Annotated in this window: 50 protein-coding genes, 3 tRNA genes, 1 other RNA gene and 1 pseudogene (1 of these 55 only partly in view); 12 read left to right on the top strand and 43 right to left on the bottom strand. The window is 66.9% G+C overall.

The genetic code is table 11. The annotated features are described in order from the left end of the window. The 12 genes from H6A21_RS05800 to H6A21_RS05745 all read right to left on the bottom strand — a co-directional run. Positions 1–79: the beginning of a glycosyltransferase family 2 protein gene (locus tag H6A21_RS05800; RefSeq protein ID WP_204561248.1), read on the bottom strand. 917 nt of this gene lie to the left of the window's left edge; 79 of the gene's 996 nt are visible here — the first part of the coding sequence; its start codon is at positions 77–79; its stop codon lies beyond the left edge, outside the window. Then, the gene (locus H6A21_RS05795; RefSeq protein ID WP_204561246.1) at positions 69–872 is read right to left on the bottom strand and encodes a glycosyltransferase family A protein; all 804 of its coding nucleotides are present in this window, start codon (positions 870–872) and stop codon (positions 69–71) included. The genes H6A21_RS05800 and H6A21_RS05795 overlap by 11 nt, the downstream gene beginning before the upstream one ends. Then, positions 872–1,777, bottom strand: coding sequence for a dTDP-4-dehydrorhamnose reductase (gene rfbD, locus H6A21_RS05790; RefSeq protein WP_204561244.1), 906 nt, complete (start codon positions 1,775–1,777; stop codon positions 872–874). Before rfbD ends, H6A21_RS05795 begins: the two co-directional genes overlap by 1 nt. A gap of 14 nt (positions 1,778–1,791) precedes the next feature. Beyond that, positions 1,792–2,811: a dTDP-glucose 4,6-dehydratase gene (rfbB, locus tag H6A21_RS05785; protein ID WP_428840757.1), complete on the bottom strand. Its 1,020-nt coding sequence runs from the start codon at positions 2,809–2,811 to the stop codon at positions 1,792–1,794. Between the two features lie 134 nt (positions 2,812–2,945). Further along, positions 2,946–3,848, bottom strand: coding sequence for a glucose-1-phosphate thymidylyltransferase RfbA (rfbA, locus tag H6A21_RS05780; protein ID WP_204561243.1), 903 nt, complete (start codon positions 3,846–3,848; stop codon positions 2,946–2,948). Between the two features lie 139 nt (positions 3,849–3,987). Next, positions 3,988–5,373, bottom strand: a complete 1,386-nt coding sequence (gene clpX / locus H6A21_RS05775) for an ATP-dependent Clp protease ATP-binding subunit ClpX (protein ID WP_204561241.1) — start codon at positions 5,371–5,373, stop codon at positions 3,988–3,990. Further along, the gene (locus tag H6A21_RS05770; RefSeq protein WP_204561239.1) at positions 5,374–5,994 is read right to left on the bottom strand and encodes an ATP-dependent Clp protease proteolytic subunit; all 621 of its coding nucleotides are present in this window, start codon (positions 5,992–5,994) and stop codon (positions 5,374–5,376) included. Between the two features lie 135 nt (positions 5,995–6,129). Continuing rightward, positions 6,130–7,422 carry a trigger factor gene (tig, locus tag H6A21_RS05765; protein WP_204561237.1) on the bottom strand — a complete coding sequence of 431 codons (1,293 nt, stop codon included), beginning with the start codon at positions 7,420–7,422 and terminating at the stop codon, positions 6,130–6,132. A gap of 71 nt (positions 7,423–7,493) precedes the next feature. Further along, positions 7,494–7,577 (bottom strand) — tRNA-Leu (locus H6A21_RS05760). 362 nt (positions 7,578–7,939) lie between these two features. Then, positions 7,940–10,363: a xanthine dehydrogenase family protein molybdopterin-binding subunit gene (locus H6A21_RS05755; protein WP_204561235.1), complete on the bottom strand. Its 2,424-nt coding sequence runs from the start codon at positions 10,361–10,363 to the stop codon at positions 7,940–7,942. Between the two features lie 3 nt (positions 10,364–10,366). Then, positions 10,367–10,906 carry a (2Fe-2S)-binding protein gene (locus H6A21_RS05750; RefSeq protein ID WP_204561233.1) on the bottom strand — a complete coding sequence of 180 codons (540 nt, stop codon included), beginning with the start codon at positions 10,904–10,906 and terminating at the stop codon, positions 10,367–10,369. Then, positions 10,903–11,754 (bottom strand): FAD binding domain-containing protein, encoded by an 852-nt coding sequence (locus H6A21_RS05745; RefSeq protein WP_204561231.1) that lies wholly within the window; start codon positions 11,752–11,754, stop codon positions 10,903–10,905. Before H6A21_RS05745 ends, H6A21_RS05750 begins: the two co-directional genes overlap by 4 nt. 387 nt (positions 11,755–12,141) lie before the next feature. Between H6A21_RS05745 and H6A21_RS05740 the strand changes: the two genes are divergently transcribed. Continuing rightward, complete coding sequence (locus tag H6A21_RS05740; protein WP_204561229.1) at positions 12,142–13,416, top strand: ammonium transporter; 1,275 nt, start codon at positions 12,142–12,144, stop codon at positions 13,414–13,416. 301 nt (positions 13,417–13,717) lie between these two features. Continuing rightward, positions 13,718–14,056 (top strand): P-II family nitrogen regulator, encoded by a 339-nt coding sequence (locus tag H6A21_RS05735; protein ID WP_204561227.1) that lies wholly within the window; start codon positions 13,718–13,720, stop codon positions 14,054–14,056. A 181-nt stretch (positions 14,057–14,237) separates the two neighbouring features. On the opposite strand, the gene gdhA is transcribed toward H6A21_RS05735, so the two are convergent. From gdhA to H6A21_RS05705, 6 genes are all read right to left on the bottom strand, one after another. Next, positions 14,238–15,593: an NADP-specific glutamate dehydrogenase gene (gdhA, locus tag H6A21_RS05730; RefSeq protein WP_204561225.1), complete on the bottom strand. Its 1,356-nt coding sequence runs from the start codon at positions 15,591–15,593 to the stop codon at positions 14,238–14,240. Positions 15,594–15,794: 201 nt separating this feature from the next. Then, positions 15,795–16,835, bottom strand: a complete 1,041-nt coding sequence (gene selD, locus H6A21_RS05725) for a selenide, water dikinase SelD (RefSeq protein WP_204561223.1) — start codon at positions 16,833–16,835, stop codon at positions 15,795–15,797. A 64-nt stretch (positions 16,836–16,899) separates the two neighbouring features. Next, complete coding sequence (locus H6A21_RS05720; protein ID WP_204561221.1) at positions 16,900–17,142, bottom strand: DUF3343 domain-containing protein; 243 nt, start codon at positions 17,140–17,142, stop codon at positions 16,900–16,902. A gap of 18 nt (positions 17,143–17,160) precedes the next feature. After that, positions 17,161–18,306, bottom strand: coding sequence for an aminotransferase class V-fold PLP-dependent enzyme (locus H6A21_RS05715; RefSeq protein ID WP_204561218.1), 1,146 nt, complete (start codon positions 18,304–18,306; stop codon positions 17,161–17,163). A gap of 313 nt (positions 18,307–18,619) precedes the next feature. Further along, on the bottom strand, positions 18,620–19,255 hold the full coding sequence (gene yedF, locus H6A21_RS05710; protein WP_204561217.1) for a sulfurtransferase-like selenium metabolism protein YedF: 636 nt from the start codon (positions 19,253–19,255) through the stop codon (positions 18,620–18,622). Between the two features lie 297 nt (positions 19,256–19,552). Continuing rightward, positions 19,553–20,362 carry a formate/nitrite transporter family protein gene (locus H6A21_RS05705; RefSeq protein WP_204561215.1) on the bottom strand — a complete coding sequence of 270 codons (810 nt, stop codon included), beginning with the start codon at positions 20,360–20,362 and terminating at the stop codon, positions 19,553–19,555. A 194-nt stretch (positions 20,363–20,556) separates the two neighbouring features. On the opposite strand from H6A21_RS05705, the gene H6A21_RS05700 reads away from it, so the two are divergent. From H6A21_RS05700 to H6A21_RS05690, 3 genes are all read left to right on the top strand, one after another. Beyond that, positions 20,557–20,633, top strand: a tRNA-Pro gene (locus H6A21_RS05700). Positions 20,634–20,638: 5 nt separating this feature from the next. Continuing rightward, positions 20,639–20,712, top strand: a tRNA-Gly gene (locus tag H6A21_RS05695). Between the two features lie 90 nt (positions 20,713–20,802). Then, positions 20,803–21,756 (top strand): glycoside hydrolase family 2 TIM barrel-domain containing protein, encoded by a 954-nt coding sequence (locus H6A21_RS05690; RefSeq protein ID WP_342636067.1) that lies wholly within the window; start codon positions 20,803–20,805, stop codon positions 21,754–21,756. A 589-nt stretch (positions 21,757–22,345) separates the two neighbouring features. Here the strand turns inward: H6A21_RS05690 and H6A21_RS05685 are convergent. The 3 genes from H6A21_RS05685 to H6A21_RS05675 form a co-directional block, all read right to left on the bottom strand. Beyond that, positions 22,346–23,533 (bottom strand): MFS transporter, encoded by a 1,188-nt coding sequence (locus H6A21_RS05685; RefSeq protein ID WP_204561213.1) that lies wholly within the window; start codon positions 23,531–23,533, stop codon positions 22,346–22,348. A 97-nt stretch (positions 23,534–23,630) separates the two neighbouring features. After that, positions 23,631–24,404, bottom strand: coding sequence for an acyl-CoA dehydratase activase (locus tag H6A21_RS05680; protein WP_239462689.1), 774 nt, complete (start codon positions 24,402–24,404; stop codon positions 23,631–23,633). Positions 24,405–24,478: 74 nt separating this feature from the next. Then, entirely contained in the window at positions 24,479–25,642 is a 1,164-nt protein-coding gene (locus H6A21_RS05675) for a double-cubane-cluster-containing anaerobic reductase (RefSeq protein ID WP_204561211.1), read from the bottom strand. Between the two features lie 383 nt (positions 25,643–26,025). Between H6A21_RS05675 and H6A21_RS05670 the strand changes: the two genes are divergently transcribed. Beyond that, positions 26,026–27,414: a L,D-transpeptidase family protein gene (locus tag H6A21_RS05670; RefSeq protein ID WP_204561209.1), complete on the top strand. Its 1,389-nt coding sequence runs from the start codon at positions 26,026–26,028 to the stop codon at positions 27,412–27,414. 96 nt (positions 27,415–27,510) lie between these two features. On the opposite strand, the gene H6A21_RS05665 is transcribed toward H6A21_RS05670, so the two are convergent. The 5 genes from H6A21_RS05665 to H6A21_RS05645 form a co-directional block, all read right to left on the bottom strand. After that, positions 27,511–28,590 (bottom strand): sulfate/molybdate ABC transporter ATP-binding protein, encoded by a 1,080-nt coding sequence (locus H6A21_RS05665; protein ID WP_204561207.1) that lies wholly within the window; start codon positions 28,588–28,590, stop codon positions 27,511–27,513. Between the two features lie 3 nt (positions 28,591–28,593). After that, on the bottom strand, positions 28,594–30,102 hold the full coding sequence (gene modB / locus H6A21_RS05660; RefSeq protein ID WP_204561204.1) for a molybdate ABC transporter permease subunit: 1,509 nt from the start codon (positions 30,100–30,102) through the stop codon (positions 28,594–28,596). 176 nt (positions 30,103–30,278) lie between these two features. Then, positions 30,279–31,154 (bottom strand): molybdate ABC transporter substrate-binding protein, encoded by an 876-nt coding sequence (modA, locus tag H6A21_RS05655; RefSeq protein WP_239462688.1) that lies wholly within the window; start codon positions 31,152–31,154, stop codon positions 30,279–30,281. A gap of 252 nt (positions 31,155–31,406) precedes the next feature. Further along, positions 31,407–31,880: a MogA/MoaB family molybdenum cofactor biosynthesis protein gene (locus H6A21_RS05650; RefSeq protein ID WP_204561195.1), complete on the bottom strand. Its 474-nt coding sequence runs from the start codon at positions 31,878–31,880 to the stop codon at positions 31,407–31,409. 79 nt (positions 31,881–31,959) lie between these two features. Next, positions 31,960–33,222, bottom strand: coding sequence for a molybdopterin molybdotransferase MoeA (locus H6A21_RS05645; protein ID WP_204561193.1), 1,263 nt, complete (start codon positions 33,220–33,222; stop codon positions 31,960–31,962). Positions 33,223–33,411: 189 nt separating this feature from the next. Here H6A21_RS05645 and H6A21_RS05640 point away from each other — a divergent pair, with 189 nt between their 5' ends. Both H6A21_RS05640 and H6A21_RS05635 read left to right on the top strand, forming a co-directional pair. Then, positions 33,412–34,812, top strand: a complete 1,401-nt coding sequence (locus H6A21_RS05640; RefSeq protein WP_204561192.1) for a chloride channel protein — start codon at positions 33,412–33,414, stop codon at positions 34,810–34,812. Then, entirely contained in the window at positions 34,809–35,798 is a 990-nt protein-coding gene (locus tag H6A21_RS05635) for a diacylglycerol/lipid kinase family protein (RefSeq protein WP_204561190.1), read from the top strand. Before H6A21_RS05640 ends, H6A21_RS05635 begins: the two co-directional genes overlap by 4 nt. Positions 35,799–35,940: 142 nt before the next feature. Here H6A21_RS05635 and H6A21_RS05630 read toward each other — a convergent pair. Next, positions 35,941–36,240: pseudogene (locus H6A21_RS05630) on the bottom strand (peptide chain release factor-like protein); the annotation flags it as partial. A gap of 300 nt (positions 36,241–36,540) precedes the next feature. After that, a complete protein-coding gene (locus H6A21_RS05625; protein ID WP_204561186.1) occupies positions 36,541–37,119 on the bottom strand; it encodes a xanthine phosphoribosyltransferase in 579 nt (192 codons plus the stop codon). Between the two features lie 298 nt (positions 37,120–37,417). On the opposite strand from H6A21_RS05625, the gene H6A21_RS05620 reads away from it, so the two are divergent. Further along, a complete protein-coding gene (locus H6A21_RS05620; protein WP_204561184.1) occupies positions 37,418–38,500 on the top strand; it encodes a 6-phosphofructokinase in 1,083 nt (360 codons plus the stop codon). A gap of 121 nt (positions 38,501–38,621) precedes the next feature. Continuing rightward, a complete protein-coding gene (mscL, locus tag H6A21_RS05615; RefSeq protein WP_204561182.1) occupies positions 38,622–39,098 on the top strand; it encodes a large conductance mechanosensitive channel protein MscL in 477 nt (158 codons plus the stop codon). 56 nt (positions 39,099–39,154) lie between these two features. Here the strand turns inward: mscL and H6A21_RS05610 are convergent, their stop codons facing one another. Further along, on the bottom strand, positions 39,155–40,108 hold the full coding sequence (locus tag H6A21_RS05610) for an alpha/beta fold hydrolase (RefSeq protein ID WP_204561180.1): 954 nt from the start codon (positions 40,106–40,108) through the stop codon (positions 39,155–39,157). Positions 40,109–40,748: 640 nt separating this feature from the next. Here H6A21_RS05610 and H6A21_RS05605 point away from each other — a divergent pair. Then, the gene (locus tag H6A21_RS05605) at positions 40,749–41,321 is read left to right on the top strand and encodes a pyridoxamine 5'-phosphate oxidase family protein (protein WP_204561179.1); all 573 of its coding nucleotides are present in this window, start codon (positions 40,749–40,751) and stop codon (positions 41,319–41,321) included. Positions 41,322–41,505: 184 nt separating this feature from the next. On the opposite strand, the gene H6A21_RS05600 is transcribed toward H6A21_RS05605, so the two are convergent. From H6A21_RS05600 to H6A21_RS05585, 4 genes are all read right to left on the bottom strand, one after another. Beyond that, positions 41,506–42,786 (bottom strand): O-acetylhomoserine aminocarboxypropyltransferase/cysteine synthase family protein, encoded by a 1,281-nt coding sequence (locus H6A21_RS05600; RefSeq protein ID WP_204561177.1) that lies wholly within the window; start codon positions 42,784–42,786, stop codon positions 41,506–41,508. A 164-nt stretch (positions 42,787–42,950) separates the two neighbouring features. After that, positions 42,951–43,568, bottom strand: coding sequence for an IMPACT family protein (locus H6A21_RS05595; protein WP_204561268.1), 618 nt, complete (start codon positions 43,566–43,568; stop codon positions 42,951–42,953). Positions 43,569–43,874: 306 nt separating this feature from the next. Continuing rightward, positions 43,875–44,498 carry a DUF47 family protein gene (locus H6A21_RS05590; RefSeq protein ID WP_204561175.1) on the bottom strand — a complete coding sequence of 208 codons (624 nt, stop codon included), beginning with the start codon at positions 44,496–44,498 and terminating at the stop codon, positions 43,875–43,877. A gap of 90 nt (positions 44,499–44,588) precedes the next feature. Continuing rightward, a complete protein-coding gene (locus tag H6A21_RS05585; protein ID WP_204561173.1) occupies positions 44,589–45,641 on the bottom strand; it encodes an inorganic phosphate transporter in 1,053 nt (350 codons plus the stop codon). A 492-nt stretch (positions 45,642–46,133) separates the two neighbouring features. Between H6A21_RS05585 and rnpB the strand changes: the two genes are divergently transcribed. Further along, positions 46,134–46,492, top strand: an RNA gene (rnpB, locus tag H6A21_RS05580) — RNase P RNA component class A. A 445-nt stretch (positions 46,493–46,937) separates the two neighbouring features. On the opposite strand, the gene H6A21_RS05575 is transcribed toward rnpB, so the two are convergent. The 10 genes from H6A21_RS05575 to murC form a co-directional block, all read right to left on the bottom strand. Beyond that, positions 46,938–47,579: a DivIVA domain-containing protein gene (locus tag H6A21_RS05575; RefSeq protein WP_204561171.1), complete on the bottom strand. Its 642-nt coding sequence runs from the start codon at positions 47,577–47,579 to the stop codon at positions 46,938–46,940. Positions 47,580–47,636: 57 nt separating this feature from the next. After that, positions 47,637–47,879, bottom strand: coding sequence for a YggT family protein (locus tag H6A21_RS05570; RefSeq protein WP_342636068.1), 243 nt, complete (start codon positions 47,877–47,879; stop codon positions 47,637–47,639). A gap of 39 nt (positions 47,880–47,918) precedes the next feature. Continuing rightward, a complete protein-coding gene (locus tag H6A21_RS05565) occupies positions 47,919–48,641 on the bottom strand; it encodes a cell division protein SepF (RefSeq protein ID WP_204561169.1) in 723 nt (240 codons plus the stop codon). Positions 48,642–48,711: 70 nt separating this feature from the next. Further along, the gene (locus tag H6A21_RS05560) at positions 48,712–49,446 is read right to left on the bottom strand and encodes a YggS family pyridoxal phosphate-dependent enzyme (RefSeq protein WP_204561167.1); all 735 of its coding nucleotides are present in this window, start codon (positions 49,444–49,446) and stop codon (positions 48,712–48,714) included. 158 nt (positions 49,447–49,604) lie between these two features. Further along, entirely contained in the window at positions 49,605–50,459 is an 855-nt protein-coding gene (locus H6A21_RS05555; protein WP_204561165.1) for a phosphate signaling complex PhoU family protein, read from the bottom strand. Between the two features lie 220 nt (positions 50,460–50,679). Further along, a complete protein-coding gene (locus H6A21_RS05550; protein WP_204561163.1) occupies positions 50,680–51,471 on the bottom strand; it encodes a polyphenol oxidase family protein in 792 nt (263 codons plus the stop codon). 141 nt (positions 51,472–51,612) lie between these two features. Then, on the bottom strand, positions 51,613–52,749 hold the full coding sequence (gene ftsZ / locus H6A21_RS05545) for a cell division protein FtsZ (RefSeq protein WP_204561161.1): 1,137 nt from the start codon (positions 52,747–52,749) through the stop codon (positions 51,613–51,615). A 210-nt stretch (positions 52,750–52,959) separates the two neighbouring features. Beyond that, entirely contained in the window at positions 52,960–54,318 is a 1,359-nt protein-coding gene (locus tag H6A21_RS05540; RefSeq protein WP_342636066.1) for a cell division protein FtsQ/DivIB, read from the bottom strand. A gap of 70 nt (positions 54,319–54,388) precedes the next feature. Further along, on the bottom strand, positions 54,389–55,300 hold the full coding sequence (gene murB, locus H6A21_RS05535; protein WP_204561157.1) for a UDP-N-acetylmuramate dehydrogenase: 912 nt from the start codon (positions 55,298–55,300) through the stop codon (positions 54,389–54,391). A gap of 3 nt (positions 55,301–55,303) precedes the next feature. Next, positions 55,304–56,731, bottom strand: a complete 1,428-nt coding sequence (murC, locus tag H6A21_RS05530; protein WP_204561155.1) for a UDP-N-acetylmuramate--L-alanine ligase — start codon at positions 56,729–56,731, stop codon at positions 55,304–55,306. Positions 56,732–56,880: the final 149 nt, after the last annotated feature.

Here is a 56,880-nt window from a genome sequence, read left to right as displayed (position 1 = left end):
GGCAGCGGGCAAGGTAGCGCTCCGCGTTGTAGACGGGAATGAGCACCGATACGAGCGGTGCCGCCGCATCACAGGTCATTGCTCTCGGTTCCCTTCGCGTAGAAGCGCTCGATGAGCGCGGCGATCGGAGCGGGCCAGAAGCGCTTGAGCATGGCGAGGTCCTCGGCATCGCGCTGGTGGTTGGCGATCAGCTCCGAGGTGGCCGACTCCTCGTGGATGCGATGGTGCATGCGCACGGCGGGGTCGTACAGAAACGAGCCCTCGAGACGCGAGAGCGACTCCCACGTCGCCCAGTCGAGGTTCGATTTCATGCCCACCACGAACGGGGGCATCGGGCAGCGCTCGACGTTGAACGTCACGGCGGGGCAACAGATCGCGGAGCCGAAGCGCAGGGCGGCGCGCTTGCGCCAGCGTGCGCTCGCCTGCGCGGGCGTGCACCGCAGCGGACGCAGCAGGGTGCGCTTCACGCACAGCAGGCGGTTGTCGTCCACCTTCTCGCCGGCGCGCAGCTCGCCGTAATCGCTGAAGTAGATGATCGAGGCGGGATCGGCCTCGAGCGCAGCGACCGCCGCCGCGGCATAGCCCGGCTCGTAGGTGTCGTCCTGGTGCGCGATCGTGATGAAGCGCGCGTGCGCCTGGCGGTATGCGAAGTTCCAGTCCTGTCCGATACCGGAGGCGCCGGTGTTCACGTACACGGGAAGCCCGTACGACCCCGCGACGTCGGAGAGCCATGCGCTCGGCGTCGACGTCGCGATGAACACCTCGCTTCCGTCCATGGTCTGCGCGGCGAGCGAGTCCAGGCACTCCGGCAGATACGGGCTCTCACCGTAGGCGCAGACCGCGAACGCGTGCGTAATCCCCGCTGCCGGCATCAGGCACCGAGCTTTCCGAGGTTGGCCATGAAGCTGTCGAGCGCCACGTCCCACGGGCGCATCTCGTCACCGATCGTCTGCGCAAGGTGTGCGTTCGCGAGCGCCGAGTACGCCGGGCGGCGCGCCGCATCCGGATGGGCCGCCGCATATTCCTCGGAGGTGCACAAAGACACGATGTCCGGGTCGTAACCGGCACGCTCGACGATGGCGCGGGCGAAGGCCGCCCACGAGCAGATGCCGTTGTTCGTGCAGTGGTAGATGCCGTAGTCGTCGGTCAGCGCGATCTTCAGCAGCTCGTAGGCAAGGTCGTTTGCCGAGGTGGGGTTGCCCAGCTGGTCGTCGACCACGGTCAGGGCGCCGAGGCTGTCCGCCAGGCGCAGCATCGTCTTCACGAAGTTCTTGCCCACGTACCCGTAGAGCCACGCCGTGCGCACGACGAACGAGCGGTCGCAGGCAGCGCGCACCGCCCGCTCCCCCGCAAGCTTCGTTCGGCCGTACGCGGAGATAGGGTCCGGCTCGTCGAGTTCGGTGCGCTCGCCCGGCTCCGCGCCGGAGAACACGTAGTCGGTGGAGACGTGCACGAGCTTCGCGCCCGTGGCTGCGCACGCGCGCGCGAGGTTCTCAGCGCCCGTCGCGTTGACCGCGTAGGCGAGGTCCTCATGGGCCTCGCAGCCGTCGACGTTCGTATAGGCCGCCCCGTTGAAGACGATGTCGAAGGCCTCGCGCGCGAACAGCGCATCGACGGCCGCCGCATCGGTGATGTCCAGGTCGGCGACGTCGACCGCCGTGATGTCGGCATCCGCATACGCCTCCGGGATGGGGCCGATCTCGGCCGTGCCGCTTGCGAGCAGGCGCTGCAGCTCGTGTCCCAGCTGCCCGTTGCACCCGGTGATGAGAATCCGCATCGATCAAACCCCCTTTACTGGCCCTGCGCGGCGTACTTCTGCTCCGTGGCCTCCTTCGCGGGGCGCCACCAGCTCTCATGGTCGCGATACCACGCGATGGTCGCCGCGAGGCCCTGGTCGAAATCGGTATGGGCGGGCATCCAGCCGAGCTCGCGGCGGAGCTTCGTCGAGTCGATCGCGTAGCGGCGGTCGTGGCCCGGGCGGTCGCGCACCCAGTCGAAGTCGTCCTCGGGTCGGCCCATGGCGCGCAGGATCGCGCGCAGCACGTCGATGTTGCTCCTCTCGCCGTCGGCGCCGATCAGGTAGGTCTCGCCGACCCGCCCGCGCGTCAGGATGGTCCACACGGCCGAGCTGTGGTCCTCGGTGTGGATCCAGTCGCGCACGTTTTTGCCGTCGCCGTAGAGCTTGGGGCGGCCGCCGTCGAGGATGTTGGTGATCTGTCGCGGGATGAACTTCTCCACGTGCTGGTAGGGGCCGTAGTTGTTCGAGCAGTTCGAGATCGTCGCCGCCAGGCCGTAGGTGCGCACCCACGCGCGCACGAGCATGTCGGAGGACGCCTTCGTGCTCGAATAGGGCGAGCTGGGGCGGTACGGGGTCTCCTCGGTGAAGCGCGCCGGGTCGTCGAGCGCCAGGTCGCCGTAGACCTCGTCGGTCGAGACGTGGTGGTAGCGAACGCCGTGCCTGCGGCAGGCCTCGATGAGCGTGAACGTGCCCGTGACGTTCGTGCGCACGAAGGGCGCAGGGTCGGCGATGGAGTTGTCGTTGTGGGACTCCGCGGCGTAGTGCACGACGGCGTCAGCATCCGCAACCAGGCGGTCGACGAGCCCCGCGTCGCAGATGTCGCCCACGACGAGCTCGACGCGGTCCGCGGGCAGCCCCGCGATGTTCTCCGGGTTGCCCGCGTAGGTGAGCTTGTCCAGCACGGTCACGTGGACCTCCGGATGTTCACGGGCGACGAAATGTACGAAATTGCTGCCGATGAACCCGCAGCCGCCGGTCACGATGATCCGCTTGGGCTCGAAGGTCTCCCCCATCGTCATCCCTTCCGCACCCGCGGCATGCGGGCGCATCAACTTTCCAGGGCGCACGCCGCACGGCTGCCACCCGCCATGTCATATCACGACCCGAAAACACCCGTGGTTTCCGGGATCGATCGCCGGGCCCGCTCCTATTCCTCGCGCCTAAACGTCACGTAGGCACCCTCGGCGACCTTGCGCAGATGCTGCCCGTAGACGCTTTTGCCGTAGCGCTCCGCGCAGGCGAGCAGCGTGGCGCGGTCGATCCACCCGTTCTCGAAGGCGATCTCCTCGAGCACCGAGACCGGCTGGTCCTGGGCGCGCTCGACGGCCCGCACGAACTCGCCCGCCTCGTACAGGCTCTCCATCGTGCCGGTGTCGAGCCACGCGTAGCCGCGCCCGAGCGTCACGACATCGAGGCTGCCGTCCTCCAGGTACATCCGGTTGAGATCGGTGATCTCGAGCTCGCCGCGCGCCGAGGGGCGCACCTGCTCGGCCATGTCGCATACGCGGCCGTCGTAGAAATACAGGCCCGTCACCGCATACGAGCTCTTGGGGTGCTCGGGTTTCTCCTCGATCGAGAGCGCGCGGCCCTCCCGATCGAACTCGACGACGCCGAAGCGCTCGGGATCGTCCACGTGGTAGCCGAACACCGTGGCGCCCCCGCGCCGCTCGGCGCGCTCGACGGCGCGGCGCAGGTGGCGCGACAGCCCGTTGCCGAAGAAGATGTTGTCGCCGAGCACGAGGGCGCAGGGCTCGCCGGCGATCCACGTGCGGCCGATCAGGAAGGCCTGCGCCAGGCCGTCGGGGCTCGGCTGCTCGGCATAGGACAGGTTCACGCCGAAGTCCGAGCCGTCTTTCAGCAGCCGCTCGAAATTCGGCAGATCCGTGGGCGTCGAGATGATCAGGATGTCGCGGATGCCCGCCATCATGAGCACCGACAGCGGGTAGTAGATCATCGGCTTATCGTAGACGGGCAGCAGCTGCTTACTCGTCACGAGGGTCAGCGGATAGAGACGCGTCCCGCTGCCGCCCGCGAGGATGATGCCCTTCATACCTCAGCTCCTTTGGATTCGGATGCCTTGACGTATCCATACTAACAGGCAAACGCGCCCAGCGGCCGCCGGACTCGGCATCCGCTGGGCGCGCAAGAAACACGAAGAGGGCTTCGCGTGCGAACCGCGAGCCTCCCTCCTATGCCGCGACGGGCACGCGCCGGGGCTCCTCCTCGCCGCGCACCGAGGCCGCGGTGACGATGACCTTGGCCACGCCCTCCTCGGAAGGCAGGTCGAACATCGTCTGCTGCAGCAAGTTCTCGCAGATGGAGCGCAGGCCGCGCGCGCCGGTCTTGCGGGCGAGCGCGAGGCGGGCGATCTCGTGGAGCGCCTCGTCCTCGAACTCCAGGTCGCAGTTCTCGAGCTGGAACATGCGACGGTACTGGCGCACGATAGCGTTTTTGGGCTCGGTCAGGATGGACACGAGATCGTCTTCGGTCAGCGCGTTCGTCTGCGTGATGACCGGCGTCCTACCCACGAACTCCGGAATCATGCCGAAGGCGTTCAGGTCCTGCGGGAGCACCTGCTTGAGCAGGTCGTTCTCGTCGGCCGACGTGGGGCCGGCGATCTCGGAGTTGAAGCCCACACCCTTGTTGCCCACGCGGTCGGAGACAATCTTGTCGAGCCCCACGAAGGCGCCGCCGCAGATGAACAGGATGTTCGTCGTGTCGATCTGGATGAGCTCCTGCTGCGGGTGCTTGCGGCCGCCGGTGGGCGGCACGCTCGCCACGGTGCCCTCGAGGATCTTCAGGAGCGCCTGCTGCACGCCCTCGCCCGACACGTCGCGCGTAATGGAGAGGTTCTCCGCCTTGCGCGCGATCTTGTCGATCTCGTCGACGTAGATGATGCCGATCTGCGCGCGGGCCACATCGCCGTCCGCAGCGTTGATAAGCTTGAGCAGGATGTTCTCCACGTCCTCGCCCACATAGCCCGCCTCGGTGAGCGCCGTGGCGTCGGCGATGGCGAACGGCACCTCGAGGATGCGCGCGAGCGTCTGGGCGAGCAGGGTCTTGCCGGTGCCCGTGGGGCCGAGCAGCAAGATGTTACTCTTGGCGAGCTCGACGTCCTCGAGATCGGAATCGCTTGCGGCGGCACCCTCGCCGCTGTCGGCCGCTTCGCGCTCGAGCACGCGGCGGTAGTGGTTGTAGACCGCGACGGACATGGCGCGCTTCGCGTCCTCCTGGCCCATCACGTACTCCGAGAGCTCGCGGTAGATCTCATGCGGCGTGGGCACGCGCTTGATGAGGCTCGTGGCGATATGCTCGTCGTCGAGGTCCTCGACGGCCTCGGGCTCGGACATGTAGCCCATGCCCTCCGGCGGGAACGGCATGTTGCGCTGCTGCTCCAGGAAGTCCTGGGCAAGCGACTCCTCGAGGATCTCCGAGCACGCCGCGACGCACTCGTCGCAGATGAAGATGTTGCTCGGGCCCTTCACGAGCTTGCGCACCTGGTCTTGGGTCTTGCCGCAAAACGAGCAATGGATCGGGCCGAAGCCCATCTGGTCACGGGTATCGTTGCTGGCCATTTACTGCTCGCTTCCCTGCGTCGCGGCGCGCGACGTCACGATGCGGTCGACAAGACCGTACTCCAGGGCTGCCTGGGCACGCATATAGTGGTCGCGCTCGGTATCGGCCTCGACCTTCTCGAACGGCTGGCCCGTCGCGTCGGAGAGGATCTGGTTGAGGTTCCTGCGGGTCTCCTTGATCTCGCGCGCGGCGATCTCGATCTCGGTCTGCTGGCCCTGGGCGCCGCCGCTCGGCTGATGGATCATGATCATGGAGTTCGGCAGGCAGAAGCGCTTGCCGCGCGCGCCGCTCGCGAGGAGCACCGCGGCCATGCTCGCCGCCATGCCCACGCAGATGGTGGAGACATCGGGCTTGATGAAGTTCATCGTGTCGAGAATGGCAAGGCCCGAGTACACCTCGCCGCCCGGCGAGTTGATGTAGAGCGAGATGTCCTTCTCGGCATCCTGGCTCTCGAGGTGGAGCAGCTGCGCGATAACGAGGTTCGCGGTCGTGGAGTTGATCTCCTCGCCCAGGAAGATGATGCGGTCGTTCAGCAGGCGAGAATAGATGTCGTAGCTGCGCTCGCCGCGCGGCGTCTGCTCGATGACATAGGGCACGAGCGCGGAATCAATCCGGTACATGACGCATTCCCCTTTCGCATTCTCATCGTTACATATGACGTACGGTGCCCGCTCGGCGCGGATACGCGCGCAGAGTCGATGCACCGTAACGTCAGGTCCGGTCTCCCGGTATGGTACCCCCTCGCGGGGACAGATTTACTCGGCGTCGTCAGCCTTGGCGAACTCGTCGACCTCGGTCACGACGGCGTTGTCGACCAGCCAGTCGACCGCCTTGGAGCGACGGATGGAGTCGCGCACGGCCGGCATGCGGCCCTCGGCGATGAACTGGGCCTTGGAGGCCTCGACGTCCTGGATGCCGGCGCGCTCGAACTCGGCGTCGACGTCCTCATCGGTGACCTCGATCTCGAGCTTGCGCGCGAGGGCGTCGAGCGCGAGGGACTCGCGGGCGACGTCGTCGGCCTGGTGGTGCAGGTCGGCGAGGAAGGCCTCGGTGGAGAGGTTGGACATCTTCAGCCAGGAGTCGAGCGTCATGCCGCGGCCGGAGAGGCTCTGCAGGAAGTTCTGACCCAGCTCGGAGAAGACGGACTGCTCGTAGTCCTCGTCGATGGTCTCGGCCTCGAGGCGCTCGGCGAGCTTGGCGACGGCGCGGTTCTCCTTGATGCCGGGGAGCTTGGAGGTCTTGTCGGCATCGAGCTCGATCTTGACGGCGTCGCGCATCGCGGCGATGTCGTCGAAGCCAAAGGAGGTCTTGGCGAACTCGTCGGTGAGCTCGGGCAGGATGCGCTCCTTGATGTTCTTGACGGTCACCTTGACGGCGGCCTCCTCGGCACCCTCGACCTCGGGGGTCCAGGAGATCTCCTTGGTCTCGTCGACGTTCATGCCGACCATGCCCTCGTCGAACTCCTTGGGCAGGTTGCCGGAGCCGACCACGATCATGCGGCCCTCGCCGGCGAGCGCCTCAGCGTTCTTGACGTTCTCGATGTCGACCGTGACGTAATCGCCGTCGGCGACGGGACGCTCGGCGTCCTTGAAGGTGGCGTGATAGCCCATGAGCTGCTCGATCTGCGCGTCGATCTCGCCCTCGGTGACCTCCGCGGGAGGCATCTCGATCTCGACGGGATCGTAGGAGCTGAGCTCGTAGCTCGGGCGGAGCTGGAGCTCGATGGTGTAAGTGTAGTCCTCGTGGTCGGCGACCATGGAGTCGATGGTGCCGTAGTCGGCGGGCTTGACCGGGACGATGTCGAGCTCGTTCAGCACGGCGGACTCGTTGGCACCGATGATGTCATTGGTGGCCTGGGCGAGCACGGCGCCGGCGCCGAGCATGTTGTCGATAACGGGACGGGGAGCATGACCAGCACGGAAGCCCGGGAAGCGGTACCTCTTGGCGGCATCCTTGTAGGCCTTCTTGATGGCAGCATCGACGTCGGCGGCCGGAATGGTGACCGTCGCGGTGAGCTTGGCGTCCTTCACGTCTGAAGTGATGTTCAACGTTCCTCCTCTTACAGTACGTCGGCATATCGTGGGTGCCGATGACCCTTGGGTAACACTTGATGGCGCTATGGTGCGGGCGAAAGGACTCGAACCTTCACGGGAAGCCCACTGGAACCTAAATCCAGCGCGTCTACCAATTCCGCCACGCCCGCATTTTACGCACAGTTTCTGAATGATAGCAGATACGACCAGCATGCGGACGATGAAGCTCGAGCGCGGCCCGCGCGCTCACACCCCGCGCACATGATGCGATACGCACCCGCAACCCCGGCTGCGAGCCGCCCCCACCCCGTCCGAGAGCGGGGCCCCGACAGCCCCCTTCATTGTCTTCGTGCGAAAGGCACACGTAGCCGCCCCTCGTGTGCCTTTCGCACGAAGACAATGAAGCGCCGGCTCGGCTATGGCGCACCTCGGTTCGCCGTAAGGGTAGCGGGCGCCCGGCGGCTGCACGGCCCTGGCGCAACGCAAGGCGGCCTTCCTTGCGCGGGAAGGCCGCCTTAAGACGATGTGGATCCTACTCGCCGAACAGCGCCTTCTCCGGCGTGATGGGCAGCGTCCGAACGTAGTGGCCCGTCGCGTGGGCAACGGCGCTCGCAATGGCCGGCGACGGGGTGTTGATGACGACCTCGCCAATCGACTTCGCACCGAACGGGCCCGTGGGCTCGTAGCTCGGGGCGAACTCGACGCGGATGTCCGGCACATCGAGACGCGTCGGCATCTTGTAGGTCATGAGCGAGCGGGTGCGCATGCGGCCGCGGCCGCTGTACTGCACGTCCTCGGTGAGCGCCATGCCGATGCCCTGGGCGATGCCGCCCTCGGCCTGCACGCGCGCGAGGTTCTCGTTCACGACGGTGCCGCAGTCGACAACGCTCACGTAGTCGACCACCGTGACCTTGCCGGTGGCCTTGTCGACGTCAACCTCGGCGATACCGCTCATGAACGGCGGGGGGCTCGTGGGCGAGCTCGCCGCGGCGTGCGCGGTCAGGCAGTCGCCGTCGCCGCCCGCGACGAGCCTGTTCGCGAGCTCGGCAAGCGTCATCTCGGCCACAGGCTCAGCCTCCGGGGCGCGCTCGGCCAACCGGTAGCTGCGCGCGATGGCCTCGACGTCGTCGTAGATGCCGGAGAACTCGGGGATGTCGGCGCCCCCTTCAGCCAGCGTGCCGGGGGCGAACGCAAGCAGGCGCTCACCGTCGAACAGCACGTCGTCGGCATCGACGCCCATGAAGCCGGCGGCGCGCTGGCGCAGCTCGGCGATGAGGCGCTCTGAGGCCTTGATAGTCGCCATGCCGGTCAGATAGGTCGATGCGCTCGCATAGGAGCCGGTGTCGAAGGGCGACACGTCGGTATCGACGCCGTGCACGACGATGCGATCGGTGTCGCAGCGCAGCGCCTCGGCGGCAAACTGCGCAAGGATCGTGTCGGAGCCGGTGCCCATGTCGGTCGCGCCGACGGAGAGCGTATAGAAGCCGGTCTCCTCCAAACGCAGATCGACCGAACCGATGTCAATCTTGGCGATAGCCGAGCCCTGCATGGAGAGCGCGACGCCCAGGCCGCGCACCCGGTCGCCCAGATCGCGCGCGAGCGGCTTGTCGTCCCAGCCGATCATCTCCATCGCGCGGCGCAGGCACGCCGAGACGTTGCAGGAGTACAGCTCGTTGTCGTCGTACTGCGCCAGGCGCTCGCCCGGCGTCACGAGGTTCTTGAAGCGGATCTCGCAGGGGTCCATGCCCAGGCGGTCGGCGAGTTCGTTCACGGCGGACTCGACAGCGAACAGGCCCTGCGTCGCACCGTAGCCGCGATAGGCGCCGGCCGGCATCGTGTTCGTGTAGACGACGTCGAATGCGAAGCGGGTCGCCTTCGCGTGGTTGTACAGCGGCAGGCTCTTGTGGCCGGATAGGCCCACGGTCGTGGGGCCGTGCTCGCCGTAGGCGCCCTGGTTGGAGAGCGTGTACAGGTCGATGGCCACGATCGTGCCGTCGTTTTTCGCGCCCAGGCGCACGTGCATCTGCATCTCATGGCGCGAGTTCGAGGACGCGAGCGTCTCCTCGCGCGTGTAGACGACCTTCGACGGACGACCGGTCTTGGCCGTGACGAACGCGCAGAAGATCTCGTTGCAGCCGCTCTGCTTGGCGCCGAAGCCGCCGCCGATGCGCGGCTTCACCACGCGCACGCGCGACTGCGGGATGTCGAGGGCGTTGGCGACCATGCGGCGCACGTGGAAGGGCACCTGGGTGGAGGCGGTCACGGTGATGCGGCCGTACGCGTCGATCTCGGCGAAGGAGCGGAACGTCTCCATCATGCCCTGGTTGTCGGCAAGCGTGTGGTAGGTCTCGTCGACGACGATGTCGCATTCGGCGAAGGCCGCCTCGAGGTCGCCATGGGCCGACAGGCCCGAGGCCACGACGTTGCGGGCGCGGTCGTTGTTGATCCACGCCCCGTTGACATGGTAGTTGTCCTCGGTGTGGATGACGACCGGGTTGCCCTTGGCGCGCGTGAAGTCGAGCACGGGCTCCATGACCTCGTAGTCGACCTTGATGAGCTTCAAGGCGCTGCGGGCGGCGTCCTCGGTCTCGGCGGCCACGATGGCGACCTCGTCGCCCACGTAGCGCACGACCTGGTCGAGGATCAGGCGGTCGTATGGGCTCGCCTCGGGATAGCTCTGGCCGGCGAGGGTGAAGCGCTTGTTCGGCACATCCTTATAGGTGTAGACGGCGACGACCCCCGGCACCTTCAGCGCGCGCGACGTGTCGATGTCGCGGATGCGGGCGAAGGCGTGCGGACTGTGCAGGATCTTCACGATAAGGGCGTCTGCGGGCGCCAGGTCGTTCGTGAAGACCGGTTTGCCGGACAGCAGCGCCGCGGCGTCGCGCTTCACGACGGGGGCGCCCACGCAGGAGAGGTTTGCGCGCTCGCTCTCGCGCGTCACGATCATGCTCATGGGTTACTCCTCCTGTCCGGCGACGACGGCTTGCGCGCACGCGGCGAAGCGGCTCGCCATATAGCGGCGGATGGCGCGGCGCTGGCTTGTATAGCCCGTACAGCGGCACAGGTTGCCCGCCAGATAGGAGTCCATCTCCTCGTCGGAGGGCATCTGCGGCTCCTCGCCCGCCGCCGCGGCGCGCTCGCGGATCTCGCGCTCCATGGAGAGCACGTTCATGATGAGGCCGGGCGAGCAGAATCCGCACTGCTCGGCGCCCTCCTCGGCCATGCAGCGCGCGAAGTCGGCGGACTCCGCCTGCAGGCCCTCGAGCGTCATGACCGCGTGGCCGTTCGCGCGCGCCATGGGCACGGCGCACGAGAGCACGGCCTGGCCATCGAGCCACACCGTGCACAGGCCGCAGTTCGTGGTCTCGCAGGCGCACTTCACGGACTTGCAGCCCTGGGCGCGCACGAAGGCGAGCAGCGACAGGTCGGGGGATACGCTCGCGGCGACCCGCTTGCCGTTCAGGTTGATCGAGATGTCCATCGTCTTTCCGCTCATCGGATAGCCTCCTCACGGGCGCATGCGGCGCGGGCCGCCTCCAAGCCTTCGGGCGAGGTGTAGCGGGCGGCCTCGACAAGGGCGCGCGCCGCGAGCACGCCGGCCAGATGGCGGCGATAGCGCTCGGAGCCCCACAGGTTGGAGCTATAGGTCAGGCCGCGCACGGCCTCGATGGCGTGCGCGAGCTCGTCGCAGGAAGGCTCCGCGGAGACGACGCCCGCCTCGGCGCCCGAAAGCAGGCGCGCCTTGGCCGGACGGGCGCCCACGGCAAGGTGCCAGGCGCCGTCCCAGCGCGCGGCGCAGGCGTTGACGGTCGCAAAATCGGTTGCGGCCTTGCGCAGGCACTGGTAGGAGGCCTGATAGTCGTGCTTCTTCACGATGATATGGGTGAGGACGTCAAGCTCGTAGGGCATGTCGATGAAGGTGGCGAGCGGCACGCGGCCGGCCTCGACGAGCTCGACCTCGGTGTCGAGCGCGAGCAGCGCGCAGATCACGTCGGAGAAGCCGAAGCGCCCGAAGACGCTGCCGCCGACGGTCGCCGAGCGACGGAACTGCACGCCCACGATGTCGCGGACCGCTGCGGCGAGCACACCGTCGCAGGCGTCGTTCAGCACGCCCGCGCACTCGAGGTCGCGCAGCGTCACGTAAGCGCCGATGCGGTACTCGTCCTCAGTCTCCTCGATCTTGTCGAGGCCGCAGTCCGACAGGTCGATCACGCAGGGTATCGTGCGGTCGGACAGGCGCATCCACATGCCGCCGCCCAGGATCTGCGCCCCTTTGCGAAACCGGAGCACCTCCAGCGCGTCCTCGACATTGGCTGCTCGGACATATCTTCCGAATCTGAGCATTCCTCCCCCATCTCTCAAGATAGGTCGATTCCTTGGCAGAACTCGTTAAGTGTACCGGAGCGGCACAACATGTGCGCTCAAGCGTCGGTGCGAGCACAAAATGCGCGCCTGGCCGCACGCGGCAGCCCATGATGGCCCGCCGACGGCACGAAAGCGAACCCGCAGCGGACAACCCCCGCCCGCCGTGCCGCGCCCGCCGCCCGCAGCCACCCGACATGCAGCAACGCGATAAATTTCTCGTTTCCAACGTTGCGGTTCGATTTCGATTCCGATGAGAGACGAATTCGCGCTCGTTACGATTCGGCTTTTCGCGACAGGCCTGAAACACTGCTCGCCCGGCGTGCCATCATGGCCGCGTCCTGCATCCCACGACCGATAGGAGTGACCATGTACGACAGCGGCTCCACCGCCTTCATGCTCGTCTGCACCATGCTCGTGTTCCTCATGACACCGGGCCTCGCGTTCTTCTACGGCGGCCTCGCACGTCGCAAGAACGTCGTGAACACGATGCTCATGTGCTTCGGCATCATCGGACTCGTCGGCGCGCTGTGGATCGTCGCCGGCTGGTCGTTCGCCTACGGCGGCGACGGCTCGCTTCCGTTCTTCGGCGGCTTCGACCAGCTGCTCGCGCTGCCGACGGTCTCGGCCCTTCTGGCCCAGACCGCCAACCCGCCCGCCGATGCGACCTATCCTGGCATCGTGGACATCGCCTTCCAGATGGCCTTCGCCATGATCACCGCGGCGATCGTCACCGGCTCGCTCGCGGGGCGCGTGCGCTTCGGCGCCCTCGCGCTGTTCATGGGCATCTGGGTGCTCGTGGTCTACGCGCCGCTCGCCCACATGGTGTGGGGCGGCGAGGGCTCGCTCATCGGCGGCATCATCGGCGCGCTCGACTTCGCCGGCGGCGACGTCGTGCACATCTCCTCGGGCGTCACCGGCCTCATCCTCTGCCTCATGGTGGGCAGCCGCCGCGGCTTCGGCGTCATGAGCTACCGGCCGCACAACGTGCCGTTCGTGGCGCTCGGCGCCGGCCTTCTGTGGTTCGGATGGTTCGGCTTCAACGGCGGCTCGGCCTTCGCCGCCGACGGCATCGCGGCGCTGGCGGTGCTCAACACGGTGACCGCGAGCGCCGCAGGGCTCGTCTCGTGGCTCGTGGTCGAGCGCGTGCGCACCGGCAAGCCCACGCTCGTGGGCGCGAGCACCGGACTTGTGGCGGGCCTCGTGGTCGTGACGCCGGGCGCCGGCTTCGTCGAGCCCTGGGCCGCCCTCGTCATGGGGGCGATGGTCTCCCCCGTGTGCTATCTGGCCATCTCCCACCTGAAGGCCCGCATCGGCTACGACGACGCGCTCGACGCGTTCGGCTGCCACGGCGTGGGCGGCATCCTGGGCGGCGTGCTCACCGGCCTGTTCTGCGTGCCGGAGCTCTCCTGGACCGATCACGGCGGCCTGCTGTACACCGGCGACCCCGCGCTGCTCATCGACCAGGTCCTCGGCATCGTGGTGACCCTTGCCATCGTCATCGTGCTCGACCTTCTCATCGCGTTTGCCGTGCGCGCGATCATGGGCGGCAAGATCCGCGTCGACGAGGCAGACGAGGCGCTGGGCCTCGACATCTCCGAGCACGGCGAGAGCGCCTATCCGGCATTCAGTGGATTGGACTGATAATCATGAAACGCACCGACTTGCAAACCCTTCCCACTGCAACCTCTCTCACACCCCATGCGGTCCCGCACGCCGCAAAGCGCGCGTCGACGTCGGAGCACGGCACGGGTATGCGCGCAGAGCAGCCCTCGATGCTCGTCGCGTACCTCCAATGCTCAGCGCTGCTGTCCGCCTGCTCTGCAGATGGGGCCGCGTGCGCAGGCGCCGCGCGAGGCTGAAGCGGATAGCAACCGCATGCGATGCGGCGTCTCTGTACGAAGCAGGCGCCGCACGCTGAGAATCGATTCGGAAAGGAAGCGATATGAAACGGATCACCGCGATCGTGCGCGCCGAGAAGCTCGAGGCGCTCAAGGACGCGCTGTACGCCGCCGATGTGCGCGGCATGACCATCGTCCAGGTGATGGGCTGCGGCAACCAGCACGGCTGGAAGGAGTATGTACGCGGCACCGAGGTGCTGCTGAACACCATCCCGAAGGTGCAGTTCGACCTCGTGGTCAGCGACACCCAGGTCGAAGACGTCATCGAGGTCATCTGTCGTGCGGCGCGCACCGGCGAGGTGGGTGACGGCAAGATCTTCGTCTCCCCCGTCGAGGAAGTCGTCCGCATTCGCACGGGCGAGCGCGGCGCCGAGGCGCTGTAGCGACCGCAACGGCCCCTTTCCAGGCGGCGCCTCGGGACACGGCAACGCGCCTGTTCCCCGAGGCGCCTCCTTTGCCACTCTACCGGGGGCACATCGACCCTGCCATGAAACCGGGCGCCCCGCGCGGATGCAGCGGGACGCCCGGAAATCAGGCACCTATGTCAGGAAAAACCGCAGCGACCTAGCAGACGCCCTGCGCCATCATGGCGTCGGCGACCTTCAGGAAGCCGGCGATGTTGGCGCCCATGACGAAGTCGCCCTCATGGCCGAAGGAGCGGGCGGTGTCGTCCACGTTGTGGAACATGCCGCGCATGAGGCTCTCGAGCTTGCCGTCGACCTCCTCGAACGTCCAGGACAGGTGCTCGGCGTTTTGGCTCATCTCGAGGCCGGACACGAGCACGCCGCCGGCGTTCGCGGCCTTGCCCGGCATGAAGGCCACGCCGTGCTCCTGCAGGTAGACGGTCGCATCGGGCGTGGTGGGCATGTTCGCGCCCTCGCCCACGACCTTGCAGCCGCCCGCGACGAGCGCCTGGGCGTCCTCGAGGGTGAGCGTGTTCTCGCGCGCGCAGGGCAGCGCGACGTCGCAGGGCAGCTGCCACACGCCGCGGCCGTCGCCGGCATGCCAGATGGCGTTCGGGCGCTCGTCGACGTACATGGCCAGGCTCACGCCGGCGTCATGGCCGGAGCGCTTCTTGTTGTAGATGTGCTCGAGCACCGTGTAGTCGATGCCGTCGGGGTCCTCGACCCAGCCCTTGGTGTCGGAGGCGGCGATAACCTTGCCGCCGAGCTGCGAGACCTTCTGGATCGCGTAGATCGCGACGTTGCCGGAGCCGTGCACGACGACGGTCTTGCCCTCGAAGGAGTCGCCGGCGCTCTTGAGGTACTCGTCCACGAAGTACACCAGGCCGTAGCCCGTGGCCTCGGTGCGCGCCAGCGAGCCGCCGAAGGTGAGGCCCTTGCCGGTGAGCACGCCGCTCCATTCGTTGCGCAGACGCTTGTACTGGCCGAACAGGTAGCCGATCTCGCGGCCGCCCACGCCCAGGTCACCGGCGGGCACGTCGGTGTTCGGGCCGATATGGCGGGACAGCTCGGTCATGAAGGACTGGCAGAAGGCCATGATCTCGCGGTTGGACTTGCCCTTGGGGTCGAAATCCGAACCGCCCTTGCCGCCGCCCATGGGCAGCGTGGTCAGGGCGTTCTTGAAGATCTGCTCGAAACCCAGGAACTTGAGCATGCCGAGCGTCACCGTGGGGTTGAAGCGCAGACCGCCCTTGTAGGGACCGATGGCGGAGTTGAACTCGACGCGGAAACCGCGGTTCACCTGAACCTTGCCCGCATCGTCGACCCAGGGCACACGGAACATGACAACGCGCTCGGGCTCGACGAGGCGCTCGAGCAGTGAGGCCTCCTCGAACTCGGGGTGCGCGTCGAGCGCGGGCTGAATCGTCTCGAGCACCTCGGTGGCCGCCTGCAGGAACTCCGGCTGGTCGGCGTAGCGCTCGCGCAGCTCGGCGATGACCTTCTCGGAATACGTCATGGATACCTCCCGAATTTTAGATTAACTCCCGAAAAACGGGACCCATGGTACTACGGCGCGGTGCAGCACCTATATGCAAAATGGTGTGCAAACGCAGGCATCCGATACCTTTTCCCAGTTCAACGACCCCACTGTGTACTGCGTGTTGCGAATACGTTTCACACGTGTTTCGCGTCCGAGCAGGTTGTGAGCAGGCGCGCCTCACCGCACGCGCACGCGCGCGCCGCCGGTGTAGGCCCCGACGCGCCCGATGCGCTGCGCCGCGGGGACCGCGCCGGCAAGGGCCGCCATGAGGGCATCCGCGTCGGCGGCGTCGACCGAGAACAGCAGGCCGCCCGAGGTCTGCGGGTCGAACAGCAGGTCCGCCACCGCAAGCGGGACGCGCGCGTCGATATCCACCTCGGACTCCGCGTAGCGGCGGTTGCGGTAGACACCCGCCGGCAGGATGCCCATGGCGGCGAAATCGAGGGCGCCCGGTAAGAACGCGAACGCGTCGGCATCGAGCACGACCTGGGTGTTCGAGCCCTGAGCGAGCTCGAGCGCGTGCCCGAGCACGGCAAACCCCGTGATGTCGGTGCAGGCGTGGACGGCGAAGGGGCGTGCCGCCTCGGCCGCGGCGCGGTTCAGCGTGCACATGATCCCCTCGACGCGCGAACGCGCCTCCTCGTCGGCCAGGCCGCCTTTGAGCGCCGTCGTCATGACGCCGATGCCCACGGGCTTGGTGTAGATGAGAACGTCGCCGGGGCGCGCCGTGTCGTTTCTGAGCAGCCGCGCCGGGTCGATGACGCCCGTGACCGACAGGCCGTATTTCGGCTCGTCGTCGTAGATGCTGTGGCCGCCCGCCACGACGGCCCCCGCCTCGGCGACCTTGCACGCGCCGCCGCGCAGGATCTCGCGCACGGCCTCCTTCGGCATGTCCTCCGGCACCGCCATGATGTTCAGCGCCGTGATGGGACGGGCGCCCATGGCGTAGATGTCGGACAGGGCGTTGGCCGCCGCGATCTGGCCGAACGTGTACGGGTCGTCCGCGATGGGCGGGAAGAAGTCGAGCGTCTGCACGATGGCGAGGTCGTCACGCAGCCTGTAGACCGCGGCGTCGTCGGCATGGTCGAAGCCCACGAGCAGGTTGGGGTCGCGCACGTCGGGAAAGCCCTCGAACAGGCTCGCGAGCTCCCCTGCCCCCACCTTCGCGCCGCACCCGGCGCAATCGGCGAGCTTCGTGAGCTTGACGGTGGTCTCCATGGGCTCATCCTTCTTTCGGACGCGCGCCCGCCCGCTCCGCCTCGGGCTGCGGGCGCCTGGTTTGCTACAGCATGAGTCGGTAGATGCCCTCGGGTACGAGATGTCCCGCGACCGCATCGTTGAAGGCGGCGAGCGCCGCCTCGGTCGCGGGCATGGCCCACGCGAGGCCGCACTCCGCATCGATCTCCACGGGCAGCGGGATGATGCGCCCGGCGACACCGGCCTGCTGGCAGAGCCGCTCGGCCTCCATGGCGTCGAACGTGCTCGCGAACGAGACGACGATGCGAGGCTCGGTTGCTCGAGGCATCCCTACCTCCCCTTCTTCCTAGCGCCGTGCGCGCGCGATCTCGCGCAGCGCGCTGACGGCCGCATCGATGTCGGACGCGCTGGTGTACCAGCAAAACGAGAAGCGCACCGCCCCCTGCTCGAGGGTGCCGAGCGCCGCGTGCATGCGCGGGGCGCAGTGCAGGCCCGCGCGCGTGGCGATGCCGAAGTCCTGCGCCAGCCGGTCCGCCAGCGTCGACGAATCCATACCGGCGAGGTTCAGCGCCACGACGCCGGTGTGCGCCTGCCCGTCATGCGCGCCATAGACCGTGATGCCGGGGATATCCCCCACGCCCGCGCAGAAGCGCTCGCGGAGCCTCGCCTCATAGGCGGCCACGTGCTCGACGCCCACATCGAGCAGAACGCCCACCGCCGCGTCGAGGCCCGCGATGCCCTGGCTGTTCAGGGTGCCCGCCTCCAGGTGCTCGGGCCAGCTCGCAGGCTGGAAGGGATCGGCGCTCTTCACCCCGGTGCCGCCCAGGATGAGCGGGGCGAGCTCCACATCGGGCGCCACGAGCAGGCCGCCGGTGCCCTGGGGCCCCATCAGGGCCTTGTGCCCGGTGAAGCAGATGATATCCGCCCCGAGCGCGGCCGCATCCACCGGAAGCGCGCCCGCCGTCTGCGCCGCATCGAGGATGAAACGGGCACCGTGGGCATGGGCGGACGCGGCGAGCGCCGCCGCGTCGGTGAGCGCGCCGGTGAGGTTCGAGGCGTGCGTCGCCACGACGGCGGCGGTGTTCGGGCGAAACAGCCCCTCGAGCTCCTCGGTGTGCAGGCGCCCTGCGGCATCGGCCCTCACGTAGTCGAGCCCGATCACCCCGCGGCGTTCGAGCTCGTGCAGCGGGCGCAGCACGGAGTTGTGCTCGAAATCCGTCGTAATCACGTGGTCGCCCGGCTTGAGCAGGCCGAACAGGGCGATGTTCAGAGCCATCGTCGCGTTCATGGTGAAGATGACGCGCTCGGGGTGCGAAAACCCGAACAGGCGCGCCAGGTGCACGCGCGCACCGGCGACCGAGCGCGCCGCGGCGAGGTCGTCGGCAGACGCCCCGCGCGCGCTGCTGCCCGCGCCCGCCATGGCCGCGACGACCGCCTGGGCGACCTCGGGCGGTTTCTGGATGGTGGTGGCGGCGTTGTTCAGGTAGATCATGGCGTCTTTCGCCCTTTCAGATGCAAAACGTCGGCAGACACGGCGAGTCGGGGACGCAGCGGCCGGACCCGCCGCCAAGAGGAGGGCGCACGCCCGCTTGTTGCCCCGTATTTCCGATTTTTAGGTCCTCCCGTGCGCCGGCGCCCGAGCGGGCACCTGAGACCCGAGAGTTCACCAGGGATTTTCGGGCTGGCGGACAGCGGCTTCAGCGGCCTCACCCCGCGAAGGACCTAATAGCGGAAATGAGGAGCATCGAGGCGGCGCGGGGCAGCCGCTCGGGCGGCGAACCGAACCCGAAGCCCGCGAGGCTCCCCTAGAGCGTGACGACCTTGTCGGTGCCGAGCACGAACTCGGAGATGGCGTACAGGTTCGTCACGCCGCCCACGGCGAGCCGGTCGCGCAGGCCGTGGAAATCCAGGCACGTCCCGCAGGTCAGCACCTCGCAGCCGCGGCGCTCGAGCTCGCGGACGTCGTCGACGAGCGGGGAGCCCTCGCAGGTGAGCGCGGCGCCGTCGTTGAAGAAGACGATGCGGTGTGGGGGCTCCTCGGCTTGCGCCATGGCGTAGACGAGGCCCTTCAGGAGTATGTCACCGAGCTCGGGAGATCCCTGACCGAGCGCGCGCGACCCGACGAACACCGTCACCTGCTGACGGGCCGCCTCGGGCGCCGGGCACGCGATGCCCGCCTCGGCGAGCGCAGCCTCCTCACCGGAGGGCCACTCGGCATCCGCCTCGCTGACGCCGGAGATCTCGACGGCCCATCCGCCCTGCACCTCGGCGACGGACACCGCGCCCTGCTTGCTCGCCGCGAGGCGCTTCAGGTTCTCGACGGCGACCGTGTTGTCCACGAGCACGCGCACCGCACCGGCGGATCCCGGTTCCTGGAGTGCCTTCATGGCACGGATGACGGGCTTGGGGCATGTCTCCCCGAAGCAGTTGAGCTCGACCATGAGAATCCTTTCGCCAACAGCGCACACCCGCCTACGGCGAGTATGATTATCCTTATTCTGAGGATAATCATAATAATAAATTTCCCTTACATGGAACCCGTCAACGACCAGTTTATCGGTAGAAGGTCGCATGAGGTTCCGATGCGGCAAGGGCGGCCGCCCCCGAAGGCCTCCTTACGCACGCGGGCCGGGGCGCAGCTGTACCCCGACCCGCTTGGCCGTTCACGTTTGACATAGGAAGCGCATCCGGCGGCTCGCATGCCGCCGGATGCGCCGCGGCGCGCAGGCGCCCGCGCGCTAGTTGTCGCGGTGGTACACGAACCAGTACGCGAGCGCCACGAGCACCGCGCCGCCCACGATGTTGCCGAGCGTCACGACGGACAGGTTGTAGACGATGCCCGACATGTTCAGCGACGCCTCACCGGCGACATCGGCGCCGTAGCCGTTGGCCACCATGACCGCGCCCATGGGCAGAAAGTACATGTTGGCCACGCAGTGCTCGAAGCCGCAGGCGACGAACCCGGAGATGGGTAGTAGGATGCCGACGACCTTGTCGACGGCCGTCTTACCCGCGAAACCGATCCACACCGCCAGGCACACGAAGATGTTGCACAGGATGCCGCGGAAGAACAGCGTCACGGCATCGGGCGTCACCTTGCCGGCGGCGATGGAGACCATCGTCGCCGCGACCGACTCGCCATTCATCTGGTAGATGCCCGCGAAGAACACGATCGCCACGACCACCAGCGCGCCGGCGAGGTTGCCGAGCCACACCGTCACCCAGTTGCGCAGCATCCCGCGAAGGCTGATCTTGCGCGACGCGAGCGCGCAGACCATGAGCGAGTTGCCCGTGAAGAGCTCCGCGCCGCACAGCAGCACGAGCACGAGGCCCAAGCAGAACACCAGACCGCCCACGACGCGCTGGGGACCCCAGGAAAGCGTCGTGTCGGACAGAAACACCGTGAAGTAGAGGGCACCGAACGAGATGAACGCGCCCGCGAGCATCGCGAGCACGAACATCTTGGCGAGCGGCATGGTCGCCTTCGTCTGGGCGACCGCCTCGACCTTCTCCTCCACCTGAGCCGGCGACAAAACCTCTGTTGACATATAAACCTTTCTCCCATGCCCATAGCAAGACACCGGCTACTTTAGCGCCCCGGCAATCCCCCTGGCAATCGACGCGACGCGGTTTTCCCCGGAGGAAATGTGGGCCGTGTTGCGGAGGAGTCCCGCATCCCCTATAATCTGTTCCGCCTTGGGACAAGCAGGGTGAGATGCAACCCCTAGCTGCTCAGCACCTTCGGGACGTGGCGCAGTTTGGTAGCGCGCCTGCTTTGGGAGCAGGATGTCGCAGGTTCGAATCCTGTCGTCCCGACCATACACGCGGGCGTAGTTCAATGGTAGAACCCCAGCCTTCCAAGCTGATGACGCGGGTTCGATTCCCGTCGCCCGCTCCAGGAGATTCGCGATCCCGGTAGCCGCAGGCTTCCGGGATCGTTTTCGTATGCGCGCAGCGCCCCGCCGACAGGGCGCGCACCGCAGGGCCCGTGCCCCCCGCAAGACCCCGCAATGGCAGAAAGCCCCGCACCGGTACACGAGCGGCGGGACGCGGGCAGAACGTGCCCACGTACGCGAAGGACATCTCCCTCATGCACTGGCAGGGCGCGAACTCCTTCCGCACGAGCCACTACCCCTACTCCGAGGAGATGATGCGCCTGTGCGACGCCGAGGGTATCGTCGTCATCGACGAGACCACGGCCGTGGGCATCAACGCGAGCTTCGGCGGCGGCGCGAACTTCTCCGGACAGGGCGTGTCCACCTACGATCCGGTGAACGGCATCAAGACCCAAGAGCACCACAAGGACATCATCCGCGACCTCATCGCGCGCGACAAGAACCATGCCTGCGTGGTCATGTGGTCCATCGCCAACGAGCCCGATTCCACGAGCGAGGGCGCCTATGAGCACTTCAAGCCGCTCTTCGACCTGGCGCACGAGCTCGACCCGCAGAGCCGTCCCTGCACGCTCGTAGACGTCCAGAGCGGCAAGCCGGTCGACCAGGATGTGGCCTCCAAGCTTTCAGACGTCATCCGCCTGAACCGCTACTACGGCTGGTACACCATGGGCAACGAACTCGACTGCGCCAGCCAGGCCTTCGCGGCGGAACTCGAGGAGTGGGGCAAACTGGGCAAGCCGGTCATGATGACCGAGTACGGCGCCGATACCGTCATAGGGTTGCACGACACCTCCTCGAACCCCAGCCTCTACACCGAGGAGTACCAGGTGAAGTACTACAAGGAGAATAACGCCGTGCTCGATGCGCACGACTTCGTCTGCGGCGAGCAGGTCTGGAACTTCGCCGACTTCATCACCGTGCCCGGCCTGCTGCGCGTCCAGGGCAACAAGAAGGGCCTGTTCACGCGCGATCGCAAGCCCAAGCTGGCAGCTCACTACTTCCGCCAGCGCTGGCACGAGGTCCCCGACTTCAAGGACGGGAAGTAGCGAATCCCCGGCGGCGGCGAGCACAGCGCTCGCCGCCGTTTTTTATTGCACGCCACGGTCATCATCGTGAACAGCGTGGACGAGGAGGATGACCTCAGCGATTGTAGGCGCGCCTTCAGGCGAAGCAAGGCGAGCCAGGCGGGGCATCCAAGTCTGGGGCTTCGGCTCCACCGAAAACGACGCAACTGCGCACACCCAGACGGGGTGAGGATCCCTCAAGATCACCCGAACAATCAGCTATTCCGTAATTCAGTATGTTTTACATTGTTCAATATTCACTCAGTGATATTCTGATAATGACGCAGGGTACCGACTCCGATCGAAGAGAACGGAGTTACGACATGAGCGTAGACACGGCCATAAACCTTCTTGCTCTTGTAATCTCGGCTATAGCCCTCGGCTACCACATCGGTAGAAGGGGAAAAAGCCCCACCCGACTGCCGTCGAACGAGGCCACTTCCCAGCCTCAAAAGTTGGAACAGGAGTCGGCCCAAACACGGAAACGGGACGCCCTGCGCCATACTCAAAGTTTACCACACCGCACCTCGGCGTATTCGCGCCCCTAGCTGCAGCCATCCTTCCACCACAGCTAATGGGCGCACCTCACGCGAGCGCGTGTCGCGCGGTTCACCTTCTCCGCCGCGATGACCATCACCACCAGCAGCACGGCGAGATAAGCCGGATACAGCGAGATATCGATCGTCTGCGCGATAAGCCCGAACAGCGGCGACATGGCGAGCGATCCCACGTAGGCGAACGCCATCTGCATGCCGGTGAGCTCGAGAGCGACGTCGGCGCCGAAGCGCGCGGGCGTGGCGTGGATGATCGAGGGGTAGATCGGCGCGCAGCCGAGACCGACCAGCACGAGGCCGGCTATAAGGACGGTACCGTCCCATGGCAGAACTATCAGCGCGATACCTGCCGCGACCAGCACCTGGCCCAGGCGGATCATGCCGGCGTCGGAGATCTTGAACGAAAGGAAACCGCTCACCAGGCGCCCCACCGTGATGCCGATGTAGAACAGCGACGCCCACATCGCCGCGGTCTCGGCGGAGACGCCCGCCGCGAGCGTGCAATACGATGACGCCCAGTTGCCGCAGGTGCTCTCGAGCGCGCAGTAGCAGAAGAAGGAGATGAGGACGGCCACGACGCCGTCGGTGCGCAGAAGCTCGCGGCGGGAATGGCGGGCGGAGGCGCCCCCTTCACCGGCCGCATCCGCCCCCTTCGGCAGCGTGCGGTCGCGCCACAGCGGAAGCGACAGGGTCAGCACGACCACGACGGCAAGCTGCAAAAACCCGAGCGCGCGGAAGCCGTCGCCCCAGGTGCCGAAGCCCAGGCAGGCGCCCATGATCATGGGCCCGCCGCTCGCACCGACGCCCCACATGCAGTGCAGCCAGCTCATGTGCTGGCTTTTGTAATGCACGGCCACAAACGCGTTGAGGGCCGCGTCGACCGCGCCCGCGCCGAGGCCGTAGGGTATGGCCAGCAACAGGATCTGCCAGAACTCCCGGGCGAGCGAGAAGCCGAGCATCGCCAGCGCGGTGAGCGCGACGCTCACCGCGGTCACCCTGCCCGTGCCGAAGCGGTCGACCACCCGCACGGACATGAGGCTCGACACGATGGTGCCCGCCGAGATGATCATGGTGACGATGCCGACCCACGACAGGCCCGCGCCGAGCGAGGGGCCCATGACGGGCCACGCGGACCCCAGCGCCGAATCAGGAAGCCCGAGGCTGATGAACGCAAGGTAGATGATCGGCAGCAATCCTGCTGGCATGGCCCCCCTCATGCGATGCGAGACATTTCACACGCGGGATATCCTATCACATCATGTTCGAACATGTGGGAACAATCCCACATACCGGATGCAGGCGCTATGCAAGGGCCCGAGCGCGTTCGGCGGCCCCGAGGGCGCCGGCGTAGCGAGCCTTGGGGCAGGTCCGCACCGGGGTGCCCAGCGCAACTCCGAGCCGCTCGATGACGTAGCCGTTCTCGCACAGGCCCCCCGTGAGGAAGAACGGGCCGCCCGGCGCTTGGCCCGCGAGCGCCGCCACGCGGGAGACCACCGAGTCGATCACGCCCCGCGCGATGTCCTCGCGCGCGACCCCGCGCCCAATCAGCGAGATGACCTCGGACTCCGCGAACACGGTGCACATGCTCGAGATCTTCGTCTCGGCACCCGTGCGCGCAAGGGCCGAGAGCTCCTCCTGCGACACGCCGAGCCTGTCCGCCATGATCTCTAGGAACCGCCCCGTGCCGGCGGCGCACTTATCGTTCATGGCGAACTTCACCACGCGGCCGCCCTTGAGCTGAATCACCTTCGTGTCCTGCCCGCCGACGTCGATCACGGTGCCCGCCTGCCCGAACAGGCGCGTCGCGCCGATGCCGTGGCAGGTGATCTCGGTCACCACCTTGTCGGCATACGGGACGGCGACGCGACCGTAGCCCGTCGCCACGACGCGCGTGCCGGGGGCGTCCGGCGCGAAGCCCGCGCCCGCAAGCTCCTCTTCGACACGGCGTGCCGCATCGACGCTGGAAAACCCCGTCGGCATGAGCGCGGTATGGACGAGCGCGCCCTCCCCGTCGAGAACTGCGACCTTGGTGGCCGTCGAGCCGATGTCGACGCCCACTCCGAAAATCCCCGCCATGTGAGGCATCCTCCTCCCTTGAGGCCCGCGCACCCGCCGCGCCCCGCGCGCGACGGAACCCGTCCCGACCGATATCAAAGCGTCTCGATGAATGCGGCGACGCGTGTGTCGATCTGCCCCTGGTCGCCCGCGCTGTAATCGGTCTCCACCTTCATGTAGGGGATGCCCGCCCCCTCGACGGCGCGCTCCATGAGCGTCGACTCGACGTTGAAGGTGTGGCAGGCCGTGAGCACGCTCTCGATCACGCCGTCGACCCGGTACTTCTCCACCATGGCGAGCGTGTTGTCCATCCGCGCCGCGTTCGGCGTCATGACCGAGCAGTTGATATCCAGATAGCGGTCGGCGATGGCGCGCAGGATGTCATCGGCATCCTCATCGACGAGGCTCGCCTGCGTGCGCTCGCCCGAGCAGTCGTCGACGCACACGACCACGCCGCCCATCCGCTCCACCGTCCTGCCGATCTTGTTGATCACGCCGCCGATGGGGCAGCCCGTCACGAGGATGCGCTTCGCATCCGCGGGGACCGGGCGCTCCCCCGCCTCGAATTCCTGACGGCGCTTCGCCGCCAGCGCCTCGAGCTTTCCGGTGAACTCCTCCACATCGAAGCTGAAGGTGGCGGCGAACATCGTGCTCATGAGCTCCACGCCGCTCATGGCGGGGGGCGCACTGGTCTGCAGGTCGTACAGCTCGCACATGGCCCGGCGCATGCGGTTGCGCCGACGGGCCGCAGCCCGTAGGTCGTCATCGGTGATGACGATGTCGTAGAGCTCCTCGAGGCGCTCCTTCAGCAGCCGCACCTCACCGTACCAGGCGTCGCGCTCCCAGACGCGGTCGCGGCCCTGCGGCAGGTGCAGGATATGCGTGGGCTTGAGCTCGCCCAGAAGCTCGTACATCTTCTTCTTGCCGTCGCAGGTGGTCTCGCCCACGATGATGTCGGAGAAGTAGGTGAAGGGGCACTTCTCCGAGGATGCGAACCCGAAGGTCGATTTGATGAGCGGGCAGAGGTTCGCCGGGAGCGTGAGCTCGGCTGTGGGAATCACCTCATCGGAGGTGCCGCACAGCGCCACGCCCGACGCGCCGGCGGCGTCGATGACCTCGAGCGGCGTGTAGCTGCACAGATAGCCCACCAGGCGGCCGCCCGCCTGCTTGAAGTCCTTCACGCGGACGAAGCTCGCGCGGCGCTGCTCGTTGAACTCCTCGAAGGTGCGGGGAAGCGGGTAGCGGTCGTGATCTGTCATGGTCGAACCTTTCGTCGTGGTGATACGGGAGGACGGAAGCGTAGGGGCGGGCGCGCAGGACAGCGCCGTGGCGCCACGCAGCGCGGGCCGGACCCCATCGGCCCTTCATTATCCTCAATGTGAGGATAATGATAGTAAATTATTCTCGCGCTGTCGGCAATTCGCCCCATCGGTCGGCAAACGGCAGTCGCGCGGAAACCGGCGGCACCGACCACCTGTCAGCGCCGCGCGCGGCGTCGCTCCCCGATTGTGCGCCCATGCGCGCCGGGAGCCGGCCTACACTGGATAGCAGCAGCCTTCCCGGCGCCCGCGATACCTCTGCGGACGGCACCCGCCGCGCGCCTCGCCGGCAGCGCCGGCCCGCCTCGACGATGGGAGACCCGATGACACGCCACCATACCCCCTTCGCGCCGCCTGCCCCGCCCAAGCGGCGCCTCCTCGTCCTCCTCGCCGCGTACGCGCTCGCCGTCACGATGGCCCTGCCTGCGCGCGCATGGTCGAAGCCGGTTCAGGAGGGACGCGCGGGGATCGCGGCAGCCACCGCCCCCGACGCCGAACCCGCAGCGGCTGATGTGCCCGAACCCCAGAGCGACCCGCAGCCCGACGCCGACGCCGACCCCGACGCCGGCTCCGACACCGACGCCGTCCCCGACCCCGATGCCGGCTCCGACCCCGACACCGACACGCAGCCTGAACAGACACCCGAGTCCGGCTGGGACGCAGCGCGCGAGCACTGGTACGAGAACGGCGAGATGGTGCGCGACCACGCGTTCTACGACCCGGAAGCAGACGCATGGTACTGGGCTGACGCCGACGGCACGATCGCGCGCGACAAGGACGTCTACATCCCCGTCGACGAGAACGACCGCGAGGCCGGCGGGAAGTGGGTGCGCTTCGACGAGCAGGCGCGCATGGTCAAGGGAGAGGACTTCCGCCACGGCGCGTGGTACCACTTCGACGAGGTGACCGGGGCGATGTCGAAGGGCATGACCTACCTCGAGGGCGCGGATGGCCCCAAATGGGTGTACTACGACTGGATCGACGGGAAGATGGCCCACGGCGAGCGCTACGTCGACTACGACGCGGAGCATACCGGCTGGTACCTGTTCGACGCCCATACCGGCGCGATGCAGTACGGCTTCGCCGTCGTGGGCGCAGGCGATGCCGCGCGCTGGGTCTACTACGACGAACACACCGGCATCATGGTGCACGGCCTCGCCTACATCGACGGCGCATGGTACTACCTGGACGCCACGGACGGCGGGGTGAGCTACGGCATGACCTACGTGCCCGAATGGGGCACCTGGCGCTACTTCGACCGCGTGGGCGGGCGCTGGAGCGCCACCATGCCCATGTCCGACTGGATGGGCGCGAGCGGGGGCGCCTACCCCTCGCTCGCCGGGCGGGGCGCCCTCAACGTGCGCGTCGACATCGCCAACCAGGTCGTGCTCGTGCGCGACGGCGAGACGGTGCTCTACGCCATGATCTGCTCGACGGGCCTGAACGACAGCACCCCGCGCGGCATCTTCCGCGTCACCGGCCGCGGGGCGTCGTTTCTGAACAGCTACGGCATGGGCGCGCGCTACTACGTGCAGTTCTGGGGCGACTACCTGTTCCACAGCGTGCCGATCGACTCGAGCGGGGCCTATCTGGCAGCCGAGGGCAGGCGGCTCGGGCACCCCGCGTCGCACGGCTGCGTGCGCCTGACCGTCTCCGACGCCCGATGGCTCTACGACAACCTCCCGAACGGGACGCCGGTCTACATCAGCTAGATGCGACGGCGCCCGGCGCACGGTCGCCTGAAGGCCCGCAGCCGCGGCCACCCCGAACGGGACGGGTCGAGTGCGCGATGCCGGGGGCGGACCCCCTCAGCGGGATACCAGGTGGATGCGCCGCGCGTCGAAATGCATGCGCAGGACATCCCCCTCGTGCGGCAGCTCGGCCTCGGTCTTGCCGACCTTGTTCACGCGCCATTGCAGGCGGCTCGGCGCATCGGCGCGCGGGACGTCGAGCAGCACCAAGCGCTCGAAGCGCGTATCGCTCACGCGCGCGACCTTCAGCTCATAGCTGTTGCGGCCGCGCTCCCCTTCGGCGCGCTCGCGATCCAAGTGGAAATAGCTCGCACGCACGCCCAGATAGGCGACATCGTCGGACACCTCGTGGCCCACGTCGAACGTCATGCCCCAGTCGAGCGCCTCGACGACCGAAGAAGCAACCTTGCGCGCCGGGCTCGTGTTCTTGCAGCCCGTGAGGCGCAGCGCCGCGAGCGTGGCGGGGCGCTCCATGAGGTCGGAGACGGTGCCGACCTCCTCCACGCGCCCGTCGTGCATGACGGCGATGCGCTCACACAGGCAGCACGCCTCGTCGATGTCGTGGCTCACGTAGAGGACCGTGCGCCGCACGACGGAGAACACGTCGAGTAGGTTCTGCTCGAGCGCGCTTTTCAGATAGGAGTCGAGCGCGGAGAACGGCTCGTCGAACATGAGGATCCCCGGGCGGGCCGCGAGCATGCGGGCGAGCGCCACGCGCTGCTGCTGACCGCCGGACAGGTTCGCCGGATAGCGGTCTGCAAAGTCCGCCATGCCGAAGATCTGCAGAAAGCGCAGGGCGTCCTCGCGCTGGCGGGCCGCATCATGCGTGTCCCCCATGCCGGCGCGCACGTTATCGATGACCGAAAGGTTCGGGAAGAGCCGGTAGTTCTGGAAGAGCAGGGCGCACTTGCGCTGCTGGGGCGACAGGTTGATACCCGCGGCGGAGTCGAAAAACGTCACGCCGTTCACGACGATCTTGCCCGCATCCGGCGTCTCCACCCCCGCGATGCAGCGCAGCGTGCAACTCTTGCCGCACCCCGAGGCGCCGAGCAGCCCGATGCGCTCCTCGCCCGCCTCGAGGGCAACCGAAAGCTCGAAGGCCGGATAGCGCTTCTGGATATCGATCGAAAGCGACATGACCTACCCCCTTCCCGCGTCCTCGTCGCCGAGCAGAAGCTCCGCGAGCGCCTCGCGGTCGATGCGCAGCGCGTCGCCGCCGTGCTCCTCCAGCCCGTCACCGTGCGCAGAGGCCGCCTCGCGCGTGCGGACGCGTGCGGACGCGCCCGCCATGCCGCGGGTGCGGTAGCGCTGCGAGCGGGCCGTGTAGATGTTGATGAACAGGATGACGAGGAAGCTGAACAGGATGACGACGATGACCCAGAACAGCGCGACGTCGGTGTTGCCGCTCATCCATTGGAAATAGATGGCGATGGGGATCGTCTGCGTCTCGCCCGCGTAGTTGCCGGCGAAAAACAGGGTGCAGCCGAACTCGCCCATGGCGCGCGCGAACGCGAGCACGGTGCCCGCCGCGATCGAGGGCCACGCAAGCGGCAGCATGAGCTGGCGGAAGATCCGTCCCTCAGACCATCCGAGCGTGCGCGCCGCATCGAGCATCTGCGCGTCGAGCCCCTCGAAGGCGCCGAGTGCGGTACGGTACATGAGCGGGAAGCTCACCACGATGGCGCTGATCACGGCAGCGGGCCACGTGAACACGAGCGCGATGCCGTGATCGATCAGCCAGCGCCCCACGGGCGTCGACTGGCCGAACACGAGCAGCAGCAGAAAGCCGCAGACCGTGGGCGGCAGCACCATCGGGATGGTGAACACCGAATCGAGCAGGCCCTTCAGGCGACTCGAGGTCCCCATGGTCTTCCATGCGGCCACAAGGCCGAGTACGAACGTCACGGCGAGCGCGACGGCGCTCGTCTTGAGCGAGACCCAAAACGGGCGGTAGTCCATGCCGCAGAAGAACTCGTACAGCCGGTCCATCCAGGTGGGAGCCGCCTCGCGGACGACCTCATCTGCCGCCACGAGCTCGGCGTCATCCACCCACAGGACCGCGTCCCCCAGGTCGAGCCCGGCCGCCTCCGCCGCCTCCGCGGGCGTCGATCCCGCCGGGATCTCGGCGGGTTGCACGGCGGTGTAGCGGCTCTCCCCCATCTCAAGGGCGAAGACATAGCGGCAGGCGCCCTCGATGACGTCGGCGTCCGTGGTGACATGCCACGGCTTGTCCTCGTCGGCAAGCACCGTCCCGCCGCGGGAATGCGTCTCGTCGAGCTGCTTGATGAGCGCGATCAACGCATTCGTGTCCTTCGCGTCGTCCGCATCGAACCCCGCCGCAGCGGCTGCCTGGGCCTCAACGTGCACCCAGATGCTCTGCGGCGTGTTGATGACCGTGACCGTGGCGCCCTCGGGCACCGGAAAGCGATAGCCGATGTCCACGCCGTCAACCGCGCGCTGGGCCCCGCGCATGTAGCGGGTGAACCCGTTCAGGCCGAAACCCGCCTGCTCGTCGACGGCGGAGTCCGCCTGCGCCTGCGCGGTCTCGTCCGCCGCCAGCGCCGCCCGCGGGACGCAAGCGAGTCCGAGTGCGCACGCGAACAAAAGCAGCGCGCATATCACCACGCGGCGCCGAGCGCTCTCGACCATCGCGGCCACCTCCCTCGTGCCGGGGCGCGGGCCCGATCCGGACCCGCGCCCGCCCGCTATCGCAAACGCGGCCCGGAACGAACAGGTCCCGGGCCGCTCCCATACGGATCTTCCCGCATCATCGGGATGCGCATCGAGTATAGCAACCCGGCGCACCGCACCTGACGCGATGTGCGCTACGCCAGCTCGAAGCCGTACTCCGCCCAGATGGCGAGCGCGTCCTCGTCCGTCATGCAGAACTCGAGGAAGTCGGCGGCAGCGTCAGCGTTCTTCGAGCTCGCGGAGACGGCACCGGGATAGACGATCGGCTTGTGCGAGTCGTCCGGGCAGGTGTAGGCGACCTCGATGCCATCATAGCGGTACACGTCGGAGGTGTAGACGAACCCGATGGCGCAGTCGCCGGTCGACACGTACTGCGCAGCGGTGCCGACCTTGTCGGCCAGGCTCACCTTATCGGCAATCTCGGGCGCGTACTCGCCGCCCCCGCCGTCGGCGTTCGTGTAGAGGCCGACGCTCGCGAGCGACTGGTTGGCGTACTTGCCCGCGGGCACCGCACCCGGCTCGCCGATGGCGATGTTGCCCTCGACGCTTGCCACATCCTCAAGGGAATCGATCTGGATGTCGGAACCCACGCCCCGCACGATCACGAGATCGTTCACGAACATGTCCTGGCGCGTGGACTCATCCACCAGGTCGGCCTCGACGGCATCGTCCATGGTGCCCGACGACGCGGTGATGAGGATGTCGACCGGGGCGCCGCCGCGCATCTGCTCGACGAGGTCACCGGAACCCTTGTACTGGGTGTCGGCGAACGTGACGCCGGTCTGCTCGGTGTAGAGCGCCTCGACCTCGGGCATGGCCTTCTCGAGGGAATTCGCGGCGAAGATCTGGAGCTCGACCTGCTCGGTCGCCGCGCTCGTCTCGCCGCTGCCAGCCGGCGTGGATCCGGTTGCAGCATCCGTCCCGCCGCTGCAGCCGCCCAGGGCAGCCGCGAGCATGAGCGAGGCCCCCATCGCCGTGAAGACACGTCTGCTCATTTCCATGCGTACCATTTCGCACATCCTTCCTCATATGCATCATGCAAAGCACGTCACGGGATATAACCCATGTCTGCAGGTCATCATTATACTCTTTTGGGAATATATTCACGTCGTATTATTTACAGCTCAGAATAATATTGAGCGGAATCGGGATGCATGTCCTCATCGGGGACGGGGTAGTTTGGAGACATCCCGCGGCCGGTCGGCCGCGGGATGTCTCCAAACTACCCCGTCCCCGATGAGGACAGCCCCGTACGAAAAACGTCAGTGACCGCCGCCCGCCGTCATCTTCACGGCGTGCTCGAACTGGTCGGCGATGCCCTCCCAGCACTCGCGCGCAGCCTTCGTGGATCCCGGGAAGTTCACGACGAGCGTGCCGCCGCGCTGCATGCAGACGGCTCGCGAGAGCATCGCGCGACGCGTCTTGGTCATGGAATAGGCGCGCATGGCCTCGGCGATACCGGGAACATCGCGGTCGCACACCGCGCGCGTCGCCTCGGGCGTCACGTCGCGCAGCGACAGGCCCGTGCCGCCGCAGGTGATGACGATATCCGCCCGCGCCCCCTCGGCCGCATCGACGATCGCCGCGGCGATCTCGTCGACGTCGTCGTGTACGACCACGCGCCCCGCGCGGGTCCAACCCGCCTGCGCGATGAGCTCCTCGAGCGCCGCGCCCGCCTCGTCCGCCGTCATGTCACGGGTGTCCGAGCAGGTCACGATCGCGATGCGGATATCCATGTGCTACCTCCTGAGAAATGCCGATGCGCGAAAAAGCGAACCACGTCCGCCGCGTGTGCGAACGGGGTCGGCCGCGATGCTACAGAACGGTGCCCTCGTCGATGTCGATGCGCACGCAGGGCACCTCGTCGCCCGCCGTATAGCCCGTGAGACCCTCGGGCACCATGAGCAGGCAGTTCGCGTGATGGAGCGTCCCCAAGAGCGCCGAGTTCTGCGAGTGGGCCTCGCGCACCGCGAGCTCGCCGGTCGCCTCGTCGCGCTCGACGCGCGCGCGGTTGTAGAAGCGGCGCTCCTGGCGCTTCGGCACATCGTGCTCCACGCGGACCATCTGGACCGGCCGTGCCAGGTCGCTATAGCCGCGCATCGCACGGATGGCCGGGCGCGCAAGCATCTCGAAGCCCACGTAGGCGGCAGCGGGGTTGCCCGACAGGCCCAAAAACGGCACGCCGCGCAGCATCCCGAACGTGATGGCCTTGCCCGGGCGCAGCGAGATGCGATCGAACAGCATCTCGCCCTCGCGGCGCACGAGCGCGCCCACGTAGTCGTAGTCGCCCGCCGACGCGCCGCCGCTCGTGATAACGAAATCGCACGACGCCACCGCCTCGAGCACCAGCTTGCAGATGGACTCCTCGTCATCGGGAGCGATGCCGAGAAAGCGCGGTTCCGCGCCGGCGGCGAGCGCAGAGGCCATGAGGGCCGAGGCGTTCGCGTCGCGGATCTGGCCGAAGGCGGGCACGGTGTCAGGCGAGACGATCTCGGTGCCGAGCGAGATGATGCCCACCCGCGGCGCGCGGCGCACCGCAACCGTGCTGCAGCCGGCAGACGCGAGCAGGCCGGCGCCCGCCGCGCTCACGACCTCGCCGGCGCGCATGACGGCCTCGCCCGCATGCGCCTCAAGACCGGCGGCGCGCACGTTGTCGCCTGCGGGCGCGGGCGCGCGGAACACCGCGCGCGACCCCTCGTTGCCATCGCCACCCTCAACCTCGACGATCTCGTACTTCACGACCGCATCGGCACCCGCCGGCACGGGTGCGCCGGTCATGATGCGCACGGCCTGACCCGCCCCCACTGTCTCGGAGAACACGTGGCCGGCGGCCTCGTGCCCGATGACCTCGAGCGCGACAGGGCTCTCGGGCCCCGCGCCCGCAAGGTCGGCCGAGCGGACCGCATAGCCGTCCATGGCGCTGTTCGCGAACGGCGACAGATCGATGTCGGTCACCGCGTCCTCGGCCAGCGGCAGCCCCACCGCGCGCCACGCCTCCACCGTCTCGACCTCGGTCGGCTCGACGTGCTCCAGCACGATCGAGCGCGCGGTCTCGAGCGCGATCATGTTCTCTGCCATGGGGTCCTCCTCGCACGCCGAGTCCGCAGCGGGCCCGGCGACCATGCACGTAAATATTCTGACAAAAGTATAATACCGGCGCCCACCTGCACCTTCCACATTCGTGGAGCAATAAGACACTGCGACCGGCCCGATAGCAAAACTCGTATAATGCACCCGTACCATCCCATCTGTGCAGCGAGGAGACCCATGCCCGGCATTTCACCTGACCGTCTTCGCCGAATTCGCCGGCACGGCACGGGCTTCCTGAGCACGCTGGGGCTCGAGCTCGCCCATGCCGAGCACATGCTCGCCGGCGACACCGCCCGCGACCTCGGCAACATGCGCGCCAGCCTGCGCACGCTCGCCCTCACCCTCGTCGTGAGCGTCCTCATGGGCGTGGCGGCCTGGGCGTTTCTGACTTCGCTTTCCATCGTGACCGGTGCGCGCGAGGCCCATCTGTGGCTGTTTTCCCTGCTGCCGGTCGTCAACCTCGCCACCGCCTGGATCTACCGCAACCACGGCCTGCACGCGGCGCGCGGCAACAATCTGGTCATCGACAGCTCGCTCACCGGCATCCCCATCCACGCCCGCATGGCGGCCCTGACCTTCGTGTGCTCTGTCGCCACGCACCTGGCCGGCGGGTCGGCCGGCCGCGAGGGCACGGCGGTCCAGATCGGCGGCACCATCGCGAGCAACGTCGCCGGCCTCTTCCACCTGTCCGGACGCGACCGGCAAGACCTCATGCTCGCCGGCATCTCCGCGGCCTTCGGTGCCGTGTTCGGCACGCCGCTCGCCGGCGCGTTCTTCGGCATGGAGATGTGCACCATCGGCAAGCTGAACTACAGCGCGGGCCTCTACTGCCTCGTGGCCTCATTCACCGGAGACCTCACCGCGCGCGCCCTCGGTTGCACCCATGCGTTCAACGCGATCGAGAGCGTGCCCGTCATGGAACCTGCGACCGTGGCCATCGTGGTCGCCGCCGCCGTCGCCTTCGGCCTGGCCGCGCGCCTGTTCTCGCTTTCCATCCGCACGGTCAAGCGCTTCTACAGCATGCGCATCAAAAACTACCTCGTGGCGGCCCTCGTGAGCTCGCTCGTCCTGCTCGGCGTCTACGTCGTCTTCGACCTGTTCCGCTACGGCGGCCTGTCCGAATGGCTCGTTTCCGCCGGCTTCGCGGGCGACGTCGGCCCCTTCGACGTCGTGGCCAAGCTCGTCTGCACCGCGCTTACGCTGGGCGCGGGCTACCAGGGCGGCGAGGTCACGCCCCTGTTCGGCATCGGCGCCGCGCTCGGCGGCTGGATCGCGAACCTTACCGCCATGGAGCCGAGCTTCATGGCCGCCCTCGGCATGATCGGGGTCTTCGGGGCCGCGCTGAACGTCCCCATCACCACCATCATGCTGTCGGTCGACATGTTCGGCGGCGAGGCCGCGGGTTACTTCGTCATCGTCGCGTTCATCAGCTACCTGGTCGCCGGACACCGCGGCGTCTACCCCGCCCAGCGCATCGTCACCCCGAAGCGCCGCTCGCTCGAGGACGACGAGGGCATCACCGTCGAGCGCGCCATCGAGCGCCATCGCGAAGAGGCGGACGGGGGCGATGGCGCATGAAGCGGTTCGAAAGCGCTCCTGCAGAAAATCCCCTCGGGCGCACTCTCATCATCGTGAACCCGGCGGCCCAATCCGGCGCCGCGGCGGAGATCGGCGAGCGCCTGCAGCGCTTCTTGCGCCTCTACCTGCACGGCCCCGCATCGTTCGACCTCGCGCTGACCGCGTACCCGCGCCACGCGACCGCCCTCGCCCGGGGCGCCACCGGCTACGACACGGTGCTCGCCGTCGGCGGCGATGGCATCATCCACGAGGTCGCCAACGGCCTCATGGGCATCCGCCCCCTGGCGCGCCCGGCGCTCGGCATCGTGCCCGTGGGATCGGGCAACGACTACGCGCGTACCCTCGGCATGCCCGAGGTGTCCCGCGACGCCGACATGGCGCGCCTGCTCACGTGCGTGCGCACGCCGCTCGACATCGGCCGTCTCGAGCTCACGCGCGCCGACGGCTCCGTCGCCCTCGAGCATTTCGTCCAGACGTTCTCGGTCGGCATGGACGCCGAGATCGCGCTCGGCACCTACGAGGTGCGCCGCGCCACCGGCCTCAAAGGGGACGCTCTCTATCTGCTCAGCGGCGCGCGTGCGCTGACGAGGGCTTACCGCGACTTCCCGCTCATGGCCTCGATCGACGCCGCGCCGTCCGAGCGCATGCGCGCGGTCACCTTCGCCATCCAGATCGGACCGACCTACGGCTCGGGGTTCAAGATCTGCCCGAACGCCGACCCGACAGACGGCATGCTCGACATCTGCTACGTGAGCGGACCGCTGGCGCGGGCGCACGCCCTGCCCCTGCTGCTCTCGGCGAAGGTCGGCCAGCACGTGCACGACGCGCACGCGCACCTTCTGCGTGCCCGGTCCGTGACGCTCACGCTCGAGGGAGACGAGCCCTACCCCGCGCAAGCGGACGGCGAGCGCATCGAGGCCGTACGCGTCGCGGTGGGCATCCTGCCCGGCGCGCTCACGGTGCTCGTGCCTAAGAAGGAACGCTAGCGCGCGCCGCGGACCTCTCTCTCTGGATGTCCCGCGCACGATGCGGACGTTTCGGCCACCAGGATGTTCGGAAGGCGCTTGGCCGATCCGAACGCCGCGGTCACCCTCACCAAGGTCGCAACGGGGACGGGCGCCGCAGCGCCTACCCCTCGCCCGTCACGCGCCGGCGGGCAGCCTTCTTCTGGGCGTGCAGGCGCTTGTCGGCCAGGCGCCTGCGTTTGGCCGCGGCGGGAACCTTCGTCTTCTTCCGCGCCCGCCGCGGGCGCGCACGGCGCTCGAAGATGGCCCGCAGCTTGGCCACGCAGAGCGCACGGTTGCGCAGCTGGCTTCTGCTCTCGCGCGAGACCACCACGATACCCGTCGGCACATGGCGCATCCGCACGGCCGAGTCCGCCGTGTTCACACCCTGGCCGCCCGGACCATGCGCATGGAAGGTCTGCACCTCGCAGGCGCGTGCGATCTCATCGTCGGATAGCCGCGCGAAGGCGGCATATGCATCTGGTGTCAGGTTGCTATTCCCCATGGCGCCCTCCTGTGAATACTCCAGCTCGGTGCGGGCAGCGCAGACGGCACGCGCCTCAGGGGACACCGATGCAACACAGCACGGCTGAAAGCCGCCGCACCTTACGCGCCTGCGCGCTCGGGCAGCGACGGCGCAGCGGCGCTACGCCCTCCTCGCTCCTCGCGCACGTGCGCCACGGCATGACGGCCAGGCAGAGAAATCCTCAATGCGATGTCGTCCCTAGGCAAACGTAAGCTCCCCGGTCTGATCGTCCATGCTCACGAGGCGCGCGAGGCTCTCCACGCGGTAGCCGCGCTCGCGCAGGCGGTCGCCGCCGCCCTGGAAACCCTTCTCGATGGCGATGCCGATACCCTCGACCGTGCCGCCCGCGCTCTCCACGATGGAGATAAGGCCCTCCAGCGCGCAGCCGTTGGCCAGAAAGTCATCGATGATGAGCACGTGATCGCCCGGAGAGAGGAACCTGCGGCCGACGATGACCGGGAACTCGCGCTTCTTGGTGAACGAGTAGATGGTCGTCGAGTACTGCTCTCCATCGAGGTTGATGGACTGCGCCTTCTTGGCGAACACCACCGGCACGTTGCCGAAATGGCGCGCCGCCACGCAGGCGATGCCGATGCCCGACGCCTCGATCGTCAAGATCTTCGTGATGGGTGTGCCCTCGAACAGGCGGGCCCACTCGGCGCCCATGTGGTCGAACAGCTCGACATCGCATTGGTGGTTGAGAAAAGCGTCCACCTTGAGTACGTTGCCGGCCTTCACGATGCCGTCCCGGCGGATGCGATCCTCAAGTTCCTTCATGGTATGCCCCCTCAGCAGCAACACAGCCTCTCGTGCCCAACTTATTGCATGCAGGATACCACGACCGATGCGTCCTGCGCGCATACGCGCTGCGCCGGCAGCAAATTCCGCACGTCTTGGGGGAATATCCCCCCACGGGGCACCTTGGCGCCGGCACATCGGCCGGGGGCATGAGACATACCGCGATGCCGCCCAATCGCCAAGGCACCTTATATTTCATCTTCCGCGACGCGTCGGACGGACCGCAAGTGCGCTACACTCGCACTATCACTCTGGCCATCTCACAAAGGGGGATTCAATGCTGAGGATCGGTCTTCTCACCAGCGGCGGCGACTGCCAGGCGCTGAACGCCACCATGCGCGGCATCGTCAAGACGCTCGAGAACAAGGTCGGCGCCAACGATCTGGAGATCTACGGCTTCGAGGACGGCTACCAGGGCCTCATCTACAGCCGCTTCCGCGTCATGACGCCGCGCGACTTCAGCGGCATCCTCACGCGCGGCGGCACGATCCTGGGCACGAGCCGCACGCCGTTCAAGATGCTCGACACCCCCGAGGCCGACGGCGTCGAGAAGGTCCCGGCCATGATCCAGACCTACCATAAGCTCCAGCTCGACTGCCTGTTCATGCTCGGCGGCAATGGCTCCACCAAGACCGCCAACCGCCTGTCGCAGGAGGGCCTGAACGTCATCGCCCTGCCGAAGACCATCGACAACGACACGTGGGGCACCGAGCGCACCTTCGGGTTCACGAGCGCCGTCGACATCGCCACGAAGTGCATCGACGACATCCACACCACGGCCTCCAGCCATGGCCGCGTCTTCGTCATCGAGATCATGGGCCACAAGGTCGGCTGGATCCCGCTGTACGCGGGCGTCGCGGGCGGCGCCGACGTCATCCTCATTCCCGAGATCCCCTTCGAGATGAAAAACGTCATCGCCACCATCGAGCGCCGCATGGAGCGCGGTAGCCGCTTCACCATCGTCGCCGTGGCCGAGGGCGCCATCACGAAGGAGGACGCGAAGCTCTCCAAGAAGGAATACAAGAAGAAGGTCGCCGCCCGCACCTCCCCCTCCATCGTCTACGACATCGCCCGCAAGATCGAGGAGGAGACGGGGCGCGAGACCCGCGTCGCCATCCCCGGCCACACCCAGCGCGGCGGCGAGCCCGACGCCCAGGACCGCGTGTTCGCCACGCAGTGCGGCGCCGAGGCGGCGCTCGGCTGCCTGGAAGGTGAGTTCGGCTACATGATCGCCCAGGTCGGCGGCAAGATGACCCGCACGCCGCTGTCCGAGGTCGCCGGCAAGCTCAAGTACGTCGACCCCGACTGCGACCTTATCCGCGAGGCCAAGGCGCTCGGCATCAGCTTCGGCGACGAGTAGTCGAGACCACGGACAAGAGCTGTACCTCATCGGCGGCCCTCAGCGGGGCCGCCGTTTTTGCATCGCGGCGGGGCGCGAAACGCAGACCGCCGCATAGCTGTCGCAACACAAGGAGGAGCCCATGGCACAGGGCAAGAAGGGCATCGTCGAGCAGTTCGTCGAGTTCATCAACCGCGGCAACGTCGTCGACCTCGCGGTCGGCGTCATCATCGGCGGCGCGTTCACCTCGGTCGTGAACTCGCTCGTCTCTTCCATCATCCAGCCGCTCATCTCCGCCATCGGCGGCAGCCCCAAGGTGAAGGGGCTCTCGGTCGTGCTGAACGGCCAGACCATCGACTTCGGCGCGTTCATCTCCGCGGCCATCAGTTTCCTGATCACCGCTATCGCCGTGTTCGCCATCGTGAAGGCCGTGAACAAGATGAACGACCTGAAGGAGCTTGCCGTGAAGAAGGCGGGGCTTGCCGGCGCGGCAGAAGACAACGCCGCACCCGAGCCGCGAACGTGCCCCTACTGCAAGCAGGAGATCGCCGAGGACGCCACGCGCTGCCCGCACTGCACCTCGAAGCTCACGGGATACGAAAACGCGCTCGATGCGTAAGCGACGCGTCGGACGCAAGCCGGGCAGCCGCTTCCCTCACGGCCGCATGCGACGCCCTACAGCCCGCGCCGCTCGAGCCAGTTGAGGATGTCGCGCTGCACGTCGGCCGCGATCGGTTCGTTGAGGATCTCATGGCGCGCGCCGGGATAGATGATCTCGTCGACGGTCTCGACGCCCGCAGCGCGGTACTCCTCGACCGCCCGGTGCACGCCGCGCCCGTATTCGCCGACCGGATCGTCGGCGCCCGCCACGAAGAGCATCGGCAGGCCGTGCGGAATGCGCGCGGCGAGCCGGCGGCGCTGGGCATCGGTCGCAAGCTGCGCCAGCGTGCCGTACGCGCCCACCGTGAACATCTGGCCGGACAAGGGGTCTGCCAGATAGGCATCGACAACGTCCGCGTCGGTCGAGATCCAGTCGGCATCGGTGCGGGCGTCCTTCACCGAGCGGGCGAACGCGCCGGCCCCGAGCGCATGGGCGAGCTTGCTGTGACGGCGCTCACCGTGCAGGCGCGCCATCACGCAGCAGAGAAACCTCCCCGCCCCCGTCATGATGAGGGGCTGCTGACCGGTTCCGCAGATGATGGCGGCGCGCACCCCGAACGCGTAGCGTGTGAGGTACACACGCGCGATGAAGCTGCCCATGGAATGGCCGAACAGCACATAGGGCATCTTTATGCCCAGCCGCCCGATGGCCTGCATGCGAAGCGCCTGCACATCGTTCACGAGAATGTCCTCGCCGTCGCGCAGCGGCATGTGCCCCAGGTCGTTTGCACCGGCAGCGGTGCGCCCATGCCCCACATGGTCATGCGCGCACACCGCGAAGCCCTGAGCGCAGAGGAACTCGACAAACGGCAGGTAGCGTCCCGCGTGCTCCGACATGCCGTGCACGATCTGAACGAGTGCGCGAGGGCGGCTGCGGCCGTTCAGCTCCCTCTCGTCCGGCTCCCACAGCCACGCGCGCACGGTCGACGCGCCGTCGGCACTCGGATATGACAGGGCACAGGTTCTCATGCGGGCTCCTCATACAGATGGCATCTCTCGCTTCCCCACATCCTAGCGTGCCCCGCACGGTGCGCCCTGCCGTATCGGCAACCGGCAGGGCGCACCATACAGGCGCGTTCGAGCAGCCGCATCCCCACCAAGCCGCCACAGAAGACGATGTGCCGCCCATCCGCGCGAAACGTTGTCGCCGTCCAAGAGAGACGCCCGTCTGCAGCGTTCGCTGTGCAGGCGGCACATCGGGCGCGGAGGGTCCGAACCCGCTTGTTGCTTGCTCTCGCCGATATTAGGTTCCCATACGGCCGCCGCCCTCAGAAGCGAACCGAATAAGCGGCACCCATCAGGGCTTTTTGTCATCGAGGAGGTGCCTCGGATCGGGACCCGCCCGTAAACGCGCCTAATACCGGACATAGGGAGCAACTCGGTGATGCCAGCCAACCGCTCGGAACAGGTGGAGGCGGCACCGTGCGGCCCCAGGCATCGCGCGCGCCCGCCGCCCGCCGGCGACGTAGGACAATGGCGCAGAAAGTGCCCTGAGCCCTGCTGCACGATAGCCCCGCGCCGAAACACGGTACAATCGACAGGGCCGAAAACCGACCACCCACCCGCAGCAACCGATGTCGCGCAAGCGCGCACCCACCAGAGGAGAGCCATGTACACCAAAATGCGCCGTTCCCGACAGGAGCTGGACGAACAGGATACGCACGCCATCATGGAGCACGGCACGGCCGGCGTACTCGCCCTGTCGGGCTGCGATGCGACCGGGGGTTTCGCCTACGGGATCCCGCTGAGCTATGTGTACCTGGACGATGCGGCATGGGGCCGCACGCTCGGGGCAGACGGCCTCTCCCCATGGCTCCCCTCAGCTGACGAGCCGGTCGTGGGCCGCATCTTCTTCCACGGCGCCCGCTCGGGCACGAAGCTCGACGCCATCGCAGCCGATGGCCGCGCATCCTTTACCGTCATCGACCAGGACCTCATCGTCCCCGAGGAGTACACGACCTATTTCCGCAGTGCCATGGCCTTCGGCTACGCCCGCATGATGGAACACGACACCGAGCGCCTGCGCGCCCTCGAAGCGCTTGCCGAGAAGTACTCGCCGAAGCTGCCCGAGGGGCGCGCTGCCGAAATCGCCGACCAGTTCGCGAAGACGGCCATGATCGAGCTCGCCGTCGTGCGGCTCAGCGGCAAGGAGGCCATCGAGCTTACGCGCGCCCGCGGCTAGCGGCCCTCGCGCCCCTCCCCATGGCGCGCGCCCGCGGACAGCGATATGCCGCACCGCCCTCAAGCCGGCTCATCCCTCCCATGACGCGCGCCGGTGCGTCCTCGAACCCGTATAGACGAAGCCCCGTGCGGAACCGATCCGCACGGGGCTTCGCTGCAATGAGGCCTGTCAGCACAGGGCAGCGCTACACCGTCTCGAGCGCCTGCTCGATGTCGGCGATCAGGTCCTCGGTGGTCTCGATGCCGCAGGACAGGCGCACCATGTCGGGCGCGATGCCGGCGGCCTCGAGCTCCGCATCGTTCATCTGGCGATGCGTGGCGTTGGCCGGGTGCAGCACGCAGGTGCGCGCATCGGCGACGTGCGTGGCGATCTGCGCGAGCTTCAGGCTCTTCATGAACTGCTCGGCCGCCGCGCGCCCGCCGTTGAAGCCGAAGCTCACGACACCACAGGTACCGTTCGGCATGTACTTCTGGGCGAGCTCGTGCCACGGATCGCCCTCAAGGCCCGGATACTTCACGAAGCGGATCTTCGGGTGCTGAGACAGGTACTCGGCCACGGCCTGGCCGTTCTTCACGTGCTGCGGCATGCGCACGTGCAGGCTCTCCAGGCCGAGGTTCAGATAGAAGGCGTGCTGCGGAGACTGGATGGAACCCAGGTCGCGCATGAGCTGCGAGGTCGCCTTCGTGATGTAGGCGCCCGCCTGGCCGAACTTCTCAGTGTAGACCACGCCGTGGTAGGTCTCGTCGGGCGTCGTGAGACCCGGGAACTTGTCGGCATGGGCATCCCAGTCAAAGTTGCCCGAGTCGACGATAGCGCCGCCCACCGCCGTGCCGTGGCCGTCCATGTACTTGGTGGTGGAGTGCGTGACGATATCGGCGCCCCACTCGATCGGACGGCACATCACGGGCGTCGGGAACGTGTTGTCCACGATCAGCGGCACGCCGTGGGCGTGGGCAGCGGCGGCGAAGCGCTCGATGTCGAGCACGTCGAGCGCGGGGTTCGCGATGGTCTCGCCGAACACGCACTTCGTGTTGGGACGGAATGCGCGCTCCAGCTCCTCATCGGTGCAGTCGGGCGAAACGAACGTGCATTCGAGGCCCATGCGGCGCATGGTGTGCGCAAGCAGGTTGTAGGAGCCGCCGTAGATGGCGGAGCTCGCCACCACGTGGTCGCCGGCACCGGCAATGTTGAAGACGGCGAAGAAGTTCGCCGCCTGGCCGGAGCTCGTCAGCATGCCGGCCGTACCGCCCTCGAGCTCGGCGATCTTGGCAGCCACGTAGTCGTTGGTGGGATTCTGCAGACGGGTGTAGAAGTAGCCGGCCTCATCGAGGTCGAACAGCTTGCCCATATGCTCGGACGTGTCGTATTTCCACGTGGTCGACTGGTAGATGGGGATCTGGCGGGGTTCGGCATCGCCAGGGCGGTAGCCGCCCTGGACGCAGGTGGTCCCGATATGCTCTGTCATACGCGAGCTCCTTTTCGGTCGTAGGTGCACAGAACAGGATACTGCAATGCGGCCGGAGGGACACCAAGACGGCACCGCTTGTTACAAACGCCCAGAGCGCTCGGAACCCGTAGGCGCCCCGCCCGCGGGTGCCGAACCGCAAAAAGCCTTGCATCCGCGCTCCCCTAGAACTCCGCGAAGCGCACCTTTCCCTCTTGCAGGCGCTCACGGCCGCAAAGCAGCTCAGTCAGGGCCGCGGCGAAAGCGTCCTGCTCGCCCGCGCGAAAGACGAGATGCAGGCACACCTCGTCGGTGAAATCGGTCGACGCCACATGAGCCCCGCGCCCCTGGGCCAAGCGCAGCACCTGCTCGTAGGAGGGATAGGCGACCTGAACGTCGACGGGTACCACGCTCGTCATCTCGACGAGCTGCCCCGCCGCGCGCGCCGCCTCGACCGCCGCCTGGGCCGCCGCGGTATAGGCCCGCACGAGGCCGCCGGGGCCGAGCAGCGTGCCGCCGAAATAGCGCGTCGTGACGCAGCAGACATCCTTCAGCCCCGCCCCGCGCAGCACCTCAAGCGTCGGCAATCCGCTCGTCCGCTGCGGCTCGCCGTCATCGCTCGCCCGCTCGCGCCCGTCCACCAGAATCCACGCCGGTACATTGTGGCGCGCATCATAGTGGCGCGCGCGCACCGCCGCCTGATGAGCCGACGCCTCCTCCTCGGTCTCCACATGCACGAGCTGAGCGATAAAGCGGCTCTTGCGGTCCTCGAACTCCCCAGTCGCCTCAACACCCGCCCGCATCGTGATATAGCTCTCCACCTAACAGCCCCATCCTTCCAAGAACGACATGCGCACCATTCTACGCAAAAGCACCGGCCCACAAAAACCGCGAGGACCACGTCGCCCCAACAGGCCGAACGGCAACATCGCCCCCACCCGAATCTCGCTCCCGCATCTTTCTGACCGATAGCGCACGGCTCTTCCCCTGTAAGGGCCCATGGGTATGCCCCGCGCGCATTCCGCAGGCCAACAGCCGAGGACGCGCGCGGGGCATACCCATGGGCCCTTACAGGGGAAGAGCCGCTCTGCACGATCGATCAGATGCGCTTAGCTGTTCTTCATCACGATGCTGTCGACCGTATCGGCCACATGCTCGACGGAGTCGACGCAGTACTCCAAAAACGTGTACACCTCGTGCCACGTGAACACCTGCAGCGGATCGTCACAGCCGGTGTGCAGCTCACGCATGGAGGCGATGTAGACGTGGTCGGCCTCCTCCTCGATGGAGTTGATGTTGATCACGTGCTCGCGCAGAGCCTTCGAGCGCTTGAACTGCGGCAGCTCGCCGAGCAGCTTGCCCATCTCGTCGCAGGCGCGCTCGATCATCTCGACCATCTTCAGCGCGTCGGGACGAATCTCGCGGATGTTGTCGAAGTACAGCCGAAGCAGTACGCCCTCGATCCGATCGACCACCGTGTCAAGGTAGTCGGAGAGCACGGCGATGTCCTCGCGCTCGATCGGCGTGACGAACGCGGTCACGAGCGCATCGAGCACCTCGTGCTTGCGCTCATCGGCAGCCTGCTCGATGGCGTGCATCTCGTCGATGCGCTCAGCGATCTTATCGGGGTCGAAAGAGCGCATGATGTCGGCGAGCAGGCGCGCCGCCTGACTCGACAGCTCCGCGCACGCGATGAACGAATCGAAGTAGAATGCATCGTTTTTCCTGGCCACTGGATGATCCCCCCAAAAAGGTTGTTGCCTAGCGGTACGAAAAACGGTGCCGCGCCTCTTGCCTCGCGGCACCGATACAGAGCGATTGAGTTAGAACAGCATCATGAAGAGCTTCGCCATGACGAAGCTGATGGCACCGCATCCCGGGAACGTGAAGACCCACGTGAGGAGCATGTCCTTCACCACCGAGAAGTTGATGGCGGAGAGGCGCTTGACGGCGCCGACGCCCATGATGGCGCTCGTCTTGGTGTGCGTCGTGGACACGGGGATGCCGAACACGGTCGACAGCAGGATGCAGAAGGCGCCGGCGAGGTCGGCGGAGAATCCCTGGTACTTCTCGAGCTTGACCATATCCATGCCGACGGACTTGATGATCTTCTCGCCGCCCACGCTCGTGCCGACGCCCATGACGGTCGAGCACAGCAGCATGAGCCACACCGGGATGATGGCACCCGAGACGTCGGACTGGCCGTTGCAGAAGGCCACGCCGAGCAGCAGCACGCCGATGAACTTCTGGCCGTCCTGCGCGCCGTGCATAAAGCTCATGGACGCCGCGGCGACGATCTGGGCGTACTTGAAGACTCCGTTCGCCTGTCTTCGATCCACGCCCGCGCATAGTATCGAGAGCCCCTTGCAGATGAGCCAACCGAGCGCGAAGCCGAGCGCCAGGCTCAGCACGAGACCGTAGAGGACCTTGACCCATTCCTGGCCATTGACGCCATCCAGACCGTTTTGGATGGCAAGCGCCGCACCCGTGAGGCCGGCGATCAGGCTATGGCTCTCGCTGGTCGGAATGCCGAAAAACGAGGCGCCCACGCTGTAGACCACGATCGAGAACAGCGCCGCGCACAGCGCGATGAGCGCCTCGTGGGTGTCACCGCCGAAATCGACCATGTTCGAAATCGTCGAGGCGACCGATGAGTTCACCTGCGTCATGATGAAGACGCCGAGGAAGTTGAAGATGGCGCTCATGATGATGGCTGGACGCACGTTCATGCAGCGCGTGGAAATGCAGGTCGCGATCGCGTTCGGCGCATCGGTCCAGCCGTTGACGAAAATGACGCCCAAGGTCAAAAGGACCGATATCGCCATGATCGGGTTGGTCGTAACCTGCTCGATGAATTGGGTTAGGGAAACTTCCAAGACGCCCACTCCTCCGTCGTGACGTGTGCGAGCCTTGTCGTACATGCCGGCGGCAACCAAGCGCCGACGGCACGCCAAGGGCGCACCGTGTGGCGGGCGTCGTATGACGAACAGCCCGAATTCCTGCGCGTATGCGCGCATAAAGGGTATCACTTTACTGTTTCTTAGCCAACAGATTACATTCAGTTCGGTTTGTAATGGTTTTGTAAGCTACGCGGCCTCTTCGTGTGCCCGCCTAGGCCATTCTAGCCCATCATGGGCGATACGCAAATCCTCGCCCCCCACAGGCATCGACGGGACATCATGATGTTTCGTCACGACCGCCCAGGGACACCTCGAACAGCGACGCGACCCGGGAGCTCACCCCCATCATGCGCGCGGATACGGCTGCCTGCCTGCGCCCGTCAGCTCTTGAAGACCGCATGGTCGACGGGGCCCCGCAGCCGCTCCGCTATCCGCCGTGCCCCGAGCGTGCTACAATGCCTGCTTGCGAAGCGGGCCCAGGCGATCGCGCGACCGGGGGCAACCCCGGCGTGAGGAAAGTCCGGGCTCCACAGGGCAGGATGCTGGCTAACGGCCAGGCGGGGCGACCCGACGGAAAGTGCCGCAGAAAAGAAGACTCCCACCTGCGCGCAAGCGTAAAGGGAAAAGCTGAAACGGTGGTGTAAGAGACCACCAGCACCGTGGCGACATGGTGGCTGGGTAAACCCCATCCGGAGCAAGCGCGAATAGGAGCGCGATGGGCCGGCCCGGTCCGCGCTCGGGTAGCGTGCGAAGAGCCGCGCGGCAACGCGTGCGCCAAGATAAATGATCGCTCACGACAGAACCCGGCTTATCGGGCCCGCTTCGCATCATGCATAGACAAAGCAATCCGGGTGCACCACCAGGACGCGAAGCCCCCGAGCTCCCTCCCCCAACCGCCGCACGTGCAGCAATCTCGAGGGCTGCAGGACGCATACGCTCCCCTCCCCGGCTGCCAGCCGCTCCGAGCGGCCGTGTGCCCGGGCAGCAACGCTCCCCATTTCCGCTCTTAGGTTGCAACCCCGACAGATCCGGCTCAGCGCTCCAGGAACTTGAAACAAAAGCCCAGATGAACCTGCCTGGACCCGAGAGTCTTAGAGAGGGTATGCACACTGGGAACCTAATAGCGATAATAATAAGCAGCGGGTCGGCACACAGCCTCCGCGATAGCGGTCTTCAAAAAGACAACCCCGATGCCGCCGAGCGACACCGGGGTCAAGCATGCACTATGGCAATATGTGCGCGCCATCTCGGCAGGATGTGCTACGGTCCTCGTTAGTCGAGGTCGTCCATACCGAAATCGTCCACCGGGGCGAACGGGTCGGCAACGGGGGCGGCGGCCACGGGCGCCGGGTCGACGGCGGGGGCGGCAGCAGAGCCGCTCGGGGTGGAGCTCAGCAGGTCGTTCGGGAACGAATTCTGCGCATCGTCCATGAAGTGCTGGATGAGCTTCAAGTACTCGCTCTTGAACTCCTCGCGAGAAGCCTTCAGGCGGTCGATCTCCTCGATCTCGTTCTGTTTCTCGGCGAGCGCCTGGCGGATAACCTCGCGCGCCTTCGCGTCGGCCTCGTTGCGAATCCGCTCGGCGTTCTCGCGCGCCTCGGCGACGATGTTGTCGGCGGTCTGCTGGGCCGCGATGAGCGCCGCGGAGATCTGGCGCTCGCTCGCGCTGTACTCGGGTGCGGGAGCCGGTGCAGGTGCGGGCGCGGGCTCGGGCTTGGCCGCAAGGGCAGCCTGGGCGTCAGCGAGTTGCTGCTCGGTCGCGGTCAGGCGGTTCTTCAGGTCAACGATCTTGTTGAGCATGGCGTCGACCTCAGCGGAAACCTGCTCGAGGAACACATCGACCTCGCCGGGATCGTAACCGCGCTTAGCCTCGGAGAAGGTCTGGGCCTGGATGTCGGCAGGTGTGATAGCCATGTGGATACTCCTTTTCATCACGTGGGCGAACCCCGCTCGGGGCCGCTTCGTGCCATCTTACAGCAAAATGTTAAAGAGCAGGCGCTCTCCGAGGCTCAACGCAAGAAGCGCAACTACCGGCGAGAAGTCGATGCCCCCCAGCGGTGGGATGATGCGCCTGAAGACGCTGAGATAGGGACCGCAGATGCTGTCCAGAACGGCTGCGAAATCATGCAGCAGGCCGCCCTGGCGCATCGGGAACCAAGTGAGCAGGCAGTAGATGACGATCAGCAGCTCGTAGAACTGAACGAGCGTGGAGATGACCTGTACGATGGTGATAATGGTGATCGAACTCCTCGGTTACTTGAGGTAGCCGTCGGCGCGCAGCTTGGCCACATCGGAATCTTTAACCTCGCACCCCTGCGGCAGCACGATGAAGACGCGATCGCCGAGCTCGCGAACCGTGGCGCCCAAGCCGCATGCGAAGCCGTAGCTGAAGTCGAGCACGCGCTTGGCGATCTCGGTGCGGACGCCCACGAACACCAGGGCGACGGGCTGGCGGGTGCGCACGCGGCGCACGACCGTCTCGACGTCGTCGTAGCTTTCGGGACGCAAAACGTAGGCGGGAAGCTGGGGCGTCCCGTTCACCACCTCGTTGATATGGGCAGCCGTGGCCGACGGGGCCGCGGGGGCGGCGTGCGCCGGCGTCTGTCTGCGCGCCTCGGCATAGCTCGAGGGGGTGTCGTAGGCGCCGGGGCGGTAGGCCGCGGCGTCCGTGCTGCGGGCAGGCGGGTTGAACGTCGTGGCATGGCGGTCGGCATCGCCGACGAGCTGGCCGCTGCGGGTGTAGACCGCGACCGACTCGGCCTCGCCGCGATGCGTCTGGCCGAGCACGCCGTGGCTCGTCTCGCGGTTGTCGTAGCCGTAGTCCGACGAGTCGTAGGAGCGGTCGTCGTAGCCGCCCTCATCCTCGTCGTAGTAGCCGTCGCCGTAGCCCTCTTCGTCCCCATAGGAACCGGCACCGTAGCCCCCCTGGCCCGTATGCGCCGACAGTCTGCTTTTGATCTCGTCTAGGAAGCTCACGATGGCTCCTCTCTGCCCGTGGTGCGTCTATCGTCTGTATGGTGCAGGTCGAGCAAATGCTCAGACCCCCTTATTGTAGTGCAAAGGACGGGTTGAACACCACCCTGCCCAGGCGGACGATGGTCGAACCCTCCTCGAGCGCGATCTCGAAATCCTCGCTCATGCCGCAGGAGAGCTCAGGCAGCTCCAGGCCCCAGCGCTCCCGTAGCTCATCACGCAGTTCACGCAGCCCGCTGAAGGTTCGGCGCGCTGCATCTTTATCCCCGCGTGGGGCCATCGTCATAAGGCCGTCGATATGAATGCCAGAAAGCTCCATAAGGTGCGGCATGCAGGCGCGAACCTCATCGGGGGCAAAGCCCGACTTGGAGGCCTCGCCGCTCACGTTGACCTCGAGCAGCACATGCGCCGGCGCGGCGAGGCTGCCCTCGGCGATGCGGCGCTCGGCGCGCGAGGACACGGCGTCAGCCAGGTGCGCAGAGCCGATGGAGTGGATGAGCGCGACGCGCCCCAGCACCGTGTTGATCTTGTTCGTCTGCAGGTTGCCGATCATATCGAACCGGTACGCGGAAACGTCCCCCATCTGCGCGAGCCCCTCGAGCTTGCGCACGAGCTCCTGCGGGCGGTTCTCGCCGAACACGCGATAGCCGGCACCGAGCGCGGCGACGACCTCGTCCACCCCGACGGTCTTGGAGACCGCCACGAGCGTCACCTGCTCGTCTGCGCGCCCGGCGCGCGCGAGCGCGGCGTCGATGCGCTCGACGATCTCCGCGCGACGCTCGGCAATCAGATCCGAATAGCTTTCCATATGAATCGGCCCTCTTCTACCATGCTGCGAAAGAGACCCGTGCGCGGACGCGCCGCACACCGGCCCCCTCCATGGTAACGCGAAAGCGCGGCCCCGCTCAGACGGGACCGCGCTCGGAAAACGGTCATTCACATTTGCCGCATGGATGCGCGCCGATGCTACTCCTCATCCTCGGAGACGTCCTCGTCGAGCTTGGAGCGCTCGATGAGGGAACGAAGCTCCTCGCTGATCTCGTCGGCAGGAAGCTGGGCCACGTAGCGCGCGTCGGACACCGGCTTCAGGATGACGCCCTCGCCGGACGGCACGCGCATGGCCTCGAGCTCGTCATCGTCGATGTCGGCGATATCCGCCACGGACAGGCGCTGGCCGGTCAGAAGGAACGACAGGGCGCTCGTGGCGTCGATGGAGATGGAGGCGATGCGGTCCAGGTAGCGCGACACCATGATGGCGCGGCGCAGGTCGTCGTAGGTCTTGTCGTCGGCAAGCTCCATGGTCGCCATGCGGTTGTAGGCGCGGAAGAACTCCTCGTACAGCTCGTGGACGCTGTCGTCTTGGATGAGCAGGCCGCGCATGACGGTCAGGTCGTTGCACACGAGCACGGAGATGCACGTGCCCATGATGCGGTAGACGTAGGAGGCCTCCTGCTCGATGATCTCGACGAGCTCGACGGGCAGCTCGATATCGGAGCTCACCTTGTGCTTGGCGGCGCGGGCGATGCGACGGACCTTGTCGCACATGCGCTGGAGGTTGAACTCGATGTTGATGATGGTCTGCAGCAGGCGGAAGTCGGACGCGACGGGACCCTGCGTGGCGATGAGGTTGTAGCAGACGGCCTCGAGGTTGGCGCAGCGGGCATCGATCTGCAGGGTCTTGGTCTGGGCCTTCGCCGCAAGCTTCTTATCGTCGGTCACGAACGCGCGCACCGCGTCATGCATCGTGAGGTCGACCGCCTCGTAGATGGAAAGCATCTCATGGCGCGCCTCGACGAGCTGGCGTGAGAACATCTTGCGCATTGCATATCTCCAATCAGTCGAAACAGGCGCCCGACCACCCGGGCGCTCGAGCGGGCTCATGGCTGCAGGTGCGCACCTGCAGCGGAAAACCGCCCCCGTTGCCCCTTATGGGAACCAGGACCCGCGGTAACCCAACTCAGTGTAGCGAGCCTGTGTCAGGAGCTTGTAAAGGAAGCGCAGGAAACTGATTACATCGACGCGAGGCGGTGCTAAGGGCGCGCTAGCCCCGCGCCATGTAGGCGACGGCACCGTGCCGACCGCACACGCCGCCCTCGGCGCGGTAGCTGAAGAAGCGGTCGTTCTCGCGCATCGTGGATAGCTGCGGGTCCACGATGCGGCGCGCCTCGACCCCTGCATCGACCAGCGAGGCGCGAATCGCGTACGACAGGTCGAGCAGGCGCCCCGCGCCCGCGTCGATGCCGGGAAAGCGCGAGGCGAAGCGCTCCATCAGCTCGACGGAAACCTCGTACTCATCACCGAGGATATGCGGGCCGATAACGGCATCGATCTCATGCGCCGCGCAGCCCGCAGCCTCGGCGAGCACGCGCACCGCCGCGCCGGCGATCCCAGAAAAGGTCCCCTTCCATCCCGAGTGGATGACGGCAAAGCCGCCGGGCGCGGTGAGGACAACGGGGACGCAGTCGGCAAAGCAGAGCAGCACCGGCACGCCCGGCGCCGTGCACACGATGGCGTCGGCGCCCTCGAGTGCGCGGTCGCGCACCCAGGCGAGCTTCTCATCGGTGTCGCTATCGATCGCTACCACCGTGTCGCCATGCACCTGGTTCGGCACGATGAGGTGCGCTCGATCCTCTTCGGCCCCGAGTGCCGCCAGGACGCGCCGGCGATTCTCGGCGACCGCCTCCGGGTCATCCCCCACGTGCGTGCCGAGATTCAACGAGGCGTACGGCGCCTTCGACACGCCGCCCGTGCGCTCCGTGAAGGCGAAGCGGATGGGACCGCGCTTCCCCTCGACCAGCGTGACCGTATCGTGCTGTGCGCGCCTGAGCTCCATCGCTTCCCCCTATCCGGCCGACCGGCGGCCACGTCGTCTTGCTGATCCTATTCTTACCCCATGCGCCGCCGCGTGGACGCATAAGAAAAACGCGGCTCGGGACGGATGCCCCGGGCCGCGTCAGCGCGTATGGATGTCGCCTTAGAAGTTGCCGCGCTTCAGGAAGTCGGGCAGCTCGAACTGGTCGTTGCCGAAGTTCGGCAGCTCCGTGCCGCCGATGTTGCGCGTGGGCGCGCTCTGGGAGCTCGACTGCGCCTGGCGCTGCGGCTCGGGCGCGCGGCTTGCGCTGGACTGGCCGAACAGCTGGTCCTGACGGTTCACGTTCGCATCGGAGAAGCCGGTGGCGATGACCGTGATGCGGACCTGATCGCCCAGCGACTCGTCGACAACGGTACCGAAGATGATGTTCGCCTCGGGGTCGACGGCGTTGGCCACGAGGTCGGCGGCGTCGTTGATCTCCTGGATGCCGAGGTCCTTGGAGCCGGCGATGGAGAGCAGCACGCGGGTGGCACCGTCGATGGAGCTCTCGAGCAGCGGGCTGGAGATGGCCTGCTGGGCGGCGTCGACCGCGCGGGTGTCGCCCGAGGCGGTGCCGATACCCATCATGGCCGTGCCGGCCTGCTTCATGATGGTCTTCACGTCAGCGAAGTCGAGGTTGATGATACCGGGGACGGTGATGAGATCCGTGATGCCCTGGGTGCCCTGCGACAGCACGGCGTCGGCCATGGCGAAGGCCTCGAGCATCGTGGTCTTCTTCTCGGCGATATCGAGCAGCTTGTCATTCGGGATGACGATCATGGTGTCGACGCACTCGGACAGGGTCTGGATGCCCTCCTCCGCGCTCGCCTTGCGCTTGCGGCCCTCGAAGGTGAAGGGCTTCGTGACGACGGCGACGGTCAGCGCGCCCACGTCGTTCATGGCGATGTCGGCGACAATCGGCGCGGCGCCCGTGCCGGTGCCGCCGCCCTCGCCGGCGGTGATGAAGACCATGTCGGCACCTGCGAGCGCCTCGGCGATGTCATCGCGCGACTCGTCGGCGGCCTTGCGGCCGACCTCGGGGTTCGCGCCGGCACCCAGGCCGCGCGTCAGGTCGGTGCCGATATGCACCTTGATGTCAGCATCGGAGATAGCAAGCGCCTGGGCATCGGTGTTGATAGCCACGAACTCGACGCCGCGGATGCCCTCCTCGATCATGCGGTTGACAGCGTTCGTGCCGCCGCCGCCCACACCGACAACCTTGATGACGGCAAGGTAGTTGTTGATCTCGTTCTCGTGCATGTTACGGTCCTCCGAACATCCGGTGTAAGCGCTTGGCGGCCTTATCGACTATAACCCTCAAGTACAGATTAAATGTCGAGGTAAACCGCTATATCCTTGCACAGAATCAGGGAGAAAGTCAACGTCAGCGCGCAAGCTTTATGAAATCCGCAGGTAGAGCAGCAAACCGTTCACGGCAGGCAAACGGCCGAATCGAACACAAAGGGACATCTAGCTTACCGGTACGCTGCGGAACGAATAGGCATCCGCCACGCGCACGTTGATATAGGTAACCCCCTGCTCCTGCTCGAGCAGACGCTTGACGACCTGCTCTTTTTGCTGGATATCTTCCGGTTTGCCGAGCGAGACCTCAACGCCGTTCTCGAGGTTCGCCGAGATCGCCTCCACGGACGGGATGGAGATGTCCTTGATTTGGGCCCTGAACTCCGGGCTGAACCCCATCGCGTACGCGAGGCCCGCGAGCACCACCTCGGAGGTGACCTCTTTGCCGCTCGAGGGGTCGACGTCCGTGCCGACATCCGTGAGGAGCACAGCGTTCGACGCGCGCGCCAAGGCGATGGCGGCATCGAGTCCCGTAAGGTCCTGCGACGAGGAGGCCGTATCCGCCTGGTCCGTCCCATCCGCGGCGTCGTCCGCATCGTCCGCGTCGGCACCCTCCGCGGCATCAGCAGCGGCATCGTCTGCCTGAGAGGATGCGTCGTCCGCCGCGACGGACAGCGAGAGCGGCGCGATCCAGGTCTTCTCGGAGCTGATTGCCCAGGCGACGTCGTCGGACACGATGTAGGCGATGGCCGCGACCGTGCGCTCCTGCGGCGTGATGACGAGCGTGTGCGGGAAACGCCGCTCCACATGCACGCTTTCCACCCAGGGATTCTGCTCCAGGGCCTCCGTCACCTCGCTGTCATTCACGTTGAACAGCGTCGCGCCCTCCGGTACGTCGACCAGCTGGCTCGCGGTCGCCTGGGGCACGTGCGCCGAACCGTTCACCACGACTTCCGTGATGGCGAAGAAGCCGGAGTTCACGAGGATGGCGGCGCCGATGCCGATGACGACGATGCCCGCAAGCACCGCCGCGACGGCGATATGGAGGAAGGACAGCGAGGGGGCGGCGCCCGAACGCGGTCGCTCGACGCCGCGCGCGGTGTTGCCCGCGAGCCTCTTGGCACCCAGGGAAACAGGCAGCTTGAGCCCGCCCTGCTTGGCGGCCGGCACCTTCTTGAGGGAGGGTTGCGCCGCAGCGGCGGGACGCGTCACGGCGCGCTTCTGCTTTGCCGGCTTGAGCTTCGTAGGCTTTTGCTTGGCCGCCTTCTGGTTCATCGCGGGAAGCACCTGCGTGCGTCCGGCTGCCTGCGAGGGAGCCGCGACCTTACGCGAAGAGCGCGCTGCCGCCGCGCCGGCGCTTCGGGCCGACACCGTCGGCGCAGCGGAACGGCGATGCGGAGCGCCCGCGCGCGCGACGTTCTTCTTCTGGACGCGCCGGGAGGACGAGACGAGATCCGAGGCGGCCTTCTTCGTCGGCGCGACGTAGGTGCGCACCGGCGCGGTGCGCACGCGCGCCGCCGGTGCCACGGGGGTCGCCTTTGTCGATGACGTGCGTGCAGAAGCCCCGCCGCTCGAACGACGGAACGTGGGCTTCTGCTTAGAAGCCGAGGAATTTGACTTCCGGCTTGAGCGCGACGCCATACGTTTCCTTAACCTTCTCGTACACGTGTTGGATGACCGCGACCACATCGCTCGCGGTCGCCGTGCCGTTGTTCACAATAAAGTTAGCGTGAAGGGGCGAGACCTCGGCCCCGCCGATCGAAAAACCCTTCAATCCGCATTCCTCGATCATAGCTCCCACACTTCTGTCGGGCGGATTGCGGAATACCGAGCCGCACGAGGCGGACCCGATGGGCTGGGTGCGGCGCCGGCGCACCAGCGAGCGCTCCATGCTGGAGCGGATCTCCGACTTATCGCCCGGGTGCAGCTTGAGCGTGACCTCGAGGATGATCTCGTCGCGCGGGATGCCCGTCTCACGGTACGCCCAGAAGACATCGTCGTGCCCGTAGTGGCGCAGGCCCTCGCCCGGCTTGTACGTCACGATATCCTCCACGAGCGACCCGATCCACTCGTCGCGGGTGCCGGCGTTCATGGACACCGCGCCGCCGATGGTGCCAGGGATGCCCACGGCGAACTCCAGGCCCGAGAGGCTGCGGGACAGCGCGGCGTTCACGACGCGCGCGAGCATGGCGCCAGCCCCCACCGTGAGCGTGACGCCGTCCTCGGCGAGCACAGAGCGCTGGAACTCCCTGCCGAGCGTGACGACGGCGCCGTTGTACCCCGCATCGGACACGAGCAGGTTCGACCCCTTGCCGATGATGACCCAAGGGACCTGCTCGCGCACGAGCGCCTCCACGGCACGGCGCAGGGCGTGGTAGCTATGGCAGGTGATGAACAGCGCCGCGCGCCCGCCGATGCGGTAGCTCGTATGGCGCGCCAGGCGCTCGTCCTCTACGACGTCGGTGTCGATGGCTCCCGAAAGGGACAGGACCGCATTGAACAGCCCCATCTCCTATCGGACACCCTTCTCGGACTCGGCCACATGCTCGATGTACTCGGGGCCGACCTGCGTGACATCGCCAGCACCCATGGTGATGAGCAGGTCTCCGGCCGCAGCCTGCTCGTCGAGCGCAGCCATGAGGGCAGGGCGATCGGGCGCGTAGACGACGCGCTTTGCCGGATGGCGCTCGGCGACCAGGTCGGCGAGCATCTTGCTCGTCACGCCCGGGATGGGCATCTCGCCTGCGGAGAAGACGTCGATGAGAATCAAGGCGTCAGCGTTCGCGAACGCGTCGGCGAAGTCGTCGGCCAGGGCCTGCAAGCGGCTGTAGCGATGCGGTTGGAACACCACGACGACGTGATCGAAATCGAGGCTCTTGGCGGCAGCCAGGGTCGCCTTGATCTCGGTGGGATGATGACCGTAGTCGTCGACAACGGTGACGCCGCGTATATCGCCCACATGGGTGAAGCGCCTGCGCACGCCCTCGAACGAGGAGAGCGCGGTCGCTGCGGCCTTTGTGTCCTGGCCGAGCGCCCAAGCGACCGTCAGGGCCGCGCTCGCATTCAGCATGTTGTGGCGGCCCGGGTTGGACTTGATCTCGACCTCGCGGACCGCGCCGTCGGGAAGCGTCACCGTGAAGGCGGAGGCGAGCGCCGCGCCCGCGGCGGTCGGGGTGCACACGACGTCGCAGCCCTCGTCGAACCCGTAAGTGATCACCGTGAGGCCCGTCGAGCGCGCCAGGTCCACCAGGTGCGCGGACTCGCCGCACACGATGATGGTGCCCTCCTCGCCCACGAGGCCCATGAACTTCACGAACGTCTGCTCGATCTCCTCGAGGCTCCCGTAGTGATCGAGATGATCGGCCTCGACGTTCGTCACGACGACGATGTTGGGATCGAGATAGAGAAAGGAGCGGTCGGACTCGTCGGCCTCGGAGACGAAGTAGGCGCTCGAGCCGTTGCGACCGTTCGTGTCGTACCCCTCGACGATGCCGCCGATCAGAAAACTCGGGTCGAGCCCCATCCGATCGAGCATCGTGGCGCACATGGACGAAGTCGTCGTCTTGCCATGGGTGCCGGCGACAGCCACGGTCACGTGTCCGTTGGAGAGCACCGACAGCATGCGGGCGCGCGGCCACACGGGGATACCGAGCTCGCGCGCGCGAATCACCTCGGGGTTCGTGTCGGGGATGGCGGTGGAGACCACGACGACATCGGGCTTGAGCTCGTCGATGGTCTTCGGGTCATGACCGATGCGCACATCGATGCCGGCGCGGGTGAGCTGGCGGATATAGCGCGAGGTCTTGAGGTCGGAGCCGGTGATGGTGTAGCCGCGCTCGTGCATGATGAGCGCGATGGCGCTCATACCGGCGCCGCCGATACCGACGAAATGGGCGCTCTTGAACGCGGGCGCCGCAGAAGCGGTCGAATTCTGGGTCATGTCAGCCTCTCCTTTGAGATGGCAACGTTATGCAGCAGCCCTTAACTCTAGCGCAATCGGTACCGAAACGTCGAGGGGGCGTTTCCGCCAGATGGCGGTGTCCTCATCGGGGACGGGGTAGTTTGGTGCCACGCGGCGCCCGTCCGGGC

Origin of the sequence: Collinsella tanakaei (assembly GCF_016902615.1) — a bacterium.
GTDB lineage: Bacteria > Actinomycetota > Coriobacteriia > Coriobacteriales > Coriobacteriaceae > Collinsella > Collinsella tanakaei_A.
Note: the sequence above shows the minus strand (reverse complement) of the source record. Positions and strands in the feature narration are given on the sequence as shown.

Excerpts from the sequence above, each read along its gene's own strand:
- murB (WP_204561157.1), bottom strand. The coding sequence starts at position 55,300 with ATGGGGCTGTTCAATGCGGTCCTGTCCCTTTCGGGAGCCATCGACACC.
- rfbB (WP_428840757.1), bottom strand. The coding sequence starts at position 2,811 with ATGGGGGAGACCTTCGAGCCCAAGCGGATCATCGTGACCGGCGGCTGC.
- H6A21_RS05560 (WP_204561167.1), bottom strand. The coding sequence starts at position 49,446 with ATGGAAAGCTATTCGGATCTGATTGCCGAGCGTCGCGCGGAGATCGTC.
- mscL (WP_204561182.1), top strand. The coding sequence starts at position 38,622 with ATGGCACAGGGCAAGAAGGGCATCGTCGAGCAGTTCGTCGAGTTCATC.
- H6A21_RS05720 (WP_204561221.1), bottom strand. The coding sequence starts at position 17,142 with ATGCCTCGAGCAACCGAGCCTCGCATCGTCGTCTCGTTCGCGAGCACG.
- H6A21_RS05735 (WP_204561227.1), top strand. The coding sequence starts at position 13,718 with ATGAAACGGATCACCGCGATCGTGCGCGCCGAGAAGCTCGAGGCGCTC.
- H6A21_RS05555 (WP_204561165.1), bottom strand. The coding sequence starts at position 50,459 with ATGCGCAAGATGTTCTCACGCCAGCTCGTCGAGGCGCGCCATGAGATG.
- H6A21_RS05745 (WP_204561231.1), bottom strand. The coding sequence starts at position 11,754 with ATGCTCAGATTCGGAAGATATGTCCGAGCAGCCAATGTCGAGGACGCG.
- selD (WP_204561223.1), bottom strand. The coding sequence starts at position 16,835 with ATGGAGACCACCGTCAAGCTCACGAAGCTCGCCGATTGCGCCGGGTGC.
- H6A21_RS05645 (WP_204561193.1), bottom strand. The coding sequence starts at position 33,222 with ATGGCAGAGAACATGATCGCGCTCGAGACCGCGCGCTCGATCGTGCTG.
- H6A21_RS05740 (WP_204561229.1), top strand. The coding sequence starts at position 12,142 with ATGTACGACAGCGGCTCCACCGCCTTCATGCTCGTCTGCACCATGCTC.
- H6A21_RS05680 (WP_239462689.1), bottom strand. The coding sequence starts at position 24,404 with ATGGCGGGGATTTTCGGAGTGGGCGTCGACATCGGCTCGACGGCCACC.
- H6A21_RS05595 (WP_204561268.1), bottom strand. The coding sequence starts at position 43,568 with ATGCGGGCGGGTGTTGAGGCGACTGGGGAGTTCGAGGACCGCAAGAGC.
- H6A21_RS05670 (WP_204561209.1), top strand. The coding sequence starts at position 26,026 with ATGACACGCCACCATACCCCCTTCGCGCCGCCTGCCCCGCCCAAGCGG.
- H6A21_RS05750 (WP_204561233.1), bottom strand. The coding sequence starts at position 10,906 with ATGAGCGGAAAGACGATGGACATCTCGATCAACCTGAACGGCAAGCGG.
- H6A21_RS05620 (WP_204561184.1), top strand. The coding sequence starts at position 37,418 with ATGCTGAGGATCGGTCTTCTCACCAGCGGCGGCGACTGCCAGGCGCTG.
- H6A21_RS05575 (WP_204561171.1), bottom strand. The coding sequence starts at position 47,579 with ATGGCTATCACACCTGCCGACATCCAGGCCCAGACCTTCTCCGAGGCT.
- H6A21_RS05715 (WP_204561218.1), bottom strand. The coding sequence starts at position 18,306 with ATGATCTACCTGAACAACGCCGCCACCACCATCCAGAAACCGCCCGAG.
- H6A21_RS05770 (WP_204561239.1), bottom strand. The coding sequence starts at position 5,994 with ATGTACCGGATTGATTCCGCGCTCGTGCCCTATGTCATCGAGCAGACG.
- rfbA (WP_204561243.1), bottom strand. The coding sequence starts at position 3,848 with ATGAAGGGCATCATCCTCGCGGGCGGCAGCGGGACGCGTCTCTATCCG.
- gdhA (WP_204561225.1), bottom strand. The coding sequence starts at position 15,593 with ATGACGTATTCCGAGAAGGTCATCGCCGAGCTGCGCGAGCGCTACGCC.
- modB (WP_204561204.1), bottom strand. The coding sequence starts at position 30,102 with ATGGTCGAGAGCGCTCGGCGCCGCGTGGTGATATGCGCGCTGCTTTTG.
- H6A21_RS05650 (WP_204561195.1), bottom strand. The coding sequence starts at position 31,880 with ATGGATATCCGCATCGCGATCGTGACCTGCTCGGACACCCGTGACATG.
- H6A21_RS05625 (WP_204561186.1), bottom strand. The coding sequence starts at position 37,119 with ATGAAGGAACTTGAGGATCGCATCCGCCGGGACGGCATCGTGAAGGCC.
- H6A21_RS05705 (WP_204561215.1), bottom strand. The coding sequence starts at position 20,362 with ATGTCAACAGAGGTTTTGTCGCCGGCTCAGGTGGAGGAGAAGGTCGAG.
- H6A21_RS05600 (WP_204561177.1), bottom strand. The coding sequence starts at position 42,786 with ATGACAGAGCATATCGGGACCACCTGCGTCCAGGGCGGCTACCGCCCT.
- yedF (WP_204561217.1), bottom strand. The coding sequence starts at position 19,255 with ATGGTCGAGCTCAACTGCTTCGGGGAGACATGCCCCAAGCCCGTCATC.
- murC (WP_204561155.1), bottom strand. The coding sequence starts at position 56,731 with ATGACCCAGAATTCGACCGCTTCTGCGGCGCCCGCGTTCAAGAGCGCC.
- clpX (WP_204561241.1), bottom strand. The coding sequence starts at position 5,373 with ATGGCCAGCAACGATACCCGTGACCAGATGGGCTTCGGCCCGATCCAT.
- H6A21_RS05640 (WP_204561192.1), top strand. The coding sequence starts at position 33,412 with ATGCCCGGCATTTCACCTGACCGTCTTCGCCGAATTCGCCGGCACGGC.
- H6A21_RS05685 (WP_204561213.1), bottom strand. The coding sequence starts at position 23,533 with ATGCCAGCAGGATTGCTGCCGATCATCTACCTTGCGTTCATCAGCCTC.
- H6A21_RS05665 (WP_204561207.1), bottom strand. The coding sequence starts at position 28,590 with ATGTCGCTTTCGATCGATATCCAGAAGCGCTATCCGGCCTTCGAGCTT.
- H6A21_RS05550 (WP_204561163.1), bottom strand. The coding sequence starts at position 51,471 with ATGGAGCTCAGGCGCGCACAGCACGATACGGTCACGCTGGTCGAGGGG.
- rfbD (WP_204561244.1), bottom strand. The coding sequence starts at position 1,777 with ATGCGGATTCTCATCACCGGGTGCAACGGGCAGCTGGGACACGAGCTG.
- modA (WP_239462688.1), bottom strand. The coding sequence starts at position 31,154 with ATGGTACGCATGGAAATGAGCAGACGTGTCTTCACGGCGATGGGGGCC.
- H6A21_RS05755 (WP_204561235.1), bottom strand. The coding sequence starts at position 10,363 with ATGAGCATGATCGTGACGCGCGAGAGCGAGCGCGCAAACCTCTCCTGC.
- H6A21_RS05675 (WP_204561211.1), bottom strand. The coding sequence starts at position 25,642 with ATGACAGATCACGACCGCTACCCGCTTCCCCGCACCTTCGAGGAGTTC.
- H6A21_RS05795 (WP_204561246.1), bottom strand. The coding sequence starts at position 872 with ATGCCGGCAGCGGGGATTACGCACGCGTTCGCGGTCTGCGCCTACGGT.
- ftsZ (WP_204561161.1), bottom strand. The coding sequence starts at position 52,749 with ATGCACGAGAACGAGATCAACAACTACCTTGCCGTCATCAAGGTTGTC.
- H6A21_RS05610 (WP_204561180.1), bottom strand. The coding sequence starts at position 40,108 with ATGAGAACCTGTGCCCTGTCATATCCGAGTGCCGACGGCGCGTCGACC.
- H6A21_RS05605 (WP_204561179.1), top strand. The coding sequence starts at position 40,749 with ATGTACACCAAAATGCGCCGTTCCCGACAGGAGCTGGACGAACAGGAT.
- H6A21_RS05635 (WP_204561190.1), top strand. The coding sequence starts at position 34,809 with ATGAAGCGGTTCGAAAGCGCTCCTGCAGAAAATCCCCTCGGGCGCACT.